We start from the raw sequence: 57671 nt of genomic DNA, 5'->3' as shown, positions 1-57671 counted from the left end.
AGATCTCAAAACCTATACCAATGGCTTTTATCGATTTATTGGCGCATCATATGACGATATCTTCACAGATAATATCGGTGGATTCACAGGAAGCAGCTCAACCAACAATATGCTCCGTGGTACACTAACACCAGGCAACGCATCTGGTTGGTCTGATGAATGGAAAAATTTACGCCGCATCAATTATATGATGGATCACCTTGGTACTGTAACCGGCGATCAAGCACAAATAGACCATTATGTCGGAATTGCCCGTTTCTTTCGTGCCTACATCTACTTCAATTTAGTGCGCGATTATAACAATGTCCCGTGGTATGACACAGCTTTAGGTGCCGAGGACGAAGCAATGTACAAAGCCCAGGACTCGCGCGAGGTGGTTGTTAAACATATTATGGAGGATCTAGAATTTGCTGCAGCCCATATCAGAGAAGATAAAGTGGCTGGTAATTTCAAAGAACGTGTAACGCAAGGAGCAGCATTAACACTGTTAGCCCGCGTTGCCTTACACGAAGGAACATTCCGTAAATACCACGAGGAGTTAAATTTACAAGCTACAGCAGATGAGTTCTTAAAAAGAGCCACTTCAGCATCCCAAGAAGTTATAAATTCTGGAAAATACAAAATTCATAACACCGGTGCCAAAGAAGTTGACTTTAGAACATTGTTCAGCAGCAACAATCTATCTTCGAATACAGAAGCGATTTTCATCCAAAAGAATGACCGTTCGCTGGGTATTGCAAACAATTCACACACGGTATTGGACTGGCAATGGGCATTAAGTGGAGAATTGATGGAAGAATTCCTAACAGCTGACGGGAAATCTTTTACATCGACTCCGAATTACAAGACGAAGACTTTTACACAAATATTTGAAAACAGGGACCCTCGCTTGGCTGAAACCATTATGCCTGCCGGGTTTAAAACTGATCCGAATAACCCTACGGCTTATTTAATAAAACCTAGTTTCGGTGGATATTTACAGATCAAATTCTACCCAAGAGATCCTGCTCTTCGTGGAGGTTGGGATGCAAACTACACCGATCTTCCTATTATGCGTTATGCCGAAGTATTGCTTATCAATGCCGAAGCTAAAGCCGAATTGGGTACGCTTACTCAAGCGGATTTGGATGCAACCGTGAATGTCTTACGTGGACGCGTAGGTGTGCCAGCACTGCAGTTAGCAACAGCTAATACACAGATAGATCCTGTTCTTGCGGCACGCTATCCAAACACACAAGGAACCAATAAAGGAGCCTTGTTAGAGATTCGTCGTGAGCGTCGTGTTGAGCTTGCCTGTGAAGGTTTCCGTTTCAACGATGTATTACGTTGGAAAACAGGTGACTTATTGGCCGTTGCTCCGCATGGAATCTACGTACCAGCATTAGGTGCTATGGACGTTACAGGTGACGGAAGTCCGGATATTGCCATTCTTGAAAATGAGAAAGCAACAGCTCCGATTGACCAGTTACCCGACGCTGTAAAAACCAAGCTCGTAAAATATTACCTCGATGGCGGAGCATTTTATCTCAGCAACGGTACTTCTGGATATATTATGATGACTGTTGATCAAAAAAATAAGCGGTCATTTGTCTCCCCAAAATACTATTACAAACCAATCCCATTGGGGCAAATAACATTGAACCCCAATCTAAAACAAGTCTTTGGATGGGATAAATAGTTAATAATCTTATTCACTTTTTGCTAGCTCTGAAACCGGAGCTAGCTTTTTTATTTAAACAACATGAAATTACTCAATTTACTTGCCTGCTGTCTCCTTCCGATTCCCTCCCTTTTTGCACAACAGCGCATCGGTCGGGTTTTTGAAGATCAGAATGCAAATAACCTGTTCGAGCAGAACGAAAACCTACTCGGTGGAATCACTGTATCCGATGGCTATGATGTGGTAAAAACCAATAAAGACGGAACGTATACACTGCCCTATAACCCCAATGCCCGCTTTTTGTCTGTCACTGTACCCAGTGGCTACAAGGCTACCAAAACACATTACATTCCATTGCGTGCAGATGTCAAAAATCTAGACTTCGCTTTAGTTAAAGATGGGGTCCAGCAAAACGATTTTCTACGCTTTATCCAAATCACCGACACAGAAACACCTTTATACGGACCTTGGATTGATAATGTCAGAAACTACGCCAAACAACAGCGTGCAAGTCTGATCATGCATACCGGAGATATCTGCTATGAACCAGGCATGCTTTTTCATGCCAAGCAGGTTAACACTGAACTCATGGGCAGACCGACTTATTATACCGTCGGAAATCATGACCTTGTCAAAGGTGAATATGGTGAGAAACTATTTGAAGATCTTTTTGGGCCCACTTATTACTCGTTCGATGCCGGGCCGGCTCACTTTGTCGTTACACCAATGCCAAATGGAGATTATAAACCCAGCTATACCGCTGATCAGATCATAGCCTGGCTCAAAAAAGATCTAGCTGCCATGGATAAATCCAAGCCATTGATCTTTATTAACCATGACTTCTTTGTAGGGCCCGACTTTGTACTTAAAGGCGAAAAAGAGCAGATTGATTTAAAACAATACAACCTTAAGGCTTGGTTCTACGGACATTGGCACAACAATTTTGTCTTCAAACAAAATGATGTCTACGTGGTTTGTTCGAACGCGCCTAATAAAGGTGGTATCGATAACTCCGCCGCACAGTTTGTTGTTGTCGATATTGACAAACAAGGTATCAAGAATATCAAACCTGTCTACACAAATCTACGTGACCACATCCAATTGGTGCGGCCTGTGCTCGGTCAGTCACTAAATACGGATCAAACACTTCCAATATTGATCAATGCCTACGATAGTGAGCGACAAATACAGGGCGTAGACCTCACGGTATACTCGCATGAGACCGGAAATCGCATCACCTCAACTTCGCTGACTCCTGCTGGCGACTGGGCATGGCAGGCCAACATCCCTTTCAAGAAACAAAGCCAAAAGGGGCAATATGATGCCCTTATTACGATTCATTATGAGAATGGAGAGCAGACATTAAAGAAAGAGACTTTTAATCTCACCGCCGCAGAAAATAGCACGATTAAACTACAATGGTCCACTTCGGCAAGCGGGAATATCTGGAAGACAAGTCCACTGGTTGCTGGCGATAAGCTTTTCGTAGCAACAATAGATGATGGCTTGGGAACCAATCACGCGATCAAGGCGCTGGATAAACGTAGCGGTAAAGTACTATGGTCGCTGCCAACGATCAATTCCATCAAGCATAAATTACGTTTCAGCGATGGTATATTGCTGGCCACTGATGTTGAAACCAATGTCTATGCGATAGATGCAAATTCAGGTAAAGTTCTGTGGACAAAGAAACCTTCGGCCCCAAGCCTCCCAACCTTTGTTTCTGGTGCCGCTCTTGACAATGGCATTTATTATACCGGGCTAGGAAAACGTATGTCAGCGATTGATATGCATACGGGCAAGCCTCTTTGGGAGGGTGTTGAACCGTCAGGAGGAGAAGCTACACCTGCAGAGCTATCGGTTGTCGGCCAAGTTCTTTTAGCTGGATACAACTGGAATGCGCTCTGTGCTTATGACATCCATACCGGGAAACTTCTTTGGAAACGTCAGGAAGATGGTTTACGTTTTAGAAGTGGCGGGGTTACAGCTCAAAATGATTACATCTATACGACCGGCCTCAATGGCATCTTTAAGATTGATTTAAAAACAGGAGAAATCTTACAGAAGAGCATTAAAACTGACGATTTTAAGGTAATGACAGCTCCGAAAATCGCTGGCGATCTTTTGGTCATGCCAACTTCCACCAATGGAATCAAAGCCTATGATCTACAGACACTGGAAGAGAAATGGCATTTTTCTACAGGAGAAGCGCTTGTTTATTCTTCTGCATATAGTAGTCCCGATAACCACAAACTGGTCGGTACGGTTGAGTCGGCAGTCATCGAAGTCAAAGACAAGTTAGTTTTTGGTGCTTCAGACGGCTATGTCTACGTCCTTAATAAAATGGGTAAATTAATAACAAAATTCAACCTAGGTTCGCCTATATTTTCGGACATCACTGTCGATGGCGATTTGATTTATGTTGCTGATTTCGCAGGAAATGTTTCTTGCTTTAAACTGTAGCATGTATACGTAGAATCCAAAAAAGGGAGTTGCTAACTCGTTCTAAAGTTAGCAACTCCCTTTTTCTTTTTATTCTTAAAAAGTGTACACGACCTTTCGGCTTATGATAAACGAATCTTTGGATACCTGATCTTACCTAAAGTCAGATATGATTGTCCATCCTTTTATTGCAGACAAAACCTGTGCGCCAGTTTTAGCAACTTACATCCAACTTACGCTACCAGTTTCAACGTCATAGTTTGCGCCCACAATCTTAATTTTACCCTCTTCTTCCAGTTTACGGAGCGTTGAGCTTTGTCTGCGGATGTCACGGATCGCATGTTTAATGTTCTGTTGATTTAGTTTTTCAAGCAGCACACTATTTTTTGACGAACGTTCTTCCCCCTGGTCGATCACCTCATTAATGATCGGATCGAAATGATTAATCAAATGATTTAGGTTATCCATTCCCATACCCTCGATCTGCGCAGCATCCAATCCCCCTTTTAATGCTCCACATTTGGTATGCCCCAGAACGACGACAAGTTTAGAACCGGCCACATTGCAACCAAACTCCATCGATCCTAAAATATCCTGATTGACAAAATTTCCGGCAATCCGGATACTGAAGATATCGCCCAACCCCTGATCAAATATAAGTTCAGCTGAAGTACGGCTATCTATACAGCTTAGCACCACGGCAAATGGCCACTGTCCCTCACGGGTAGCGTTCACCTGTTCGAGCAGATCGCGGTTAGCTTTCAGATTATTAACAAAGCGCTGGTTTCCTTCTTTCAGGAAGTCCAATGCCTTTTGTGGGGTAATCGTTGATTGTGTTTCGTACGTATGTGCCTTCATAAAATTTTATTATTTGGAATATTAAAGGTAAAATTAATATGTTACATTTAAATTACCAACAGGACAAAATACGTGTAATTTTTCCTGTTCACTTAACCTACTATTGTACTAAAAGTACGGTGGCATACGGTCATGGGTTCAGAAAGATTGTTTATGGAGAAAATAGCAAAATAATGAAAATATTCTTTACTTGGCTAATGTATATAGCGGCATTATTTTCTGCACTTGTCATATTATTATTCATTTATTTTAGGGTTGACCCATTTCGTAAACAAAGGCAAAGGAAATTGTATTACCAAAGAAGCGAGGAAATAAAAAGGATTAGGAAATCGTATGCTAAAGATACTACGATAATTACTTTAGGTAAATGATGTGCCGTAAATCGTTACTCGTATGAGAATCTATCATCGGACGAAACAGATTAGTTAGCGAGCGATATTTATTAAATATTTTGATTATTTTGAATACACTGAAATCACATTAAGATATTAATTTATATTCTAATGAAAAAACTAGTTTTATTAATTTTATTTCCAATACTTATTATCTCTGTTTGTAGTGCGCGAGTTGACTCCATTCTTTCAAAAAAACTTATTGAGATGGCTACATTGGATCAAGAAATCATGCAAAATCCTCCGAAAAGCATTAAGCCCGCAAGCGAAGAGCATATGCGACTTATCGATAGCATAGCAGCGGTAAACTATCAAGAAGCTAAAATAATTTTTGAGAAGTATGGTTTTCCCGGCTTTGATTTAGTAGGTGAGGAAGGAAGCAAGAGCTTTTGGCTTATTGTTCAGCATTGCGATAAATGGCCAGACTTTCAACGACAAGTTTTAGAAAAGATGGAAATTTAAGTCAAAAATAAAAATGCGCATTCTAAATATTATGTATATCTAGTCGACAGAATAAGAATCCGTTCGGGAAAAAAGCAGCTCTATGGTACACAGGTATCCTATCACACAGATATATGTCAGGCTTTTGTTGCAGATGTTGAAGATCTGGATAATCTTAATAAGAGAAGAAGTGCTGTTGGTTTGGAGACCATTGAAGAATATCTCAATATAGTAAGTGAACATCACTTTCTGAGAAATGAAAAGAGTTTCAGAGAGAAAGGGATCACTCGTGCGACTCTTTATCCTATTGAATAATTTGCCTAAGCCCATATCAGAACTATGCAAAAAGGGCAAGCAGAGGATTGGGCGAATGCCGACTTTTTTTACTATTCGTTAGGGCTGGGCTTGAAAAAACTAAAAAAGCTTGCAATATGAATTGCAAGCTTTTTTAATTTTTAATCTTTCGATCTGTAGCCCGTAGGGGAATCGAACCCCTGTTTCAAGAATGAAAATCTTGCGTCCTAACCCCTAGACGAACGGGCCGTTTTCTGTTTCGGTGTGCAAATATAGAAATATTTATAAATGTGTCAAAATTTTTATATTTTTTTTATTCATTTTTTTTGAAATAGATCATAAAACCCTCTAGAATAGCTATATTTAAAGTCATTGAAAAAGTAACCAACATGACTAATTTAAAAAAAATCAAAAAACCATTACTCTACGCCGGACTGGGCTTGGCTTTATTAAGTCAGGAAGCCTATGCCCAAAAGTCGAGTGCAATCGCAGATCAACTGCAACTCACCTGGAAGGTTAAGGACGGACAGAATATCCGCAAAAATCCGGTATCGACCATTATTTTAAAGAACAAAGGTAAAAGTGCCATCAAGCTAAACGATTGGAGCCTCTGGTTTAATTTTATCCGGTCTATTGATCCCGAGAAGGTAGATAATCGTTTTGCTATTGACCATAGAAACGGTGATCTTTTTCAGGTAAGCTTTAAGAAGAATAACTTTTTACTGAATGCGCAAGATACCGTCCATATCGATTTCATCACAACTGGGCTGGTCAACTATACCGATGGCCCCATTGGCCTCTATCTAAAAAATAACCAAACTGGACTTGCGACAAATATTTCAGATTATTCAGCTATTAAAACTGCACCTCAATCGGAAACTGAAAAGACGGACTACTTTGCTTATAAATACACGCAAAACAAACTTAGCGAAGGTATAGAAGCACAGTCCATTATTCCTTTGCCGAGTAGCATCAGCATCAACAATCAAGAAAAATTCAATGTATCTACAGGAACAAAGCTTTTTGTGGACAATGAATTTGCGAAGGAGGCAACTTTTCTGACAGATTTCCTGAGCACCTATTCAGGCATTAAGCTATCGGCTTCTTCCGGCCAGGGAGGGAGCATTGAAATTGTCAAAACCAACAACCTAAAGCCCGAATCCTATCGCTTGACGATCGGCGCTAAGGGTGTACGAATAGAAGCTTCAGATAAAGCGGGTGCATTTTATGCCATACAATCGCTAAAATCACTGATCAATCATCGCCAATGGAATAAAACGGCAAAATCGATCAACTTACCTTATGGCAATATTGAAGATAGCCCACGCTATGGCTACCGTGGATTTATGCTGGATGCTGCCCGTAATTTCCATAGCAAGGCTGAGGTTTTAAGGCTATTGGATCTTATGGCTGCTTATAAGCTGAACAAGTTCCATTTCCACTTCATTGACGACGAAGGCTGGCGATTGGAAATCCCATCTTTACCTGAATTAACGGCTGTCGGGGCCAACCGTTCGGCTAATTTTGAAGATGGAAAAGCAATACAAGCTGCTTACGGATCTGGAGCGGCGGCCAAATCGCATCAATTCTACAGTGTTGCTGACTATATCGAAATTTTAAAATATGCACAGGCAAGACATATAGATATCATACCAGAGGTAGAAACACCGGGGCATGCTCGTGCAGCAATCAAAGCAATGCGTACCCGTTTTGCCCATTACTCAAAACTTGGCGATAAGCAAAAAGCAGAAGAATTCTTGCTGGACGATGCAGAGGACAAGTCCGTTTACAACTCTGCACAAAACTGGAATGACAATGTTATGAACCCTGCCCTGCCTTCAACGTATCACTTCCTGAGCAAGGTGATCGATGAAATCAAAGCAATTCATGAGCAAGCTGAAGTTCCGTTGAAAATTATCGATCTGGGAGGTGACGAGACACCAAGTGGTGTTTGGGAGAAATCGCCGAAGGTATTGGCTTTCATGAAGGAGAATAATATCGCCAATGTACTCGATGTATGGCCGCTGTATATTACCAAGATTAATGCCCTTGTTCAAGAAAAAGGATTGACGATGTCCGGATGGGAAGAGATGGGCATGCGCAATAAGGGAAAAGGCATGGTTGTAAATGCCGATCTGGGAAAATCAGGCATTCACTTGAATGTGTGGAACAATCTGCCTGGTCAAGGACAGGAAGACCTCGCCTATCGATTGGCCAATGCAGGGTATAAAGTTGTTTATACGAGTGCAGCCAATAACTACCTGGATATGTCTTGGGACCGTGACTTTGCCGATCCGGGACACAGTTGGGTAGGTACGGTTAATCTGAATAGAACCTATTCGTTCTCCCCTGAAAATTTCTTCATCAACTTACGGAAGGATGACACTGGAAAAGATCTTAAACCAGAGGCATATACCAATAAGGAACAGCTTACAGCTGAAGGGAAGAAAAATCTTCTCGGTATCAAAGGTGCTTTATGGGCAGAAAAGGTCTCTACTGACCAACGTCTCGAAGAAATGATATTTCCACGTTTAATTGCGATTGCTGACCGCGCGTGGGCACCCGAACAGACTTGGGAAAAAGGGGATTCTTTTGACGAAGCTACTTATCGTAAATCGTATACCTCCTTTATCAAGAAATTGGGTGAAGACGAATTGAGAAAACTGGACAGGATAAATGGAGGCTATACGTATCGACTTCCAAAAATTGGAATTAAGAAAGAGGGCAACCAACTCCTTATCAATACCGATTATCCTGGTTTCAAAGTATATTATAGCGACAATGGTAGTACGCCAACATTGAAATCTAAAACTGTGAACGGCCCGATACCATTCCAGACTGGCAAGAAATACTTATTTAAAGTATTTGATGCTAACGGACGATCAGGTGATGTGATCAGCTATTAATTCATCGGGATTCAAAATAATGAACGCTATTGGTGTTGATTACGCCAAAAAAAAGCAGCCTAAAATAACATCCATCTCTTCAAGAGCCGGCTATTTGAGATGGCAATTAAGCGGATAAAGGCAAAATAGAATAAAAATAGGGCTGTCCAAAGGTGGACAGCCCTTCTGTTTATATAGACTTTGTATCTTTAAAATTTATAACTCAATGCAACGGCTGCATTTCTTGGATCAATCTGATTAATAAAACCACCGCGGAAATATGAATTCAATCCAATCTCATTGGTGATATTATTTACAAAGACTTTCGCATCAAATTTGCGCCATTTGTATCCTACCTGCGCATTTAATGTGGTATACGCGGGCATATTGAACGGTTCTGTACCATAATATTCGCCGTGTCCATTTGGGGTTAAGCTATATTCATTGACAGGTCGGTCTCCAACATAATAGATTCCCGCACTTAAACTCAGGTTCCTAAGAGCACCTTGATTAAATACATATTGTACCCATGCATTTGCCGTATGTTTTGGAGCATTCATCGGTGCTGATCCATCCATATAGGAAGGTGAATTTTTATATCGCGCATCTAAATAAGCATAGCCCAACATCACCGTCAAATTTTCCAATACACGACCATTCAATTCAGCCTCAATACCGTCACGTACCAGATCTCCGGCCTTAAAGTATAATCCTGTAGGGTCATTAGTCCCAGCCTTATACTCTGCGTTCGTCAAGTTAGAGGTGTAAATATGGAAATAGGTTAAATTGAAACGCAATCGGTTATTTAGCCAATCGGATTTAATTCCCCCCTCAAATTGCTCCGTTTTAGAAGCTCCTGCTGCTGTACCATCTGTTAATGGATTAGCGGCATTCCTTAAGTTCGTTGAGTTTGTATAAGATCCAAATACATTGAAATTCTCAAATGGCGTAACAATCACACCTGCCATTGGATTCCAGGCCGACTCTCGTTTATTACCGTTGGAGGTGAAATCTTTTGTTGTGATTTCAGAATAACGTAAACCTAATACAGCCTTAATGTATTTATTAAATTCGATCACATCCTGCGCCATAAATCCGATAGAAGAGTAATAACTCCGTACAGGAGTTCCGGCGGTATAGCTAATTTGCTTTCCTTTTCGCTGGTTGCCTAAAGAATCGACATAGACAACTTCCGACAGTTCATTGACCCAATCACCGTGGATATCAATAATGTCTATAACAGAACTATTTTGATCAGCCTTTTTCAAAAGGACATTTTTCTCCAGCGGGCTTAATTTTCCTGCAAAAGAAGTTGTTGTCGCATCTGCGATACGATAATCTACCCCTGCCTGAACCAAATGTTTTACTTTACCCGTATAAAGGTCTTTTCCGATCAGGTCAAACTGGAACGTTTTATTTTTATCATCGCGCAGGTTCTTGCTCATTGAGCGCGAGAATGTATTATATTGTTTTGCATCATCTTTAATCAATGAAGATGATGATGACTGGTTATCAACCTGATAAGATGAGGTAGCAATAGATGCTCTGATGCTCCAGCGATCGGTCAATTCATGATTGATCTGCGCCATAAAGCTCTTCATCTCCGTATTATTATTGTCTGAATTGAAACCCAAAAACTTATTGTTTGGAATAACATATAAAGCATTCACCCCTTGCGAAGGATTTAAATTGACAGCGGAATTAACCGGTGTACGATTATCGTTAAAATAATCCCCCTCCAGTGTAATTGTTGTCTTATCTGTCGGTTTCCAGGCCAAAGATGGGTTTAGATAAACACGGTTCGAGGATACACTTTTGCGATAGCTATCGCTGCGTTCATACGCTCCATCCATCCGAAAAGCGACAGTCTGTTTCTTATCCAATACGGTTTGGAAATCAAAGGTCGGGCGGAATTGTCCCCAGCTTCCGGCACGTACACCAATCTCTCCAGAATTCGTGAAATTGGGCGTTTTGGTAACCACATTGATCACTCCCCCTGCATTACCGATATCGGTAATAACACCCTGTGTAACGGCTGCAGAGCCTTTAATCATCTGAATAGATTCCACACCCTGCATATCAACTACGCCGGACGCCGTCTGAAATTGGGAATCCATCCGCACGCCATTCTTCAATACAGGTACACCCCTGAAACCACGTGTTGACAAGGATTCTTTAACTCCACCATAAGAACCAAACAAGGTTACTCCCGGAATATTTCTTACCGCATCAGTCAACGTAAGAATACCCTGATCTTGAATTACCTTATTGGAGATAACAGAAATACTCTGAATCTGATCCGAAGGCTTCAATGGCATACGTGTAATCATTTCCAAGCCTTTTGGCTTTTTATTGCGTTCACCAAACACTTCTACTTCATCAATAGCTTGCTCATTGCTAATCAGGGTAATTGGGTCAATAACCACTTCACGGCTTGCTGAACTAAAAACATAATCAATAGTCGTTGTCTGATACCCCATATAAGAGAATTTGATCACCGTATTTTGGTCTACGCCATGTAGCCTAAAATGACCTCTGTGGTCTGTCCGCACTTTTTTATCTCCTATTGAAACGGTTACTGAACCTAGTGGATTATTTTGACCATCAACAACTTTTCCTTTGACGATTCCCGAAGTCTGACCATATACTGCACCTCCGATTAAAAATGTAGAAGCAAGAGCTAGTAAGTGTTTGTCCATGTTAATAATTTTGGGTAATTATTTTTAATTATTCTAAATAATACCGCAAAGCTATAAAAAACAAGCTATTTAGAATGATTAAAAATAAAAAAGTCCTGAACCACCTAAGGCTCAGGACTTTTTATTTATCTAGACAATTATTTTAGTCAAATTTCCATCTTACAAATGCTTCAATCGCTTCATAGTTTGCTAGACCTAATTGGTCATATAAAGCTGCTGTTTCGCTTGTACGATCTTCAGCACGTACCCAGAATTCGCGTGGATCATCACCAGGGAATACAGGTAAATCCTTTTGAGATTGATGTTTAAAGATGGCTAAACGTTTGCGATAAACTTCTTGTGGAGATAGAGGAACAGCCATTTGGATCTCGTGAATTGGATATTCATGCCAAGCACCTCTATATAACCATAACCAACAATCTTTGGTCCATTCGTCTGTCTTGCTCAATCTGCTCAATGCCTCAAACAGGATATCGAAACATACTTTGTGTGTACCGTGCGGGTCAGCAAAGTCACCTGCAGCAAATACCTGATGTGGTTTTACATGACGCAGTAATTCCATCGTTTGTTGAATATCATCTTCAAAAGATACATTTTTTGAAAATTTCTGTCTATCGTAGAATGGTAGATCCTGAAAATGGATATTTTCATCTGGCAAACCAACCAAACGTGCTCCTGCAATTGCCTCACCTTTACGGATCAATGCTTTGATTTTACGGACAAGTTCAGTATCGATCTGATTTGGTTTTTTTGTTGCAAAAATTGCCCTTTCCTCATCATAAATCCGAGAGATCTGAGCAGCTTCAGCATCTGCCCCTATTTGTTTCGCTAAATCTTCAGCAAACTCGAGATAACGGACGACATCATCATCCCAAACCGCTGTATTACCACAAGTTTGATAAGCAACATGGACATTGTGTCCCTGGTCAGCTAGACGGATAAATGTACCGCCCATCGAGATCACATCATCATCTGGGTGCGGAGAAAATACAATCACATTTTTCTTCGCTGGATTGGCGCGCTCAGGACGTTGTGAATCGTCTACATTGGGTTTACCTCCCGGCCAGCCAGTAATTGTATGTTGAAGTTCATTGAATATACGGATGTTGATATTATATGCTGGACCGGTCTCTGTCACCAGCTTGGCCATACCATGCGCATTATAATCTTCGTCTGTCAGTTTCAAGATTGGTTTTTTAATCTCCAAAGCCAACCAAACAACTGCCTTCTTAATTAGTTCAGGTGTCCAGGTAACGTCTTCTGCCAACCAAGGAAGATCAAAACGTGTCAACAAGGAAGCCGCAGCTTCATCAAGAATAAATTCAACGTTATCTGATAACTGAAGATAAGTTGCAGGAATCTCTGAGGAGATTTCACCCTCAACTGCTTTTTTAATGATCTCAGCCTTTGTCTCGGTCCAAGCCATTAAAATAATCTCTCTTGCTTTGAAGATTGTACCTACTCCCATCGTAATCGCTTTTGTTGGTACATTTTCTTTTCCACCAAAAGCACGGGAAGCATCGCGACGGGTCAAATCGTCTAACGTTACTACACGTGTACCTGAGTTAGGTGCAGAACCCGGCTCATTGAAACCGATATGGCCTGTACGACCAATACCTAATAATTGAATATCTAAACCTCCTGCAGCTGTAATTTTCTGCTCGTAAGCCTCACAGAATGCATTTACTTGATCAGGAGCTAAGGTACCATCTGGAATATTTACATTTGCCGCATCGATATCGACATGATCGAACAAGTTTTTGTTCATAAATGTCACATAGCTCTGATCGGCATCAGGTTGCATAGGATAGTATTCGTCAAGATTGAAGGTAATCACGTTCTTAAAGCTTAAACCTTCTTCTTTGTGCAAGCGAATCAATTCTTGATAGACTTTTACTGGTGTGGCACCAGTCGCAAGGCCCAGCACAGCTTTCTCACCTTTCTCTTGCTTTGCACGAATAATTTCAGCAATACGATTTGCAACGTTTTTCGAAGCTGAATTTTGATCTGGATAGACGCTCACAGGGACTTTTTCGAAGCGTGTTTCTTCCAATAAATTTAATCTAGCCATTTTATGGGTATGTTGATAAACGTGAATTACAAATTTATAAAATTAGTACCTCAAGTTGAAGTAAAATTTTAATAAAGTAGTTCATTCTTAACAATATTTTAAATAAAACCTTTTAGCTATAATTTTAGCCGATAAATAGCCCTAAATCTTTTTCAGAATCTCAACTGCTTTCCATAACGTTTCGTCCTTTTTAGCGAAACAAACGCGTAAAACCTGCTGATTTGTAACCTCTTTATAGAACGCTGACAGTGGAATTGTCGCAATTTTGTGCTGCTCTGTTAGCAGACAGGCAAACTCAAATTCCTTTTCCTCGCTAATAGCACTATAATCTATATTAAGGAAATAAGTCCCTTCGCAGGGAAGAATCTTAAACCGCGATTCCTCTAATCCGTCTTTCAGTAAATTTCTCTTCTGCTCAAAAAAGACCGGAAGTCCCTTTACATAACTTAAATCACTCAAATATTCAGCTATAGCAAACTGCATAGGGGTATTGACACTAAAGACATTAAATTGATGTACTTTTCTAAATTCTTGTGTCAACAGGGCTGGTGCAATACAGTAACCTATTTTCCAGCCGGTTGTATGCAATAGTTTTCCGAAGGAGGCAATGACAAAGCTCCGCTTGCGCAAAGTAGGAATTCCAATAACGGATTGCGGCAGGACCCCATCAAAAACGATATGTTCGTACACTTCATCACTCAGCAACAGCGTGCTGGTACCTTCCAATAAGGTCCCTAACTTAATCAGCTCTTCTCTATCTAATACTTTTCCCGTTGGATTATTCGGATTATTGATGATTATCAATCGGGTTTTAGCATTAATTAATGTGGCCACATAATCCCAGTCAATCTGAAAATCGGGCGCCAATAATCGTACAGGTACAACTTTGCCTCCAAACAGCTCAATAGTCGGCGCATAACAATCATATGCAGGCTCAAATATAATAACCTCATCCTGCGGTCTAACAACGGTCGCAATAGCTGTAAAAATGGCCTGTGTACCTCCTGCGGTGATGGTCAGTTCTTCCGTTGCGTCAACCTCAACGTTATAAATCTCCTTGTATTTTTTGACTATCGCATCCCTTAGGGGCTGTGCGCCGATCATTGGTGCATATTGGTTATATCCCTTTTCCATAGCCTTAGCAACCAATTCGACCAACTTCGGATCGGTCTCAAAATCGGGAAAACCTTGGGAGAGATTTAATGCCTGTTGCGCATTGGCCAGCATGGTCATTTTGGTAAAGATCGTCGTGCCGACATGTGGAAGTTTAGAAGTTAGGTTGAAGTTCATTTTTTGACATTTTATTAATCTACTAAATTAGTGGATTTTCTTATATTTGTAAATATATATAAGAATAGTAACATGATAAAATACATCACACTACTTTTTTTGGTTCTGCCATTTTCCGGATCCGCACAGAAAAAGGAACTTACTAAAGAGGAGTACATCGCCCGTGTCAAGGCTGCTCCAGATTCGATCTCCACATTGGTTGACTTACGCCGCGTTGGAGGTTATGATCCAGTCTATCCCGAGCTCCAGGCGCTCTATAATACATTGAGTAAAAATGTAAAGAACTCCAATGAGGGAAAAGAGTTTCAAGACTATTTAAATACCTTAGAAACAGTTCAGATTGGGAAAATTGCCCCTGCATTTACGCAAAATGACACCAGTGGAAATCCCGTCAAACTTTCAGATTTTAAAGGAAAATATGTGCTGCTTGATTTTTGGGCATCTTGGTGTCCGGATTGTCGTGTTGAAAGTCCAGATCTTGTAAAAACATACCAACAGTTCAAAGGTGAAAACTTTGAGATATTGGGTATTTCCTTTGATAAGGACCGCAACTCATGGATTAAGGCCATTCATGCAGATAAACTACACTGGAGACATGTTTCGGATCTAAAACGTTGGCAGAATGATGTCGGAACATTATATGCCGTAAAATCTATTCCACAGAATGTCCTGATTGATCCCTCTGGGAAAATTGTTGCGAAGAACTTACATGGTGATGCCTTGCGCGCAAAATTGAAAGAAGTATTGAAAAAGTAATATATAGACGGTCAAGACCACTAAAAAGACCATGCCCTTATAAAAGCATGGTCTTTTTAGTTTAACAATGAATGTGTTCCTCAACGGGAAGACAGAGAAAGATTATCCAAACAAATAAGGCTATTCAACTATACCGTGTATTTCCATAGCATAGCCGTATTTCCTAACCAAATAAGGCACCGAATATATCTTCTAACTTGGCGACAGGGCGAATAGCAATATTATATTTTTTCGCGTCCAGACCTTTGGTGTTAAATTTAGAAATAAAAATACCGTCAAATCCCAGCTTTTCGGCCTCCTGTATCCGCTGTTCGATCCGATTTACGGCTCTTATCTCGCCCGATAAGCCAACCTCGCCTGCGAAAGTCAGATTGGAGCGAATTGGTATATCTTGCTGTGAAGAAATAATCGCCACAACAACGGCCAGATCAATTGCAGGATCTTCTACGCGCAAACCGCCGGCGATATTCAAAAATACATCTTGTGCACTCAGCCTGAAACCAAAACGTTTCTCCAAAACGGCCAAAAGCATATTTAACCGTTTCGTATCGTAACCCGTAGAAGAACGCTGTGCAGTACCAAATGCCGAATTACTGACCAGTGCCTGTACTTCAATCATCATCGGTCGCATTCCTTCCAGCATTGCTGCAATGGAAACTCCACTAACAGGCTCGTCACGTTGCGAAATCATAATCTCAGAAGGGTTTGACACTTCTCTCAGTCCCGATCCCTGCATTTCATAAATCCCGAGTTCTGAAGCCGATCCAAAGCGATTTTTTACTGCCCGTAGAATCCGGTAGACATGATGGCGATCGCCTTCAAATTGGAGCACCGTATCCACCATGTGCTCTAAAACCTTGGGGCCAGCAATCGATCCGTCTTTGGTAATATGCCCTACGATAAAAACCGGTGTGCTCGTTTCCTTCGCAAACCGCAGCAGTTCAGCGGTACATTCGCGTACCTGAGAAACCGACCCCGGAGCGGATTCAATCTGTGAAGAATGCAAAGTCTGTATGGAATCGATGACAATGACATTGGGCTGTACCGTCTCGATCTGCTTGAAAATATTTTGAGTAGATGTTTCCGTCAGGATATAGCAATTGGCCTTGGATGATTGCGACAGGCGTTCGGCCCGCATCTTAATCTGCTGTTCACTTTCCTCTCCGGAAATATAAAGTGTCTTGACCTGTGGAATAGACAAGGCAAGCTGCAACATCAAAGTCGACTTGCCAATCCCGGGCTCTCCACCGATAAGCACCAATGATCCCGGAACAATACCGCCACCAAGAACCCGATTGAACTCTTGATCAGGCGTGGATATACGTGACTCATCTTGGTAAACAATTTCGTGAATAATCGCAGCTTTATTCGCCCTTTTCGTATTGCTTCCTGTTGTAGAACTACGCCATTCAGGGACTTTTGAGCTCGCTTTTTCGACGACTTCTTCAACAAAACTATTCCATTGCTTGCAAGAAGGACATTGTCCCATCCATTTGGGAGATTCATAGCCACAGTTTTGACAGAAGTATGCTGATTTTGATTTTGCCATGCTACGAATTTACAAATTTATAGCTGTTAAAAGCCTAATGACATGGCCAAAAAACCGAAGAGTTTATCGTTCATTTTCTTTTAAAATCCGCAAGAAATTTTGTCCCATGATCTTCGCAACATCCGTCTTTGTATATCCTCTCTCCAACAGCGCTTTGGTCAATAGCGGAAATTTAGAAACATCTTCCAGACTTTGAGGGGAGGATTCTATGCCATCGAAGTCCGAGCCTACAGCAACATGATCAATACCCACTTTTTTGACCAGATAGTCAATATGATCCAATAATTTCGATAGCGGAGCATCAGCTTGCTGTTGAAGTTCTTTGGGCAACTTTTCATACATAGACCAAGTACTCAATTTTGTCTCCCCCTGATCACCAAATTTACTTATATACAAACCCTTGAGCCTTGTTTCATACGCTGGATCCAAAAAACCTGAATAAAAATTCACTCCAACGACACCACCATTTTTTTTCAGCGCCTCCAATTGTGCATCTTTCAGATTGCGGAAATGTGGACATAATTCATAGGCATTGCTATGGGAAACTAAGATAGGTTTGGTCGTTATTTCCAGCACGTCATAAAAAGTCTGTTCGCCACCGTGGGACAGATCAACCATCATGCCTAGTTCGTTCATCTTCCGGATAATTGCCCGCCCTTGGTCTGTTAACCCCTTATCCTTAGTGTTCATACCGGCCGATTCCATCGCGGCACAACTCGCCCAGGACAAATTGTAGTTCCAGGTCAACGTCAGGTATCTGGCACCACGCTCATAGAGCCGCACGAGATTATCAATACTTCCTTCGATCATATTCCCCCCTTCCACACCGATCAAAGCGACTATTTTTCCTGTTTTCAATATCGAATCGATATCTCCTGAAGACTTTGCCAAACTTATTTTATCGGTATTCGCAGTAATCATTTTCTCCAAGGCATCTATTTGGTCATTTGCGTGCTTGAATGCATCAGATTTCCATTTAGTATCATCTGACCATACGGCAAATACCTGGACATCTACACCTCCCTCCCGAAGCCGCGGCAAATCAGTCGCTCCTGTCTTTAATCGCTGACCGATATTCTTCCCCTGAAAAATTGATTCATAAATCACATCATTGTGTCCATCGACGACAACCAAATCCTGATGTATCTGCTCATAGTCTTGGCCGTACACAGCACTATTGAGCACCGTCATTCCTAGTCCGATTAATAAGAGGTCCTTGATCATTTTTGACTTTCGTTTATCGATTCATAAATAGCATCCTGAATCCTGCTTCTGATATTCAGATCCAATAACCTGGTACTCACCTGAGGATGCACGCGATTAGACAAAAAGATATAGATTAATTGATTTTGCGGATCAATCCAGATACATGTCCCCGTATATCCAGTATGCCCAAATACGGAGCTATTCGCCAGCTTAGATGGGTATTCATTTTTTGGATTTGGATCCCAGCGATCAAATCCCAAACCTCTACGGCTTGTGGCAGATTGCTTGGAGGTAAATAGATCTATTGTCTCAGTTTTAAAATATCGCTCCCCCCCATACTCGCCTCTATTCAGTAAAAGCTGACCATAGATTGCCAAATCGTTTGCGGTAGCAAATAATCCGGCATGCCCGGCAATTCCACCAGCCATTGCCGCCCCCTGATCGTGTACATAGCCTTCTAACAATGTTTTTCGAAAGGAGGAATCTTGCTCGGTAGGAACAATCTCATCTTTTGCAAAACGTTCTCTGGGAAGATAACCAGCACGCGTCATCCCCAAAGGTTTATAAAAATTTTCTTGCACATAATCTTGTAGAGGCCCAGCAGTCTGATGTTCAGCAACTTCCTTCATCACATACATGCTGATATCACTATACACGTAGTTTCCTGTGGGTTTGACTGGTGATTTTAGCATCTCAGGCCACATGACATCACGGTAATAATGATTGAGGATATAGCTATTGTCTGCCATTTTCACCTGATGGTTATCATCGCGTACCGACACAACATCTCCTGCTTTCAAATATTTATAAAAAGGAATAAAGGGCGTAAATCCCGCTTCATGCAGCATGACGGAACGAAGCTTAATATCTTTTTTATTGCTATATTTTGCCTGCCATAGGTAGTGCCCCATGGTGCTGTCCAGATTAATGACATTCCTTTCGGTAAGACGCATAATCACGGGCGTAGTACCTGCAATCTTACTAACAGACGCTAGATCAAAGATATCGTTGGTTTTTGTGGAGACTTCTTTGGAGTAAGTGTGAAATCCGTAAGATTTCTCCAAGATTACTTGTCCATCTTTCACGATCATGACCACAGCTCCCGGTGTAGCTTGCTCATCAATGGCTTCTTGTGCTATGGCATCAATTTTCTTGGTCAGCTTTGTCAGATTTAGATTAGAACTTGATGCAGCACCATACTGTAACCTTGTCTGTGCTGTTTTGACATGACCGGCAGTGATCGGGGCTCCGCCAAAAATTGACATCGCCAGATGGCGCTGCCCTATTTCTGAATCAGGGGCGAGCAATTCAACCAAGTCAGACTGCAGGTGTTCAGATAAACTCTTTTTGCGTTTTTCATTTTCAAAAAAATGGCAAAGGATTACTTTTTTATTGTTTAATACAGCCTGTTTTAACTGGGCTAAGCAATCGGCCTCCAAATCATCTTCCTTTCCGGCCACAATAATCGTATTGTAATATTTGATATCCTCATCAAATTTGCTAAAATCAAAAATTTTGATGTTTGCATAGCGAGCCAATTGCTCCGTAAATACACTATATTTTGCAGCATTGGGAACAACGACTGCTATATGATGCTGATCCAGATTTTTCAGAGGCAATAGCTGATCCAGGTTATTGAAAAGAATCGTTTCGTTTTTAATCGTAGATTTATACTGAGCAAACAAGGGGGAAATACAGAACAAACCTGCAAATAATACCCCGAAAAATCGTTTTTTCATTCTGTTTTTATCGTTTTTTAGGTTCTATCAAATAAAAATACGAATAAAATTATGAAGCAATAGGACTCCCAGCAAAAAAATCAATTTTGTTACTCTTGCAACCTTTGTGGATGTATACATTCAGCAGTAAACATAGCCCGTCAACATTTTGAGCAAATTTCCATTGGGCTTGATTTAGTTGGCTCCGATTGCATCATGAAGGTTTTTTCTGTAAGTTTGACTAATGCCAGAATTGATTCAAGATAAAACAATATTTTCCTTGCTGGAAGTCAGCCGCAGTATCCAAAAGACACTTGCAGAGCGGTATAAGAGTTTATACTGGATCAAAGCCGAGATGAACAAGCTCAATCATTATACGCATTCTGGCCACTGCTATCCAGAACTGGTTGAAAAACAGGATGGTAAAATTGTCGCCGAGATTCGGTCCATCTTGTGGAAAGCTGATTACAATCGTATCAACAACAATTTTCTTAAAGTCGCGCAAGAACCTTTACGAGAAGGGATCACGATGTTATTTCAGGCAAGTATTTCCTATGACCCCATGTACGGGTTAAGCTTACGCATTGTTGATATTGATCCGACTTTTACCTTAGGTGAACTTGAAAAGGAGAAGTTAGACAGTATTCGAAAGCTAAAGGCCGAGGGCATCTATGAGTCGAATAAATCACTGGCCTTTCCAGTTGTTCCCAAAAGGCTTGCAATTATTTCAGTGGAAACGAGTAAAGGGCTTTCAGATTTCTACAAGATTATCAACCAAAACCCATGGGGCTACCGGATAGAATGCACGCTCTTTCCGGCCTTATTACAAGGGGACAAGTCGGTGCCTTCTATTATCAAGCAGCTTGCTGTTATTGCTGAAAAAATCAGTATGTATGATGTTGTCGCTATTATTCGTGGCGGCGGTGGGGAGGTCGGACTTTCCAGTTACAACAACTATCTATTAGCACGGGCTATTGCTATATTTCCTATTCCTGTATTGACGGGAATTGGGCATTCGACCAACTATACCGTTAGTGAAATGGTCGCGTATAAGAATGCGATTACCCCCAGTGAACTTGCCGATTTTCTGATTCAGAAGTTTCATAATTTTGCCATCCCGATCGATCGGGCTGCAGAACGTATACAGCAGCTGATTCTTACCCGATTTAAAGAAGAACGTAATATACTCGCTCAATTGGCAACACATATTCAATGGGTTGGAAAAAGAGAAATTCAGACTTCAAGCACGGCTATACAACAAATTCAAAATGAGCTTCACTCATTAATAAAATTACGGTTTTATGAGTGCAAAACAGCGCTGGCACATACCGAGCGGATTATTCAGCTCTCTGATCCAATTCGCCTTTTAAAACAAGGTTTCTCAATTACGAAGGTCAATGGTAAACTGATTCAATCCGTTACACAAGTATCTCCAGGAGATGTCATACAGACGATACTTGAACATGGGGAACTAATCAGTACCGTAACAGATACATCTTCCAAGGAAACCCAAGACGATACCAAAAATTAAGTGAGCTATATAAGACACAAAAATTTTAAGCAAGAATAAAAGAATGGAACAAAATTACACCTATACAGATGCCTTCAATGAGTTACAGATCATTGTAAGGGAGATTGAAAATGGCACAACTAATATTGATGAGCTGGCCGGAAAAATCAAGAGAGCATCCGATCTCATTCAAGTCTGTAAAGCCAAATTAACAGCAACAGAAGAAGAAGTAAACAGCTTATTGCAAAAGCTATCCCCGAATCAGGATACTCATGATGAGCAATAGCTAAACTAAACGACAAGGCACATCGAGGTCCTCAGTAAAATAATAGCTGGCACATAAACGGTGATAGCCATCTGCAATAATCAATTTGCCATTTGTCCGAACCAACAAAATTGGAGACAGTTTTTCTTTCTTCTTGATCTTTCTCAGATTTTCCTTCACATGGCGATTGGTTTCAGGGAGCAACGGGAGTGCACTTGCCCGTAAAATATCTTTTGATTTCTTTTTGATTGTACTGGTGCCCCTAAGTTTGTCAACAAAGACCTTACATTCTGCCGGAACAAATAAAAGTTCCAAATAATCGTAAGCTGCAGGGAAGTCATGTTCCTGGGGATCAGCTAGCCAAAACACTGGCGTTTTTTCAATTTTAACGGTACCCATATGCTGAATTCTATAATACTTTCCAGAGAAATATCGCCTTTTTTAATATTGATAAGCGACGACCTGCCTATCACGTCGCACTGTTTCAACAAACGCTCTATGTTTAGTGACATTCCCCGTCAATCGCCATACGGTATTCAAACTTTCTTTGTTATAGCGCTGACTTACAATAACTGCCTTAAATCCCATCCGCCGGATTAGCTGCTCCGTATGTTCAAAGTCTGCTTCAGAAGATGTTTGCAGTTCATAGTCTTTTATTTTGTGATAATTATCAATATAGGTCTGTAAATAAGTTAACAGTGCCAAAATGATTAAAACCAGCCCAACGCCAATAAACGCTAAAAATATGTATCCGGCACCGACACACATTCCCAAAGAAGCGGCTGCCCAGATCGTTGTAGCCGTGGTTATACCGCTTACTTTATTGTCTTCCTTGAAAATCACTCCAGCTCCCAGGAAACCAATACCCGTAATAATATTTGCCGCCAAACGATCTGGATTTGCTAGTCCAATTTTCAACGAAAGAATAGTAAAAAGACAAGATCCGAAGCTCACCAATATAAAGGTTCTTAAACCAGCTGATTTATTCCGATACTCACGTTCAATACCGATCAGCAGACCTATTAGGACTGACAACAAAATAAGCACAACATCTTGTGTTTCGAAAGGCCGTAAAAGGTTATCCATGGGTTTATTTCTTCTTCATCCAATTTAAGAAAAATAGGGAGATCTATCAAATGATCTCCCTATTAAAGAATAACTTTTCATTGGCCAATACAAGGGAACTCCCATCAGCAGTAATGATGTATCATAGTAAGCTTGATTTTCATCGAGCTAATACATCGGCACCTCAATGAGCAGCAACGATGTATCATAGTAAGCTTCAATGCTTATTTTTTTTGCTTCATACAGACCAATAGCATCCCTTCTTGAAAGCGTTTCATTTTCGACAAGGACCTTTCCTTCCAAAACAAAAACATAAAGTCCATTTTTCTCCGAATGAACAGTATATTCTATTTTTTTGCCCAGGTCTATATCTGCCAGATTAAAATAGGCATCCTGATGGATTTGAACGGCATTGTGATCCGCTTTATCTGGTGACACAATGGTCACAAACTTATTGTGCTTATCCAGCTGAAGATAAGATTTCTGATCATATTGCGGTTCTAAATCCCTTTCATTCGGTATCACCCAGATCTGAAGAAATTTAACAGGATCTTTCTGATCACCGTTAAACTCAGCATGCTGTACTCCCTTGCCTGCCGACATAATCTGCACATCACCGGTTTCAATTGTCCGTCCATTGCCCATACTATCCTGATGTGCCAATGTCCCCTCCAGTGGTATGCTAACAATTTCCATATTGTTGTGATCATGTCGGTCAAAACCCTGCCCTCCTTCTACTTGATCATCATTAAGCACCCGTAATGCTCCAAAACTCATTCTGTCCGGATCGAAGTATTGCCCAAAACTAAATGAATGAGCACTTTTCAGCCAGCCGAAATCAACATGGCCCCGATCATTTTCACGGTATATCATCTTTTGCATCTTGTCCTCCTTACTGCATAAGCTTCTACTTACCAAGAGGCAAAACCCATACCAACAGGAATTTACGTTGACAATATGACAATTTGTCAAAAGAGATCACTACAATGGTTTTAACTTATCTGGAGCAACCGCATGAACGAGCGCACGCGCAAGGATCCGATTTGGATCTATGATAATCATACCATTGTAATCCCTTTCCGGAATAGCCAAAGGCAACTCCGCACAACCCAAAATAATGACCTGTGCACCCTTTTTTTTCAGGTCATCCATGACCAGCAATAAATCCTCCCTTGCTTTATTAGCTATTGGTACCGGTTGTGCCTTTATTCCATAATCTTCATCATAGATCGCATTATTTACCTTTTCTTGTTGCGGTCCTTCTGGCTCGACAACAATGAAGCCTTTACGGATAAAAGCCTCCCGATATAAACTGCAAATCTGTTCCCCCGCTGTAGATAGTATTCCTACTGTCGTTTCGGGATAGTTTCCGTCCACAAAACGGACGGTCTCATGAACGATATTTAATAGTTTCAATGCACTTCCGGTGCGAGCCATTTCATCCTGCACAACAGAAAAAATAGGTTCTGCATGTGCTGTATTGGATGGAACAGCCGCTATGGTCGCTCCTGCCATTTCCAGTTTTCTTAAAATCTCTGTAATAGCTTTTCCAGGATTATCATTTGATTTATCCAATAAATATGCCGTTCGATCAGGGATCACATTTGGACATGAGAATAACAATAGCGGCAAGTGTTCCTGATCGGATCTTGCCGCCGTTTCATCTATAATTTTCTTTGCAATATCTAGACCTCCATAGGGGCCCAGTCCACCTACTATTCCAATCATAAAAACTATTTTTTTATATCTAGATATAACCAATAGTCTTACAAATGGTTTGTAGAAATTACCATTCGATAGATTGATCTTCGTCAGGGATCTGTGTGTTTAACTGCCGCTCTAAGATCAGTGATCCCGAAACCTTGAATTTAATTGCTGTCGTAGAAACCAGTGTATAATCTGTGAATTCATAATCCACATTATTTATCGTAATATAACGATGTAGTAAATAAGGCCGTACAGCATCCATTTGTTCCGAGACGGTATAACTTGCATCTTTTTTAACAGCAAACTTCATATTTGGATTTTCGGCTCGAAATGTAACTCCGCCTGTCTCATTAAACGTTGCAAAGACTTTATAATTTTTCCTGTCTTTACGATCTTCATCAATATTCCCCGCATAAAAGAAAATTGTGTTTTCATCAACCACATAACTTCTAATTTGACTCTTTACAATCGGTGTTTCACTTTCATGTCCATCCATCACAACTTTTAAAGCTGTACCACTGTAAGTTCCTGAATAACTATTGAAAGGATTGACACGTAGCAATGCTTTTTTATAATATTTGCGAGGATTTATCTTGTACTTAGCTGCAGGATCCTCTAAAATCGTCAGTGGAAGAACCCATTTTTCGGCCATATCAATTCCTTTCAGCGAAAAATCAATCGCCATTAATGCCGTGTTTTCTCCTGACTTTATATTCACCGTTTGGGGAATAGAAAAATAACTGTCATTCAGCTGTTTGTAATAAAAGTCCTCTCTGGTTTGAAAACGCTCATAATTCAATATGCCCAATGTGTCCGGATCTACCGCAACACGTACTGAAAGATCACTATTATTTGTTGTCGATCCGCTCACTTCCAACGGCTGTAGAAATGTTGTTTTTTGCGCGTCTTTATAGCGGACATAGATATTTGCGACTCCTTCACTTTCCAAAGGGGCCTTAAATGAAACGTAGTGTTCGAATTGTTCCTCTTTCCATTCATCGTTGCAAGCATTGCAAACGAATAATACCACCAGGAACAAAAGCTGTATAGATGACTTTTTCATAATTTGCATAGTTGATTAATCATTATAGGTCCAACCAGGGTTTTGTGTTAAATTTTTGTTGCGTTTAAGCTCCGTATGGCTAATTGGCCAAAACCACATTTTATCAGCAAAGGTGGTTTTCAATGTCCAGATCGCAACTGGCTGGTAAAAAAGATCCCGTTCTTTTTCATTCATTAGGACATTACAGCCGTATACAGGCAACGCTTCCTCAACAGGCGCATCCATCCAGCGACGCAAATCATAATAGCGTTGTCCTTCTCCCATCAGCTCAATAAAACGTTCACGTTTTATTGACTTGCGCAATTCATTCTTACTCCCATATACACTCGCCGAATAATCAGGAACTCCACCTCTGATGCGAACAGGTTGAATACCCTTTTTAATTTCAGCAACATCACGACTTATCGTATAACTTCCTCCACGCCAAGATGGAATCGTATAAGAACCACTTAGCTCATTTAACGCTTCTGCATACATAAGTAAAATATCGGCGTAACGGATTGCAGGTTCTGCTTTGGGGACGACACGTGATGCAACACCACCTTCATAGGTATCACTTGGATGAACAAATTTTTTAACCCCAAATCCAGTCCGCAACCAATATCCATTAGCAGAGTTAAAGCCATTGCCTTTCGGATCTGCACTATAATAAAAAATTTGCTTATTTCTGTTTTCCGGTTTTGTTTCATTTAATAAGGTCCAGAAGCTTCCACTATACGCTACTGAAGCATAGAAGCGAGGCTCACGATTTGCATATTGCAAAGACGCGCCAGGGCGCAATGGTCTATATCTTTTTGCGTCATAATCTTCCTGAGTAACGTAACCGACTACCCTACTTGAACCATTCCCTCGTCCAATCTCCTTATCCTTACCCGGTGCATCTGTCCCATCATTCATATAGTAAGCGTCAACTAGCTTCTGCGTGAGCCCATGCGTATTCCACCCTGTAGCGGAGCGCGGTAATTGATGGATAACCATTTGGTCAATCCCCTCATTAGGTTGATTATTTCCGCGTGTAAAGATTAATTCAGGGTTACTTGAGGCAGACAAAGTACCGTCAAAGATCTGTGCATATGATTTCGTTGGATCAATATTTGCCCATCCTTCAGGCCAGCTTTTCTCTGAGAAATTATGATCTTCAGGCGGCTTGATTGTCGCGTCATCCCCCGTTTCCTGAAAGGAAGCAGTATAAAGTTTGTACACACCAAGTTCGATCACATCTCGGGCAGCAGCAGCAGCTTTCGCCCATTTCTCCTCTTTAAATTCGGCAGACAATAATCGTTTTCCTTGTTTATCCACTAATAGTGCTGCATAGCCCGAATTATTACCGTTTGCCAATGGGCTGGCAGCATAGAGCAGAACTTTAGCTCGCGCAGCCAACGCTGCACCTACGGAAGGCCGTGCAGAAGCATCTTGTCCACGTTTCATTCCCAAAGCTTCCATTTCTTTAGCTGCTTGCAATAGCTCACTGCTAATGAAATCCACGCATTCTTCATATGTATTGCGTGGTATTGCAAGATCATCATAACTATCGGTATAATCCAGTCCTTCATCCGGTAAAAGTGGAATTGGACCATATTTACGGAGCAACAGCCAATAAAGGTAAGCGCGTGCAAATCGCGCCTGTCCTCGATAATCTAAGATTTCAGCAGCCGACATTTCACCATTCATGTATATGTTCTGAATGAAGGTAGACGCATTACGAATACCCCGATAGGATTGTGTCCATGTCCCCTGTTTATCACTTTCAGTATATTGTCCCATTTTGAACATATTGTATGAAAGTTCATTTTTTGAGGGGTCATAATCTTTATCCCGATCACCATAATACATGTCGTCTGCAAAACAATGAGGAGTTAAGCCTTTACTGGCGACATCAGCATTCTCTCCTTTAAACTCCTCGAATACATGTGCCAGCCATTCCTCTGAATAGACCTTACTTTTAAAGGTCTTCTCTATGTTTAGTCGGTCCTTAAAATACTGGTCGGACTTCAAATAATCCTTTTTGCAGGATGAGGCAAAACTTGCTCCCAACACAAGCAGTATTGCAATGCATATTTTATTTCTTTGCATCTTTTTAAATTTATAGGTTGACATTGATACCAAATGTAAACGACTTAGGCAACGGATAGTCTTCGCCCCTTGGAGTCGCTAGTTCCGGATCCCAAAGCTTGAATTTTGACCAGGTCAGCAAATTTGAACCAACTAAAAACAAACGAATGCTATTGATCTTTATCTGATTGGTTAAGTGTTTTGGCAGGGTATACCCAATATCTAAGGTCTTCAAACGAAGGTATTGACCATTTTTCAACCAAAATGTAGACTCCCTAAAGTTATTCGGATTGGCGCCATAACTCAATCTTGGATAAGAAGCATTAGGATTTTCAGTCGTCGGGTCACCGGATATGTCTGCAGAAATCCAACGGTTATCTCCCATTACCCCCTTCAATACTTGTCCCCATTCCCCTTCACTAAAAGCATAAACAGTTTTCCCGTAGGTAAAAAACGTCGATTTACCAGACCCCTGAAAGTGAACACTGATATCAAGGTTCTTCCAGCTCGCCGACGCCCCCACACCATAAACCAGGTTAGGACGTCTCGTAGCTCCAATAGCTACCCGATCACCATCGTCTATGATACCATCTCCATTAACATCCTTATATTTAATGTCTCCCGGCTGATAAGTCCCAAATGTCTGCTTGGGGCTATTACGTATATCATCATAATCTTTAAATAAGCCCAAAGCAATGAGTCCTTTCGCCTGATCGACACGATATCCTTTTTGATTTTGATAACCATACACGTTATATTCCTCATCGATTTCCGTAATTTCATTTTTGCTATAGGTAATATTACTTCTGGCAGTTAAATTCACTTCCCCTAATTTCTGGTTATATAATAGACGACCATCAAAACCACTGGATTTCACAGCACCCACATTAGCGCTTGGTACAGATTCCAATCCGACCAAAGCAGGCAAATAATTTCGAGCCATATAAATGCCAGTACGTTTTTCATTAAAGAAATCCAAATTGGCAACAATCTTATCTTTAAAGAGCGCTAGATCAAAACCCAAATTCTTCTTGGTTGCCATTTCCCAGGTTACATTAGAGGAAGAGACTTGACTATATTTCATTCCGCCATAATACCGGTTGAAACCATAGTCGGCCCATTGATAGCCGCCTTCAGGAACCCAAACACTCTCATTGTTAAAATGTCCAATTTCACTAATCGTTGATAAATAAGGGAATCGTGCTCCACCGGATAATTGATCATTACCGACCCTTCCCCAGGAATACCGGATCTTGAACATATTCATCCAGGAAATATTTTCCTTCACAAAAGGCTCTTCACCAATATTCCAGGCTGCTGAAACCGCAGGGAAAAAGCCATATTGTCGTCCCGGGGCAAAGTTTTCCGAACCATTATAGCCAAAATTAAAATCGGCGATATAACGTGATTTCCAATTATAAGTTAGGCGGCCGGCTAAGGCCTGATTTCTTTTTGCGATACCATTTTTTATGTCATCGCCAAGATTGACTGTCCGAATAAGTGCATCACGCGTAAAACGAGCCACTGCTCCAAAATTATGATCACCGATACTCCGATCATAATTAAACATCATATCATAAAACTCGCGCCTTTCGCCACTGGCACTACTTGCCTGATACAATTCCTGTGGATTAGAAATATGTGTAAAAATCAAATTTCCATTCTCATCTCTAGCTCGCTCAGCCCGCCATTGTTCAGGCCATTTACGACGGTAAATACTATTATCATTATTGGTATCGTAACCAATAATTCCTCTAAACCGTAATCCCTTGGTTATAAAATCAAAATTTTGTTCAATAGAAATATTAGTCTGTATCTTGTTTTGCCAATTTTCATTATACCCCGTCTGTGTAGCAACTACCCAAGGATTGGTCTGATTACCTGTTCCAATAGCAGGAACATAACCATTTGAATACAGTACCGGTGTGCGAATTGGGGAGTACCCAAATAATACACCCCAAAAATCATTATCTCCCAAACCAGGACTGTTCCTTTTATTAAGGGAACCGGCAACACCAATTTTTAAGACCGTACTTTTGGTTACGTTAATGTCTGTATTCAGGCGGTAATTATACCTTTTGTAATTTGCATTGGTATTGTAGTCGTTCCGTAACGTTTCGTCCGTTTTGTACATGCCACCTTCATCGATATAACTTCCGGACAAAAAATAACGCGCTGTGGACCCACCGCCCGTCATATTTAAATTGGCACGATAAGTCATCGCCCCGTCTTTGAGCAATAAATCTTTCCAGTTGACATTGGGATAAAGATCCGGATCCAATCCTAATCGTAATATTTCCAGTTCTTCAGGTTGATAAATCGGCGCAAAATTCCGTGTAATACGCGCCTCATTCAATAAGTTGGCATAGGTAACTCCATCTTCAAATTCAGGCGTAATGGTACGGCTATTATAGATATTCTCATCTTTGAAATTAATACTAATCTTACCGTCCTTACCGCGCTTGGTTGTAATTAAAACGACACCATTTGCACCTCTCGAGCCATAGATTGCGGTTACTGCGGCATCTTTAAGAATATTAATGGTTTCAATATCTTCAATATTAATGTCATTAATATCGCGTTCAATATTATCGACCAAAACAAGTGCGGATGCCCCTCCGCCAAAAGTAGAAATACCGCGGATCCAGAACTCGGTAATATTCTTTCCTGGTTGGCCCGACTGCATCATCCCCAAAACTCCGGGTGCATTTCCAATCAATGCATTACTTATACTCGACGTTGGATTTCCTTTCATCGTGCCGACATCAACACTACTGGTCGCAGCAGTCGATGTCAGTGTTCTTTGGGTACCTGTACCCGTTACGACAACTTCCTCGAGCACGCTAGTCTCCGATTCTTTCAGTGTCACATTGATCATGTGATTATCTTTCACAAGTATCTCCTGCCTTTTATAACCTACGGAAGAGAACACGAGCGTCTTGTAACGTTCTACTTTTATCCTATAACTACCTTTATTATCAGTTGTGGTTCCCAAACCCGGCGCATCCTTAACAAAGATGCTTACACCAACAATTGGTGTTTTTTGTGCGTCAACAACAACACCCGTTACTTCCAAAATATCCTGTGCCAACGCACCAAAAGTGCCACAGAGGAGTAACATACACGTAAGTAATATTTTATTCATCATCTTATCACAGGTTAATCTTGGTTATTTTCATCCATTTCTTCCAAAGCGATCTTACGGATTCTACGGTTTGCCTGATCACCAATATAAAAAGCCCCTTCTTTCTCATCGTACGCAATACCCGATGGCCTATCAAAACGGGCCTCTTCTCTCAGATCTCCGTTTACATATCCATAAGGATTGTTATTGAGGCTTGAGCTACCTCGACCAGCAAAGGTCGTCACTGCACCTTCCGGCGTTAGTATACGAATAGTGTGATTCATCATGTCTGTGAAATAAAAATCATACAGATCAGGTTTACCAGCTTCTACATACTTCTGATTTTTGACAAAAACACCTTGATAAGGGTGATCGACACGAGCAGAAGAACCTACGCCGTCTCTATAACCGGTCTCGCTCACTTTACCACAAACAAGATAGGGTTGATTAAATACCTTTTTCTCCCAGTTGTAATCAGCTCGCATAATATAACCCCGATTAATGATAACGATATAGGCATAATTACCAGTGGGATGAATTAGAATTTTATATTCCCACTCTGGGTCTTGAATCAGAAATGGATTTGTGTATTCTTTAGGCTTGAGGCCTTCACTGAAATATTTATTTAAGTCAAAACGATAGAATTCCCCTTTTGCATAGCTATTAAAATACATCTCTCCATTAACCGGATGGACGGATGCACCATTACATTGTTTGCTCTGTGTCAAGGTTTCGCTATCTAAAAATCGCTTCGCACGCGATAATAATAAGGTTGATTTATCATCTTCCCCACCCCGGTCTTGCGCAATAATCATATAGTTGCCATCTAAAGTGAAGTCAACACTTCGAGGACGTTCCAAGCCAGCGCGCCTTGTCGTAATCGTACTATCCTCAAAATTGATTAAATAAAGGCCGCCGTTATTGTCAAAGGTCATCCACAAGTGTTTTGGATTAAGGGGATCGAATTTCATAAAAGAAGGTTCCCAAAAACCACTGGCCATTTTATTTTGGTCATTATCTTTAAACTTTCCATCTTTCCAAGGCTCATCACCACGTGAATTTCTATAACCAGCTAAGGTTGAAACAACCAGTTTGCGCTGATAGTCAAAAGGTGCTTGCGCCTTACCGATAACAGGGTTTTCCTCTCCTCCGACACGCACCTCAATATCACCTTTGAAAGCTTGTTTTGGTACAAGACAGTAGAGTGATTCCCCCAATGCATTAATGACTACAGCCTTTTTCCCTCCGATAAAGACTGCTACATTTTTTGGATCGTTTCCGAAGTTTTTTCCATAGATCACAAGTCGTTGTCCCATACCTCCTGATTTGGGAACGAAGTCAGAAACGATCACAGGTTGCGACGGATCAAAGGGCACACCTTCTGGAATACTGCTAAGACTGTCATTCTTACAGCTCCCAACGCCCAAAATAAGCACCATAATGGCCCAAATCATCCGATTTAGAGACCAGCTATTAGCCGCCATTTGTTTAGTTCTCATAAGGTTTTTTTTATTGGTTAGAATTTATTCTATAAACTTTACTATATCACCGTCGTCGAATCCAGATTCCATGACTTTGCGATATATTCCTTAAAATTTCATTAACATCACTGATATCTATAGGATAATTTTAGGACGAACGGATCGACACCCGCCCTGTTATCAGGCGAACGCATTGTTTTAATTTCCACATAATTGGTTACTTTTATATAAAGCTAAATGGTATTAGCTATCTTAAGCTAAAAAAAGACTTCATGACAATTGCTTCAAAGTCTTCCGGTTTTTAAAATTACTTTTCTAAATTATTTCTATTTTATACACACAATAGATATTGACCTTAACCCTTTCCATTTCGACGGTTTGCCTGCTCTTTTTTTACGGAAGAAATAAATGGATAAATTCTATCTTGACTTTCTAAATGCTTCTCTAAGGTTTTCTTTCTATAATTGATTACTCAAATTTAGGGATTGTAAAGATTCTGATACTATAGAATTTTCTCAATAATGTGCTTATTTGTATCAACACAAGTGCTGATACTAAACTGTAGATTTTCCAAATACTCAGCGAATCATTCCAATTCCTCATTCATTTCGTAGTTTCCATTTATTTTGACCATTTTCGATTTATAAACTATAAATGATGAAAAGGCTGCTCTTAATATTTTTATTAATTCAAATTTTCAGCGCTTCAGCACAAGACTCTCAAGGCAATGACTATTATTTTGGAGAAAATTTTCATTTTCATGGCTATTCTACAGATAAACGGATGATGGTAAGAAGCGATATCGGCTTTGTAATATCTGATAAATATATATCGCACATCTTCGAGGATTTTGACAACAACAAAACATTGCCGGGCAAAGGCTTAAAGCAAATACCCAATTCACCGATTCTTTTAGGTATTAAACTAAATCCGAAGCTCAAAAATTTTATCTCGCCCAAGGTTCAAAATCTATCTAAGACTTATCATAGCTATTTTATACCAGACAGCTCTGATGCTATAATCATAGCGATGGGTATCAATAAAGATAATTATAAGGATTTTCTTTATCGAGTTGTAGAAAATGATAGCATCGAACTCACACCCTGGACTCCTATCCCCACACTTTCTATAAAATATGGCGCCAAAGTGCCCTATGGTTCAATTGGCACCTTCAATTACCCTGAAAAGCTAATTTTAGTTGAAGTCAGACACAGGAAAATTTATGGCATTAGAGACGGTTACATCTTGGATTGGCGGAAAAACAAACACCCTATACTCGAACAAATTATCGCCCGAGGGCCGAGTGAATATGGTTATTTCAATCTACTTGACCGATCATTTAATAAAGGTTATGTACATCAATACGACGAATATACCGGCGCACCGTTAGATCTTACTTTCAATAAAGACAGCATCACTTCGCTTAATCTCGAATTTGAGAACCATGATACAACTCCTTATTCTGTCCAATTGATCAAAAAAACAGAAAACAGCGCTGACACCATTCAGCTTGAATGGTGGACACAAGCTAAAAAATTTGAAGTTTCCAATAAATATCTGAATGAAATAGGGGAATACGAATTGCTGATCCATAAAACGGGAGATATTAATACTTACAATGCCAATGAAATTCTGAGAATACCTTATCATATTGTACAAGCTCCACAACAATTTTCAGCCACACTCTGGCCCATATTATGGCCAACAACTCTCATTAGCCTAACAATCATTGTGATTACTTTTTTTACACTTCGCTATAGAACGCGCAAACGTCTCGTAAAGGTTGAGCAAAAACGGCAAACGCTTACTCTTCAAATCAAAAATATACAATCTCAACTAAATCCTCATTTTATGTTTAATGCCATTAACTCTATACAGAACTTAATCCAAAAGAATGACTTCAAAGGTACCAATCATTACCTGACTAAATTCTCTTCATTAACCAGAGCCACTTTAGAGAATGCAGAAAAAGAAATGAATACCCTCAGCGAAGAACTCCAATTATTAGATGACTACTTACAAATGGAACAATTGAGATTTGGGTTCCAGTATGACATATTGAATAATTTAAAAATTCATAACGATTTGATTGACATTCCAAACTTATTACTTCAGCCAATTGTAGAAAATGCTGTAAAACACGGCATTTCAACGCTAGGTTCTAGGGGAAGAATTGTGGTCACCATCGACCAACAAGGACAAGACCTCGTACTCGGTGTAGCTGACAACGGAGCGAAATTGAATACAGAGACCATCAAGGCCGCAGGTGGATATGGCCTAAGATTAACCAAGGAACGCTTGGCTCTTTTGGAACAGCTTTATCCTGAAAACTCCTTCAAAATACAAATCACAGCAAGTTCAGACATTACAGAAATCTGTATAGTCATTTCCCATTGGATAGCTAACATATAATAAGATGATCGACTATATAATTGTAGATGATGAGATCAACAACATCGAAATATTAAAAAGATACTTAGATAAATTTGAGGGTATTTTACGTTTGGTAGGTACCGCTATACACGCTGAAGAGGCAACTGTTTTGATTAATGATCAAAAACCTGAATTGGTTTTTCTTGATATCCAAATGCCAGATAAAAATGGTTTTGATTTATTACAAGCACTCGAGAACAGAGATTTCGAAGTTATTTTCGTCACAGCTTATGACAGATTTGGTATTCAGGCAATTAAATTCTCAGCATTAGATTACCTTTTAAAACCACTTAATTTTGCAGAGTTAGAAACTGCGCTAGAGAAAGCCATATCGAAAATTAAATTAAAAAAATACAATTTAAATCTAGAAAACCTGATTCAAAATCTTACGAACAAACAACGCAGTACTCACAAAATAGCCCTGCCAGCAGGAAGAGAAACGCTATATGTTTCTATTTCGAATATCATCCGCTGTCAGGCAGACAATAATTACACAGAAATATATCTTACTGGTCGTAGACCGATCATTATCAGTAAAACATTGAAAGAATATGATGATATACTGCATGCATACGGTTTTATCCGTACACATCAAAGCCATCTTATTAATTCAGAACATATTTTATCGATTAAAAAGGGACAATCAGCCTATATTTTAATGAAAGATAATTCAATAGTGCCTATCGCAAGACAAAAGAAGGAATCCGTATTTCGAATTTTAAGTACATCAAAAACAAATTATGAAAACTAATCTATTTTATCTCCTCATTTTTATTATCCCTTTAAAGACCTTAGGGCAAACCAAATCAGATGATTTTCCAATAACGGCCCCTAATTATAGTCAGCACTCTTTGAAAAAGTCATATCCCCAAATTAAGGGACATGTAGTCAATTGGTCTGCTAATGAGCTAAAGGATATAATGATAAAATACAGTCTTGTAAACATCGGAAATCCAATGCAATCTTCTTACAACATCAAGCTAGATCAAGATGGATCTTTTCTTATTACATTACCTGATAAACTTCCAAATCGTCAGATCTGGTTTACATTTGGAGATTATGTATATACCTGCCTCTATAGTGATGAATACCTTGAAATCACTTTTGATCTAGATAAATTAAAGAAAAAATCTGTCTATATGACAGGTGATGGGGTAAAATTTGGTGGAAAAGATGGTGATAAAAACCGGATTATGAATGAGTATATCCTTTTCAATAAAAGATATAATGAAAATTTTTCCGACAAAATAAGTTCACTCGCTATTGGAGATAATAATTATATAGCAAAATTAGACAGCATTTTTGCCATTCAACAACAAATCAATAAGAAATTTTATGCGAAATTTAACAACGCTTATCAAACATTGATTGACGGGGAAACACAATCAAGCTATTACGCGAAGAAGCTTAAATATTTATTTCGAAATTCAATACAAGTAGACACAATCAGTGAATTGCTCACTCCCGTATATTCCATATCAAATGATTCGCATGAATACTTCCAGTTTCTGAATTATTACATGCAAGTTGTAGGTTTTAAAAAAACAAAGAAAAAATTTAGTTTCATAAATCTAGCGCTGTATTACGACGAAGTGCTTCCGTCCTTTTATGCAGATCTCCTAAAATTACAATTTGAAGATAGAGATATCAAAGAACAATGTAAGCTCTATGAGCAATTAAGACCTACACTACATACTGATTGGTCCAGAGATTATTTAGATTCACAAGTTAAGACATTAACAAAAACAATCGCTCAAATTGATTCTATTAGTGCTGCATCTGCAATTATTCAACCTGAAAATTCTACTTTGGGAAAATTAATCATAAAGACGAACTCTGGCAGCAGTCTTTATATTGACCAGCATAAGTCTGGGGAGGACCTTCTTAAGACATTAAAGGTCGTCTTTGCAAACAAACTGGTTATCATTGATCTATGGGCGACTTGGTGTATTCCGTGCATCCAAGCTATGCCCTATAGTAAAAAATTACATGCTGAATCACAAACTGCCGAATTACCAATTGAATTTGTATACCTATGTACTTCTTCGGAATCAAACGAACAAAAATGGCAGAATAAAGTATTGGAATTAGATCAGCCCGGCACACATATTTTTGTTGATTCAAAAGTTTTGACTGAAATAATGAACACCTTTAACAAAGGCGGGTTCCCCTCATATATCCTACTTACACCCAGTGGTCAATATGACTACAAGTCGCTTTCGAGCATGCAGGGATTGACCTTGGATATGCTAAAGCAAAAGCTCTTATAGGTTAACCGTAAGCATTCATTACAAACAAAAAAACCTGCAAATATTAATTTGCAGGTTTTTTTGTTTGTAGCCCGTAGGGGAATCGAACCCCTGTTTCAAGAATGAAAATCTTGCGTCCTAACCCCTAGACGAACGGGCCTTTTTATGCAACTCCAATAACATTGCTGTTTTTGGAGTTGCAAATATAGATCTTAAAATCAGTATTCCAAAAATAATTTTAAATATTTTTTAAATAAGGTCGAAACCGATATCTCTTCTGAAGTATTTACCTTCAAAATATATCCTTCCGGCATCTGCTGTTGCCTGTTGAAGGGCATCGAACAACGTATCTTGCAGTGTCGTCACAGCAATTACGCGTCCTCCTGCAGTCACAATCTTACCATCAACCTCCTTCGTCCCCGCTTGAAATACGATGGATTCTTTGACGTTTTCAATATTGGCGATCTCTTTTCCAGATTCATAATCTCCAGGATAACCTCCGGCAACCAACATGACAGTAACAGCTGTCTTGGAAGATACCGTATAGGAACGTTGATCCAAATTACCCTGAGCCACACCCTCCAGTAAATCCAATAAATCCGATTCAATTCGTGGCAATACAGATTCGGTCTCAGGATCCCCCATACGCACATTATACTCGATGACATAAGGCTCACCCGCTACATTCATCAATCCTATAAAAATAAATCCTTTGTAGGGGATGCCATCCTTTTTCAGTCCTTCAACAGTTGGTCGGATAATGCGCTCTTCTACTTTATGCAAAAATGTCTCGTCAGCAAAAGGCACTGGAGATATCGATCCCATACCGCCCGTATTGAGCCCTGTATCGCCTTCTCCGATGCGTTTATAATCTTTGGCAGAAGGAAGTACTTTATATGAATTGCCGTCTGTCAAAACAAAAACAGATAATTCAATTCCTTTTAGAAATTCTTCAACAACCACAACCCGACTTGCTTCTCCAAATTTAGAATCCGCGATCATCGCCTTTAGCTCTGCCTTGGCATCCGCTAGCGTCTCGCAGATCAATACCCCTTTACCTGCTGCTAAACCATCCGCTTTAAGCACAATCGGCAATTTTTGGGTTTCAAGGTAAGCCAATCCTTCTTCCAGGGAGGTCACATCAAACGATCTCGATGCAGCTGTAGGCACGCCATGGCGGTCCATAAATTGCTTTGAAAAATCTTTTGAACCCTCCAATTGAGCGCCCTCTTGTTGTGGCCCTATTACTGGGATATGCTTCAAATCTTCCCGATTTAAGAAGTAATCATGAATACCTTTTACCAAAGGTTCCTCTGGACCTACCAGCACCATTTGTACGTTATTTTCCAAAACGAAGGTGGCAATAGCAGCAAAGTCAGTCACTTTAATATTGACATTCTGACCATATACACCCGTTCCAGCATTCCCTGGAGCAATAAACAATTGATCTAAACGTGGGCTTTTCGACAACTTATAGGCGAAGGCTGATTCACGGCCTCCGGAACCGATTATTAGGATATTCATAACACAAAGATATTTTTTTTATGCTAATTTTAAGGTAAAAGATCGTTTAAAATGAGACTAATATTTTGATTTATAAATTGATTAAAGGAAAAATATTTTCTAATTTTCATAAAACATTAGTCATATGTACGCTAAAATACTGCTGTTAATAAACTGCCTCCTATTCTCCTTTTTGGCGTCAGCCCAGATTGATCAAACGCTGCAGAAGCTAGAAACCTACCATGAACAACACGTAAAGGAAAAAATCTATCTTCATTTAGATAAAAACGATTATTCAGCCGGAGAAACGGTCTGGTTTAAATTATACTGCACCACGGCTCCCTTTAATTATTTGAGCAATATCAGCAAGATTGCCAATGTAGAATTGATTTCATCTACAAATAAAATCATTAAAAGCATCAAAATTCCCATCACAATCGGACTCGGCATAGGGGATCTAAGCTTACCGGATACGCTGGAAGAAGGCACCTACCGGATTAGATCATTTACCAGATGGATGCAAAATGACTCTATATCCAATTTCTATGAGCGTGTGATTCCCGTCACAAATGGTAGATCGGATAACGTAATGACGAAAAGCAGTCTTATTAAAAGCGGAACTGAAAATATCTTCCAGATCAATTTAAAAACCATTCAAGGAGCGCCGCTAATCAATAGCAGTATAAGTTATACTTTACAACAGGATAATAATAAAGAAAAATCGGGACGATTAAAATCAAATGAAAACGGAACAGTATCCCTTGAACTAAAAGATGACTTCAAGGGGGGAATCCTGTCTTTACAATTTCTTTCCCTCGACAAAAGACGTATCTTAAAAAATTTTATTATCCCCAATCCAAACAACCAAAATAGCATTCAAATCTTTCCGGAAAGCGGGGAACTGGTCAATAACATTTTATGCAAAACAGGCTTCAAGATACTCACGCCAGCCGGCTTGGGCAAAAAGGCAAAAATAACCATCGTGGAGGAAAACCAAACGCCCATTGCTGAATTTGAAACAAATTCATTGGGAATGGGAAGCATTCCCCTCCTTCTGCAGACTGGAAAAAAATATATAGCCACGGCCTTTTTTGAAGACGGTTCTTCAACAAGCACTTCCTTGCCCGCCGTGTTGAACTCGGGGTATGTGCTAACGGTCAATTCAGCTTTAAAGGATAAAATTGCCGCACAGATTTCCGCAACTGATGATTTGGTCAATGGCAAAGAAATCTATTTAGTCGCCCAATATAACGGTCTTGTCCTGCATGCCGCCAAACAGAAGTTGAACGGGACCGATGTCTTATTCAATATTCCGAAAAAAAATCTTCCTTCTGGCGTTTTACAATTGTCCATCTTAACAGAGCAAATGTTACCCATTGCAGAAAGGCTTGTATTTAACTACAATGCGAAATCAACTTTACTCCCCGTTTCAATCGCGCTCAATAAACCCAGCTTCACAACACGCAATAAAGTGATAGCAAACCTTACCGTCAGCTATGATGATCGTGATACCTCAAAAGTTGCCGCCCTCTCCGCATCAGTTGTCAATCTAAGCAAAGTTGATACGACGACAGACCGCTATTATTCTTCTATTGTCTCAGAACTTCTGTTAAAATCTGATCTTCGCGGTTTTATTGAACGACCCAATTACTACTTTGAGGATTTAACCAATATCAAAGTTAACGATTTGGATAATCTCATGTTGATCCAAGGCTGGCGCAAACTGGACTGGAAGAGCTATACAAATGCCCCAACCGCAGCGTTTCTTCCAGAAAAGGGACTTACTGTCTCTGGGACCGTAAAAAAAACGGCCCGAAAAGCGGTTGTACCAAAGGCCAAAGTAACGCTAATACCAACAAGCAATATGTTGCTGAGTATAGATACACTGACAGATAATGATGGTCGATTTGCATTTGACGAACTATTTTTTGCCGACAGCGTCAAGTTTATTGTTACAGGTGATGGTCCAAAAGAGAAAAAAAGAGTTGATATTATTATAGACAATCCTTCAGCTCCAGCGGTTAACAAAAGTAAAGATCAACCTTTATTAACTAACGATATCAACACCCAGCTATTGACACAGCTGAAAAACAGCCAGCTATTTCTTGGTGAACTGGAAGCCGCGGGCATTATCCAGAAGAGCATTCGGCTGGAAGAGGTACAGGTCAATAGAGTACGAACAACTAAAGCCGACAAGAACTCCAGAAACCTCAATGGCCCAGGAAATGCCGATCAAGTCATCTCTGCCGAGGACCTCTCAACCTGCACAACTTTAGAACAGTGCCTTGCTGGCAGGTTGGTGGGCGTCATGTTTCGGAACGGGGTGCCCTATAGTACAAGGTCCGTCGGATTGAACGGCGGCAGTCCGATGCAAGTTGTCCTTGACGGAATGTATATTGAACCCGAACAAATAGATATGATTAATGTTGCGGATATTTCCAGTATTGAAGTTCTCCGTAGCGCAGGCAATACAGCTATATATGGCATGTATGGTGGCAATGGTGTAATCGTCATTACCAGCAAATCGGGAGACGCACTTTCATCATCTTACACGCCTACCGGAATCGTCACAATTGTACCTAAGGGCTTACACGTCAACCGGACTTTTTTCAAACCACAATACGATGCCACAAACGAAAAAGGACTTCGACGTGACCTCAGAACAACAATCGCATGGGAACCGAATCTGATCACGTCCAAAGATGGAAAAACAACGTTTGAATTCTTTACGTCGGACGAACCCGGTAATTATAAAGTAATTGTTGAAGGAATAAGCATGGATGGCAAAATTGCCCATGTTGAGTATATAATAGAGGTAAAACCACAATAGCAGCATAAACAAATCGTTATACTTAAATACAATATCATGGAGCATATAAACACCAAAATAGAAGATCATATTTTAAGTATTTTCCTCGACAGAGGAAAGTCAAACGCTATCGATACTCAATTATTGAAAGAGCTTATCAGTATCTTGGAATCGTCCCAGCTAAATGAGGCTATCCATGGGGCCATCTTAATTGGCAAGGAGAACTTCTTCAGTGCGGGACTTGATCTTATTACGCTGTTCCAATATGATGAAGAACAAATTCGGGAATTCTGGAACTTATTCTTAGAGGCAACCTCATTGCTGGCGGCTTTCCCCAAACCATTAATTGCAGCCATATCTGGCCATAGTCCCGCAGGAGGCTGTGTATTAGCCCTCTGCTGTGATTATCGAATTATGGCTGAAGGGAATTTTGTGATTGGCCTCAATGAAATTCCCGTCGGGCTTATTGTGCCCGAAAGTATATTTCAGCTTTATGCTTTCTGGATAGGTAAGAGAAATGCTTATCAGAATTTGCTTGAAGGAAAACTGCTGTCTCCAATAGAAGCGAAAACACAGGGTCTTGTCGATGAAATTGTGCCCGCAAATATACTTTTCAACACCGCAACAAAAAAACTAAAACAGATCACCCAGTTTAATCAAAAAACTTGGCAAACGTCGAAATTGAACTTCCGAAAGGAAATAATCCTTAAATTGCGGGAGAATAGAGAAGAGACAATCCAACGCATCCTCGAACAATGGTGGCTTCCGTCAACACGCTCTATTTTAAAATCAATCATTGAGAATTTGACCTCAAAGAAGTAATATAAAACAAATGTATCATGAGAAATCTCTTTTTCTATATTCTTATTTGTCTCACGGTAAGCACTATCTCCTGCAGAAATAACAAAAAAGAAGATAAAGCCGTAAAGATTCTTCAGGATTCCATTTCCGCAGACACTGTAAGCAAACGTGACACCATTGAAAAGACTGTAAAGAAAGAAGACAGCGAAACGCTGGAAGAGGTTCTGGAAAAACTTGCTAAGGCCTATTCGGATCAGGATAGTAAAACAGTCAATACTTATATACATCCCAAATTAGGAATCTATATTATCTATCGTCCCGGAGCACTGGACTCTTATGTACACCAAAATAGTTTTAATTTTTCTAAACCTATACCTGAATATCACTCTTATGAAAAGCTCACGTACAAGGGACCGTTGAAATCGGGCAAACTGCCCATTTTTGATTGCGGAACAATGAAATGGGATAAACTCGGATTTTATTATGATAAAAAATCCAGACCAAATGAACTTTCGCAAACGGCCAAGTTTATGAATGAAATTCTTGATGCCAAAATCAGTAATACAGAGCTGCAGCAGCTAAAGAATATAGAAGCCAGAAGCTACAGAGCCATTATGACCTCCAATGAGAGTGAAGAACCATTTGTGTTTCATGTCACAAAAGAAGGAGAAAAATGGTATATTACAGTCATAGATCGTGCCTATGGCGGTTGTGACGCATAATTTTTACATTTTAGCCAAACTTAGATAATGGAAAATTTAGATAAAGACATACAAAAGAAAATCGAAGATTGGTTAACACCAAGTTATGATGAAGGAACCCGGAAAGCGGTTCAAGACTTAATCGATAATAATGAGGTGACAGAACTTACAGACTCTTTTTACAGAGATCTTGAATTTGGAACCGGAGGCTTAAGAGGCATTATGGGGGTGGGCTCCAATCGTATGAATAAATATACGATCGGTAAAGCAACCCAAGGTTTATCGAACTATCTAAAGAAACAATTTCCGGATCAGGAAATTAAAGTTGCGGTCTCTTATGATAGTCGCAATAACTCACAGGCTTTTGGTCAGCTCGTTGCCAAAGTCTTTGCCGCCAATGGAATTAAAGTTCATCTCTTCAATGAATTGCGGCCTACGCCTGTGCTATCGTTTGCCATTCGCCATTTTGGTTGCCAAAGTGGCGTTATGTTGACGGCCTCACATAATCCAAAAGAATACAATGGTTATAAAGCTTATTGGAACGATGGCTGCCAGCTAACTGCTCCACATGATAAAAATGTCATCGATGAAGTGAACGCAATCACGTCGGTTAGTGACATTAAATTTGAGGGAAATACACACAATATCCTTCCTGTAGGAAATGAAATCGATCAGATCTACATCGATGCCAATAAAACGTTGAGTATTCACCCGGAAGCTGTATTGGCGCAAAAAGATTTAAAGATCGTTTTTTCTCCGATACATGGTACCGGAATTACAATCGTCCCTAAAATGCTGGCTGCTTGGGGATTCGAAAATGTATCAGTTGTAGCTGAACAGGCTACGCCAGATGGTAACTTTCCAACAGTAATCTATCCAAATCCCGAAGAGGAAGACGCTATGGCCCTCGCCAAGAAAAAAGGAGAAGAAATCGATGCAGATCTTGTATTAGCGACAGATCCAGATGCCGATCGTGTAGGGATTGCTGTAAAAAATAATAAGGGACAGTTTCAGCTACTCAATGGTAATCAGATCGGTAGTTTATTGGTATACTACGTCCTCAGTGCAAAAAGTGACCTAAAACAGCTGGGAGCAAACCCTTATATTGTAAAGACTATCGTAACGAGCAACTTGCAAGCTGATATCGCAGACCACTATGGCGTAAAACACTATGAAACGCTTACTGGATTCAAATATATTGGTGAATTGATTACAAATTTAGGCGATTCTGCACAATATCTGGTTGGCGGTGAGGAAAGCTATGGTTTCTTGGTCGGTGATCTCGTACGGGACAAAGATGCACCGAACTCCTGTGCTTTCCTGGCCGAAATGACAGCATACTTCAAATCGAAAGGCAAAACTGTCTACGAAGTCCTATTGGATATCTATAAAGAATTCGGCTGCTACCAGGAAAAACTGATCTCTTTGACAAAAAAAGGAAAGGCAGGAGCCGAAGAAATTCAGGCGATGATGGCTGGCTTACGTCATCATTTACCGACTTCCCTTGGTGGAATAAAAGTTCGCGAGATACGGGATTATCAGCTTTCACAGACAACAGATATGAGTACAGGAGAGCGAAAAGCAATCTCTCTGCCTAAATCCGATGTTTTACAATTTATAACAGTCGATGGCGACGTGATTTCTGCCCGTCCTTCGGGAACAGAACCCAAGATCAAATTTTACTGTTCAGTCAAAGAAAGCTTGCAAGATACTGCCGATTACCTCAATTTGCAAAATGTTCTGGAAGCGAAGGTAGATCGTATGATGAAAGATATTGTAGGCTAATGGAAAAGTGGAAAATCTTATCCTCAACATATATCTGTAAAGAGCCTTGGGCTACACTGCGCAGAGATACTTGTGAACTTCCAGATGGACGGATCAATGACCATTATTACGTGCTCGAGTACCCAGACTGGGTAAATATGGTCGGAATTACCGAACAGAACGAGCTTTTGGTCATTAAACAATACCGCCATGGAGCGGGCATAATTTCAGTGGAAATTCCTGCAGGGACAACAGAACCCGGAGAAGATCCTAAACAGGCCGCCGTGCGTGAAATGCTCGAAGAAACAGGCTATCAATTTGAACAGATTGAAGAGATTGCCACGCTTTATGCTAATCCGGCAACAAGTGGTAATATCACTTATACCTATCTCATGACGGGAGGTACAAAAGTTCAGGAACAGTCATTGGATGAACACGAAGAAATCGATGTTTATCTGATCCCACTTGAAGAGGCAAAAAGCATGTTGCTGGACAACAAATTCAGTCAAGCATTACATGCCAGTGCACTCTTCTATGCTTTCAACAAATTAGGCTTGTTATAAAACAAGCCTAATTTTATTCTGTTTTTTTCATTCATACTTTTAATTTTCACTAGCCTTTTGATTTTTGTACCTTTGCATCATGGCAAGAGAAATTTTTGAAACCAAGCGAAAGGCCCTGAAAATAAATCTAAACCCAGAGATTTATGGAACCTTTGCAGAGATCGGTGCAGGACAGGAAGTCGCACGTAACTTTTTCAACGCAGGCGCCGCATCCGGCACAATTGCTAAAACAATGTCCGCTTACGACATGGCTTTCAGTGATGCAATTTATGGCGAAGAAGCAGATGGCCGTTATGTCAGTAGAACACGCCTAAAGAAAATGCTCTCCCATGAATTCGATCTCCTTACCCAACGACTTCATGGTGACAAATATTGCAACAAAAAATTCTTTGCCTTTGCAGATACGGTAACAACTCTTAATTTCACCAAGACAAATGAACCGCACGGCTGGATTGGACTTCGCTTCCAACATGAAGTCGGAGGCCCTACAAATGATATTATCGTTCACATAAGACTGCTAGACAGTGACAATCAATTGCAGCAAAAGGTCTTGGGTATCATTGGTGTAAATTTATTGTTTGCCGCTTACTATTATGCGGACAATGTACAGACGATGATCGAATCCTTGGTCGACAACCTTTCCGTTGGATCTGTAGAAATTGACCTGATTAAGCTAAACGGTCCTTTGTTTGAAAACGTCAACCAACGCCTGATCAATTTATACCTGATTGCAAAAGGATTTGCTAAAGCGGCACTATTCCAACCTGATGGCAAAGCGGTCCAAATCAAGGATTATTTATACAAAAAGAACATCATTCTGCTACGTACCAAATACCGTCAGAAATCCCTTCCAAACTTTGACCTATTCAATCTTGCCGTTGAACAATTCAAGAAAAATACGGGAGCAACAGATGCTGATACCATTGTATTGATTGAGGTCTTGATGGGAAATGTTTTGGAGGACACCCATGAAATTACCGCGGAGGATCTTCAGGAGTTTGCCTCTAGAGCAGACGAACTCTGCGCCACAGGCAATAATATTATCGTCAGCAACTTTAGAAGAAACAATCATTTAGCGGAATTTATCAGCAATTTTAAACCGAAAAATATCGGTATTGCAACGAACGTTTACAATTTAAAGAACATTTTCAATTCGGATAATTATAATAAGGAACTATACACCAATGAGCTCCTTTCCTATATCTCGGGAATGTTCAATAAAAATGTGAAGCTCTACGCCTATCCGTATCTATTGAAAAAAGAAAATAAGATTATTACAACCCATAATATGCCTGTTTCTGAAGAAGCCAAACCACTTTTTGAATTCTTAATTAAAAATGGCTATATCATAGATATTGAAAATTACGACGAGAAATTTGTAAAAACCGTATAGGCATATTGTCTTTAAAATTTTAATTCGTTATATAGCCCAATTTCGTTAAATTGGGCTATATTTATTTTTAGGCCTTATGAAGCAAGAAGATGTAATACTGGTGGACGACAACGATACAATGATCGGTAGCATGGAGAAATATGAAGCCCATGAAAAGGGTCTATTGCATCGTGCTTTTAGTGTATTTTTGTTCAATGACCGAGATGAATTACTCCTACAGCAAAGAGCATGGGATAAATACCACTGTGGAGGGCTTTGGACCAATAGCTGCTGCTCCCATCAACGATTAGGAGAAAGTAATGTAGAAGCCGCCAAAAGGCGCTTAATGGAAGAGTTGGGGATTGTATCAGCTGATCTCGAGGAAGCCTTCTCATTTGTTTATAAAGCCTCATTTGACAACGGACTTACAGAACATGAGTTCGATTATGTCTTAATTGGAAAATTTAATGGAACTCCAGAAATTAATCCAGAAGAGGTTGCTGCAACAATATACAAGGGTCAACAGGAAATTCAAGATGAAATAAAACGTTCACCTGAGCAATTCACCCCTTGGTTCAAAATGATCTATCAGCGCGCTTTTGCCACATACTTTAGTGACTATAAAGACAAATTATAATGATCATAACCGATAAAAAAGGAGCCTGCTTTTCAAAAAGCAGGCTCCTTTTTTATGCCCTTCTGCTTAGCTGGCCATTATAAGAATTTCTTATAGATGGAATATAAAACCTTGAGGTCATTTTCCCCCAGGAATGCCGTATTGACATCCTGTTGAATATAGTGAATCTTAAACGCTTTTATTGCCGCATCTAGATTATTTACATCATAGCCTATAATACGTAATGCCATTTTTGGATTAAAGTCTGCTGGCGGGGTTTCTAAATAGTCATCATACCAAAAACCAAATCCTTGATCAGCTAATTTCTTCCAAGGAAAACGCGATGGATCATTTTTTCGGGTTGGCGCCAGATCCATATGGCCGATGAAATTTGCCTGAGGAATTTTATAGGTATTTTTTAAATAAGTCAGCAGTTGCACTAAGGCATTTATCTGCGCATCCGTCCATGGATCGGTGGTGCCATTATTGTCCAATTCAATACCAATAGAAGAAGAATTCAGATCCGTATCATTACCCCATTTTCCCAAACCTGCATGATGGGCACGATAGAGGTCATTGACCATCTGGACTACTTTTCCATCCCTACCTACCACGTAATGGGAACTTACACCCGCTTTTGCAGAATGAAAAGTGCGAATTGTCTGACCCAGAGAATCTTGTGCTGTATGATGAATAACGACAAAATTGGGCTTACGTATTCCAAAATTAATGGACGCAATCCATTGTTGATCTTTGACATTCACTTTTTCCAATTGTCCTGTAACGGGCGATTGTTTATACAACTTTGAAAACTCTTTTGCTTGCTTCTTATATACTTTCTCGGTCTTCGCATATTTTCCACCTGCACAGGACGCAAGCAATGCTGTCGCGACAAAAAGATTGATTGATAATTTTACTATTTTCATAACGAAATGTTTCAACGCAAACTAAGGCAAATTTGCCAACAAAAGCAAATTTAATCGGTTCCGCCTCTTTCCTCAAGCACCATCCGAGGGCGAATATGGACTTACAGCTCACATTTTATACAAAGAAGCCCAAACATGTGCTTGGGCTTTTATTCTATTATAAGTAAGCTTTCTGTGTAAATGCTGTAAATTATCTTTATATTATTTTAATGCACTGACATTCAATTTACCCAAAAATCCTTTCAATTCATCCAAACTATATCCATTCCCTCTTACGGTAATCAGATAGCGGTCTTTTTCCAGATAACTGATTTCGGAACTTTTTGACACAGAACCTTCTACTCCTTTCGTGTCGGTTGTTTTTGCTCGTTTTCCTTCGAACTCACCCGTTTTCTCGGTTTCGTTATCTGTAATCTTCTCCGAATCCATCATAAATCCCATTTGCGCTAAACCTACAATGGCAGAAGCCGTTTCTCCGGCACCATCAAGGACACTGACTTTGATATCCTTTTGGGGATCGGCCGTATACGTTGCTTCCCCGGATATTACGCCTGCACCATATACCGATCCAGCAGAATACGATGTTCTTTTCAAGCCATCTAAACTTTCAGGCAAAAAAGCTTTTAATTCATCCGAGCTCAGTGGTTTTTCGGACTTCAATTTGGCTTGCAGTTCCTCCAATTTTTTAGCACCATCATTTAGATTATCTAAATTGGATACGCTCTTCACCACGTCGGAGATTCCAGTACCCTGTTCTTTATCACTTTCCGTCCCATCACCGGATTTACTATTACCACAACTCGCGACCAAAATACCCACACCTAATAGAATAGGCAACACTTTGAATTGTCTTTTCATAATTATCATTTTTAGATAAAACGTTAGAATGATAAAAATAATATAAACGATGCAAGTTTTAAAATAAATGGATAACCTATTATTCACATAAGTCCATCGCGGAATCGATGCCAATGAGACTAAATATTTGTAAAAAATCCATAGGATTAAACTGACCTAGACAGAAAACTCCATAAAAAAGCCCCTACTATTCATAGGGGCTTTTCAGTTATATCATACCGAGATTATGCTTCGGCGTATTCTTCAATTGAAGGACACGAACAAATCAATGTACGGTCACCTTGAGAATCGTTCACACGCCCAACTGAAGGCCAGAATTTACGATCTCTTACGTATTCTAATGGATATGCAGCTGTTTGGCGGCTATATGGTCTATCCCACTCATCAGCAGTAACCACAGACGCTGTATGTGGGGCATGTTTCAATACATTGTTTGCTTGATCCACATCTCCTGCTTCAACTGCAGCAATCTCTTCACGGATAGCCACTAACGCATCACAGAAACGATCAAGCTCGGCTTTAGACTCAGATTCAGTCGGTTCAACCATTAATGTTCCTGCAACAGGGAAAGAAACTGTTGGCGCGTGGAAACCATAGTCCATTAGGCGTTTTGCAATATCCGCAACCTCGATACCGAAGTTTTTGAATCCACGGCAATCCAAGATCATTTCGTGTGCACAACGTCCGTTTGTACCCGAATATAGTACCGGATAGGCATTTTCCAAACGTGCTTTAATATAGTTTGCATTTAATATCGCTGTTCTCGTCGCATTTGTCAGACCTTCTCCGCCCATCATGGAAATGTAAGCATGAGAAATAAGCAAGATCGATGCTGAACCAAATGGAGCTGCAGAAACAGCAGAGATACCCTCTTCACCAGAAGTCGAAACCACTTCGTGGTTAGGTAAGAAAGGAACTAAGTGTTTTGCAACACCGATAGGTCCCATACCAGGGCCCCCTCCACCGTGAGGAATACAGAATGTTTTATGTAAATTCAAGTGACATACGTCAGCACCAATATGACCTGGGCTCGTCAATCCGACCTGTGCATTCATGTTAGCTCCGTCCATATACACCTGACCACCATTTGCATGGATAATTTCACAAACCTCAATGATAGACTCTTCAAAAACACCGTGTGTAGATGGGTAAGTCACCATGAGGGAATTTAAGTTTGCAGCATGTTCTTCCGCTTTTGCTCTTAAATCTGGAATATCGATGTTTCCTAATTCATCACATTTTACAACAACAACCTTTAGCCCAGCCATCGAAGCTGAAGCAGGGTTCGTTCCGTGTGCAGAAGCAGGGATCAAACAAATGTTACGTCCATGATCGCCACGGCTTTCATGATAAGCACGGATAACCATCAAACCTGCATACTCACCTTGAGCGCCTGAATTTGGCTGGAAGCTCATCTTCGCAAAGCCTGTAATCTCAGATAACCAATCGTTCAGCTCACCAATCATTTGCATATATCCTGAAGTTTGATCTGCAGGAGCAAATGGGTGCAAACCACCGAATCTCGCCCAAGTAACTGGCACCATCTCGGCTGTAGCATTCAATTTCATTGTACATGAACCCAATGGAATCATAGAATGACAAAGTGATAGGTCTTTTGCTTCCAAAGATTTGATATAACGCAACATCTCGTGTTCAGAGTGATAGCTATTAAAGTTTGGATGTGTTAAGTAGGCAGAAGTACGTGCTAAATCAGCTGGAATTGAAGAACCTAAATTCTCTTCCAATGCATCAAAATCCACATCATTCAATGTTTTACCCTGAATTTTAGCAAATACCTTAACGATCGTCTTGATGTCCTCGTATGTTGTTGTTTCGTCGATAGCGATTGAAACTTGCGAACCGTTATAATAGAAATTCAATTCGTTGTTTAATGCCTCAGACTTTAAAGCACCTGCATGCGTTCCTAAATCTACACGCAAAGTGTCAAAATAAGCCACATTTAACTGCGTATAACCCAATGACTGTAATGCTTGATCTAACAGGCTAGCCAAGGCATTTATACGTGATGCAATATTTTTGATCCCTTCCGGTCCATGATACACGGCATAGAAAGAAGCCATAATAGCTAAAAGAGCTTGTGCAGTACAAATATTTGAAGAGGCTTTATCACGGCGGATATGTTGTTCACGAGTCTGCAAAGCCATACGTAACGCGTATTTGCCATTTGAATCGGAAGTAACACCAATGATACGACCTGGGATATTACGCTTAAAGCTATCACGTGTAGCAAAATATGCTGCGTGAGGACCGCCAAAGCCCATAGGTACACCAAAACGTTGCGAGTTACCGACAACAACATCTGCTCCCCATTCTCCCGGAGGCGTCAATAACGCCAAACTCATCAAATCTGCCGCTGCACACACGGTAATATTCTTACTGTGAGCTGTAGCTGTAAATGATTTATAATCGACAATAGAACCATCAGCCGCCGGATATTGGACAAATGCCGCAAATACATCATCTGTCAATTCTGATTCAGCAATAGCTGTAATTTTTAATTCGATACCGAAAGACAAGGCACGGGTCTTCAAGACGTCGATCGTCTGCTTATAGGCATTTTCCGACACCAAGAATACATTCGCATCTTTATTTTTTCGAGCTGAATAAAGCATAAACATCGCCTCAGCAGCAGCTGTAGCCTCATCCAACAACGAAGCATTTGCAATTTCTAAACCAGTGAAGTCACAAATTACAGTCTGGAAGTTCAATAAAGCTTGTAACCTACCCTGTGCGATCTCCGCCTGATAAGGCGTATACTGTGTATACCATCCTGGGTTTTCAAATACATTGCGTTGAATTACACCCGGAAGGATTACATCGTAGTAACCTTGACCAATAAAAGATTTAAAAACTTTATTTTTCTCAGCGATCTCTGCAATACGCTTTAAATAGGCAACCTCAGACAATGCTTTAGGAAGATTTAAAGGTTTTGGAGCACGAATTTGAGAAGGGACCGTTTGGTCAATAAGTTGGTCAATTGACGAAACGCCTAATTTAGCCAACATTTCATTCGCTTCAACTGGACTTGGGCCATTGTGGCGACTTTCGAATTTTTCTTGGAAGTGTATATTGCTCATGTGTGCAAAAAGTTAACGCTTATAGATAGTTAGCGACATAATAATTAGGCAATTAACTCTCTTATAAACAGTCGTTTTTTGGATGAGCAAAGATAGCAAAATAAATGACTGAAAACGAAGCAAAAAAGTGTATAAAAAGTCAGTTTTACTGAGCAATCGAAATGCAATCGATTGTCTTTGCTAAATCAATTTTAGAATAAATACAAACATAGCACCTGTTCATTATCAATATAACAAACAATAAAACATTTGACTGCTACTATTTAAAAAAAACACCCTGTTAACTGCTATTTACCTCACTCATTTCTTTCTTTATATCCTTATTCTTTTTTGTAATGACCATGATTTTTCAATAAATTAGTATATGTACCAATTGTAAAGCGACTTCGAGCGAAATATGTACACTTTTTGATAAAGATTCCTGATATCCCGGAAATATTCCGTTATCACAAATCTGGAGGAGGAAAAGGTTATCCAGCTAAGGAAGCGTCTATTTTGACAAATGTAAATTATCGCAACAAACGAATATCATTTCTTTTTAACTAATATAAAACAGCGAAGTAACGATTATAAATCATGAGAAAACAGGTAACAGACAGCGTTCTTTTAGTAAGACCCTCTGTCTTCCGTAAAAATGAACAGACAGCGGTCAACAACTTCTTCCAGAAGGATATCGCAAATCTCAGTGTTGAAGAAGTCAATAAAGAAGCGCAAGGAGAGTTCGACGCGCTAGTAAATGAGCTGAAGTCACATGGAATTTTGGTGACCGTCATTCAAGACGACGAGAAATCAGAAAGCCCCGACAGTATTTTCCCAAATAATATTGTTTCCTTTCATCAGGATGGAAAAATAATTTTCTATCCCATGTTTGCTCCCAATCGCCGAAAGGAACATTTATTGGATTTTGAAGGTCCATTAAAACAGAACGGTTATTATGTAAAACTAACCAAAGATTTAAGTGAGGCCGAAAACAACAAACAATATCTGGAAGGAACCGGCGCATTGGTCCTCGACCGTGCCCACCGCATCGCCTATTGCGCCTTATCTGAAAGGGCAGACCAGGATATGCTTGATGAGTATTGCCGGACCGAAAACTATACACCGGTTGTGTTTCATGCCTTCCAAACGGTCAATGGAGAACGAAGACCTATCTACCACACTAACGTAGTTCTAGCGGTAGGTGAAGATTTTGCCATCCTATGCCCGCAGGCAATCGACAATCAGCAGGAACTTGAAGCCCTGCTAAAGAGCCTAAAAGATACCGGCAAAGAGATCATTGAAATCAATGAAAACCAGCTCGAATCTTTCGCGGCAAACTGCTTACAGGTAAGAAATAAATATGGAAATCGGTTTATCGTACTGAGCAATCAGGCCTTATCCTCCCTCACCTTATACCAAACGGCTCAATTAGAAAAGCATGGCAAAATCATTCATCAGGATCTCCATGTCATTGAGACCTGTGGCGGCGGAAGTGTACGTCATATGATGGCTGAAGTCTTTCTTCCGAAAGAAAAAGTTCTTGTATAGCGCTCAATAGATCTGCCTATAAGCAACTATTGTATGCAGGCCTTCATCAGCTTAATTCTAAAGACTACAAAAAACGAAGCCCTCAAAAGTGTATTGCTTTTGGGGGCTTCGCTGTATCCGAAGGAATCTTCTCTATCGTTTTATGCGATTAGAACGAATATCTTAATCCCAATTGAAATTGGTATGGGTTACCTGAAGGTGATACGATACCAGAGTTGTTCAATCGATAATTAAACTGCTGTTTAACCGGGTCAAATGCCGGGATTTCCGGATTTCCATTTGCTGCTGCTGTTTTTGATACGGCATATAATGATTGATTACCCAAAGATTCATTGACTCCCCAAGTTTTCTTAAAGAGATTGGCCACATTGAAGACGTCTGCAGAAAGCTCCAAAGCATGTGTTTTATACAGGTTAAATTTCTTTGCTATTCTTAAATCAATCAAACCGTAAAAACTGTTGATCCCGCCATTACGTTCCGCCATCTTACCTTCATACTTTTTGATATAATCTTTCAGACTTTGGCTAGCTTCACCATTCGCCAGCAAGGTATTCATCGCATCTGCCAGGGCTTTCGGTGTGCTGGCACTATTGGGATCAAAAATAAAGGCTAAATCGTTCGAATTAGACACAAAATCTCCATTAATATTACCCCCCGCTAGCAAGCTATAACGTGTGCCACCAATTCCTGAATAGCGAACACCTACACTGACACCATAAAATGTGGGTAGTGTACCATAAATAACGATTTTATTGCGGAACTGGTTATTCGAATAACTCATCTTGCTCAAATCTCTTGGATCATCCTTCACAGCAAGTGATAAAGTTGCTGTATTGGCCACATTCCCATTGTAGGATGTGTTATCCTTCGCATCGTTCCACGTGTAACTTACAGAAATTGAACCATCTTTGTAGTATTGATAGCTCGCATCCAGCACAACTGCAAATTGATTCACTTTACCCTCAGAGTTTAATTCTAAGACACGGCCAAACTTATTGGAAATCCTTCCCTGTTTCCAATCTGGAACACCATTGACAATAGCCGTCGCCGGTACGAATACCCCGCGGTTATCTTCATTCGCCAATCTAAAGAACGGATCTTGAACCATATTGCGATCAACATACATGTAGTTGTTGCGTCCTAGATTCATATACCCTGAAAGACTCGCTTTTAACTTTTCTGTAAAGAAATGCGTGTAAGATACATTGGCCTTGTACACCACAGGTATTTTCGCGTCAGCGCCATAGGTATTGATCGTAGGCACTTGAAACTGTGCCAAGGTCGGTGTTGTAGACGGATCTTTTCTGTATCCCACAAAATTAGGTGTAGGTACATCATTGCCACGAACATCTACCGTTGCGAAATGTTTCCCATCAAAAGTCAGGTTATTGATGGTCATATAGTTATTGATATCAGATGCAAAGATACCTGCTCCCACGCGGAAAAAATCTTTTCGTTCTTCATTCACATCCCAAGTCATCTGGAAACGAGGCTGTACAACGAAGGATTTCAACTTGTGATCTGTACGTACACCCACTTCTTTCAGCAATTCTTCATTCAGTGGAGAGGTTGGATAATGACCATAATCCAATCGTAGTCCCGCAACCAAATCCAATCCTTTTGCCAATTTGGTCTGCAACTGTCCATATGCACCAGCATTAAATATCTTCCCGATAACAGTTGGATCTGCCACTAATGGGACTTCCCGATAAAATGCATAAGGTTTTAAGTTTGCAAAATTCTGCAATGCTGTATTGGTCGCATCGTCCCTAAAATGAAAACGTCCGTTAACTTCACTACCATAAATTGAATTTGCATGTGTATACATCAAATCCACACCAAAAGTATAATTGATATTATCGGTGCTATAATACAGGTTGTTGACCAGCTGTACGACATTATTTTTAAAGGACTCCTGTGCAAACCGGTGACCGCCTAATTGAATATTGGTTGATAAGTTACTTCCATCAATGGTAGACACCACATTCTCTACAATGGCACGGGGAATATTTTGACTAGGCAACATGTCTCCAGGACTACTTTTTTGAAAAGTATAGAGGTGCTGCAATTTCAGTTCATTGGTTAGTTTTGGGGAAATGGAAGTCCGTAAAGTTGCTAAAAAACTGTTATCAATATTCTTGTCATTTCCGTATGATTCATATAAATTGATGGCAGTATTGTCCTCTAAACCAAGCTTATTAAGGTCACTGGTAAAGTTGTCACGGATCGTCAATAAGTTCTTCTCGTTAATTTGCCAGTCTATACGGCCAAATACAGCATCAGAATTCCGCTTCTTATCGAAAGAACCATACTGTCTATCATTGCTCAATCCATATTTTTCACGCCCTATACGAATATACTCATCCAAAGTCGACTGTGTTACATTGAAACGCTTTTCATCTGCCGCCGAATTAATATCCGCAATAATCAGCGGACGTGCATCGCGTTGATGATCCCAGGCCACAAAATAATGTAATTTGTCCTTGATAATCGGACCACCTAATGTAAATCCATATTGATAAGTAGAGAAATCATTGCTTCGTTTATTTCCTCTGATATCGTATGGACTGGACAACCAATCTGCCCTTGAATAAAGCCATGCGCTTCCGTGTGTTTGATTTGTTCCTTGTTTGGTTACCGCACTGACTGTTCCGCCGCCTGCTCTTCCATAAGTCACATCATATTGATTGGTAACTACTTTAAATTCTCGGACTGCTTCTATCGAGATGGAGAAAGGTGCACCACTACGGCTGGTTGTCGAACCTGCTGAAGTCGGATTTTTGGCATTCATCCCGTCGATGGTAAAATTGGTAGAAGAGCCCAACTGGCCACCAATATTATCTCCTTTACTTAAAGGGGAGAGATCCATTAACGACGTAAAATTCCGACCGTTTACAGGCAACTTCGCGATATCCTTTGCGGTAACGGCTGTTGCAGCACCTAGATTTTCAATTTTATTCTTTAGCGTACTTACTCCGATCAATTCAACGGTTTCCAAAACATTTGACGTATTTTGAATAGGGATGGTTAAGCGCACAATATCGCCCTGATTTAAATTAAATCCCGAACGAACTTGTTCGCCATAGCCTATATAAGTTACTTTGACGGTATATGGACCGCCTAAAGGCAACTCCTTAAAGTTGAAATCACCATTTGCATTGGTTGAGGTTTTCGTTGTGAATCCGGTCGATTCATTACGGACTTCGATTGAAGCTCCATGAACTCCTTTGTTATTCTCATCCGTCACCTTTCCGGAAAAACCCGCTTGGGTTGTTTGGGCGTACAAACCTGTCCCAAGTGCAATGGCACACGTCGTAAGTAGAATTTCTTTCATTTAGTTGTTGGTTGTGATAATGAAAGCAAAACTACATCCAAACTGTTAACAGAAGCTAAACGAAATATTATGAAATTATAAACAAAGCATTTCAACGTATATATAAATAAAATGAAACCTATTCCCGAAAAAATAAGGCGATATCAGAACGTGCAACATGAGAATTTTAATGTAGGAATAGAAATATACCGATATCTGCAATAAAATCATGATATAGCAGAAAGCAATAGAAATGAAAACGAAAGAGGGTTCTTTCGGACCAATAACATCAGACACTTTCACAAAAAAGTCAGCCGAAGCTGACTTTCTAATATAAAATCGTAAACTTAAAATCCAATGGATTAAAGTACTTGTAAAGATCTCTAAAGAGGCTATCACCATATTTGACATAAAGTAAAGCGAAATTTTCAGAGCGCTCCTGCAGCCCTCCACCAGGAAAGAGCTTTTCCTTTACATTATCAATATCCGTTAGAGCATGTTGATGGTTGCGCTTTTCAGCTTTCATTAGTTTTTTCTCCAAATTATTGATCGCTTTCTTTAACCGTGCTTTTACAGCTTCAGTGCTAGGCCCCAAACTTGGATCAATCTT

Annotated in this window: 39 protein-coding genes, 2 tRNA genes and 1 pseudogene (2 of these 42 only partly in view); 19 read left to right on the top strand and 23 right to left on the bottom strand. The window is 40.1% G+C overall.

Going from position 1 to position 57671, the window contains the following annotated elements; translation table 11 throughout:
* On the top strand, positions 1–1678 hold the 3' portion of the coding sequence (locus AB1Z56_RS21090; protein WP_309367308.1) for a RagB/SusD family nutrient uptake outer membrane protein. It extends 128 nt beyond the left edge of the window; only the last 1678 of its 1806 coding nucleotides appear in the window; its start codon lies off the left edge, out of view; it ends in the stop codon at positions 1676–1678.
* A 63-nt stretch (positions 1679–1741) separates the two neighbouring features.
* The gene (locus tag AB1Z56_RS21085) at positions 1742–4123 is read left to right on the top strand and encodes a PQQ-binding-like beta-propeller repeat protein (protein ID WP_426790035.1); all 2382 of its coding nucleotides are present in this window, start codon (positions 1742–1744) and stop codon (positions 4121–4123) included.
* Between the two features lie 201 nt (positions 4124–4324).
* On the opposite strand, the gene AB1Z56_RS21080 is transcribed toward AB1Z56_RS21085, so the two are convergent.
* Positions 4325–4960 (bottom strand): carbonic anhydrase family protein, encoded by a 636-nt coding sequence (locus AB1Z56_RS21080; RefSeq protein ID WP_309367306.1) that lies wholly within the window; start codon positions 4958–4960, stop codon positions 4325–4327.
* 503 nt (positions 4961–5463) lie between these two features.
* Between AB1Z56_RS21080 and AB1Z56_RS21075 the strand changes: the two genes are divergently transcribed.
* Both AB1Z56_RS21075 and AB1Z56_RS21070 read left to right on the top strand, forming a co-directional pair.
* Complete coding sequence (locus tag AB1Z56_RS21075; RefSeq protein ID WP_426790034.1) at positions 5464–5814, top strand: hypothetical protein; 351 nt, start codon at positions 5464–5466, stop codon at positions 5812–5814.
* A gap of 36 nt (positions 5815–5850) precedes the next feature.
* Positions 5851–6108 (top strand): annotated as a pseudogene (locus AB1Z56_RS21070) (hypothetical protein); the annotation flags it as partial.
* Positions 6109–6264: 156 nt separating this feature from the next.
* On the opposite strand, the gene AB1Z56_RS21065 reads toward AB1Z56_RS21070, so the two are convergent.
* Positions 6265–6336: transfer RNA gene (locus AB1Z56_RS21065), tRNA-Glu, on the bottom strand.
* A gap of 140 nt (positions 6337–6476) precedes the next feature.
* On the opposite strand from AB1Z56_RS21065, the gene AB1Z56_RS21060 reads away from it, so the two are divergent.
* Entirely contained in the window at positions 6477–8993 is a 2517-nt protein-coding gene (locus AB1Z56_RS21060; RefSeq protein ID WP_426790033.1) for a family 20 glycosylhydrolase, read from the top strand.
* 188 nt (positions 8994–9181) lie between these two features.
* Here AB1Z56_RS21060 and AB1Z56_RS21055 read toward each other — a convergent pair whose 3' ends face one another.
* The 3 genes from AB1Z56_RS21055 to AB1Z56_RS21045 all read right to left on the bottom strand — a co-directional run bounded on the left by AB1Z56_RS21055 (position 9182) and on the right by AB1Z56_RS21045 (position 15032).
* On the bottom strand, positions 9182–11671 hold the full coding sequence (locus tag AB1Z56_RS21055; RefSeq protein ID WP_426790032.1) for a TonB-dependent siderophore receptor: 2490 nt from the start codon (positions 11669–11671) through the stop codon (positions 9182–9184).
* Between the two features lie 142 nt (positions 11672–11813).
* Positions 11814–13742, bottom strand: coding sequence for a glucosamine-6-phosphate deaminase (nagB, locus tag AB1Z56_RS21050; RefSeq protein WP_408733564.1), 1929 nt, complete (start codon positions 13740–13742; stop codon positions 11814–11816).
* 141 nt (positions 13743–13883) lie between these two features.
* A complete protein-coding gene (locus AB1Z56_RS21045) occupies positions 13884–15032 on the bottom strand; it encodes a methionine aminotransferase (protein ID WP_426790031.1) in 1149 nt (382 codons plus the stop codon).
* Positions 15033–15104: 72 nt separating this feature from the next.
* Between AB1Z56_RS21045 and AB1Z56_RS21040 the strand changes: the two genes are divergently transcribed.
* Positions 15105–15788 carry a peroxiredoxin family protein gene (locus tag AB1Z56_RS21040; protein ID WP_426790030.1) on the top strand — a complete coding sequence of 228 codons (684 nt, stop codon included), beginning with the start codon at positions 15105–15107 and terminating at the stop codon, positions 15786–15788.
* 163 nt (positions 15789–15951) lie between these two features.
* Here the strand turns inward: AB1Z56_RS21040 and radA are convergent, their stop codons facing one another.
* The 3 genes from radA to AB1Z56_RS21025 form a co-directional block, all read right to left on the bottom strand.
* Positions 15952–17337, bottom strand: coding sequence for a DNA repair protein RadA (gene radA, locus AB1Z56_RS21035; RefSeq protein WP_309367299.1), 1386 nt, complete (start codon positions 17335–17337; stop codon positions 15952–15954).
* 63 nt (positions 17338–17400) lie between these two features.
* The gene (locus AB1Z56_RS21030; protein WP_426790029.1) at positions 17401–18561 is read right to left on the bottom strand and encodes a dipeptidase; all 1161 of its coding nucleotides are present in this window, start codon (positions 18559–18561) and stop codon (positions 17401–17403) included.
* Positions 18558–20282 carry a serine hydrolase domain-containing protein gene (locus AB1Z56_RS21025; protein ID WP_426790028.1) on the bottom strand — a complete coding sequence of 575 codons (1725 nt, stop codon included), beginning with the start codon at positions 20280–20282 and terminating at the stop codon, positions 18558–18560. The genes AB1Z56_RS21030 and AB1Z56_RS21025 overlap by 4 nt, the downstream gene beginning before the upstream one ends.
* A gap of 223 nt (positions 20283–20505) precedes the next feature.
* Between AB1Z56_RS21025 and xseA the strand changes: the two genes are divergently transcribed.
* Together xseA and xseB are read left to right on the top strand one after the other, a co-directional pair.
* The gene (gene xseA, locus AB1Z56_RS21020) at positions 20506–21792 is read left to right on the top strand and encodes an exodeoxyribonuclease VII large subunit (protein ID WP_426790027.1); all 1287 of its coding nucleotides are present in this window, start codon (positions 20506–20508) and stop codon (positions 21790–21792) included.
* 43 nt (positions 21793–21835) lie between these two features.
* Positions 21836–22057, top strand: a complete 222-nt coding sequence (xseB, locus tag AB1Z56_RS21015; protein ID WP_309367295.1) for an exodeoxyribonuclease VII small subunit — start codon at positions 21836–21838, stop codon at positions 22055–22057.
* On the opposite strand, the gene AB1Z56_RS21010 is transcribed toward xseB, so the two are convergent.
* The 8 genes from AB1Z56_RS21010 to AB1Z56_RS20975 form a co-directional block, all read right to left on the bottom strand.
* Positions 22058–22435 carry a hypothetical protein gene (locus tag AB1Z56_RS21010; protein ID WP_426790026.1) on the bottom strand — a complete coding sequence of 126 codons (378 nt, stop codon included), beginning with the start codon at positions 22433–22435 and terminating at the stop codon, positions 22058–22060.
* Positions 22436–22477: 42 nt separating this feature from the next.
* Positions 22478–23122: an MgtC/SapB family protein gene (locus AB1Z56_RS21005; protein ID WP_309367293.1), complete on the bottom strand. Its 645-nt coding sequence runs from the start codon at positions 23120–23122 to the stop codon at positions 22478–22480.
* 147 nt (positions 23123–23269) lie between these two features.
* Positions 23270–23983: a pirin family protein gene (locus tag AB1Z56_RS21000; protein ID WP_426790025.1), complete on the bottom strand. Its 714-nt coding sequence runs from the start codon at positions 23981–23983 to the stop codon at positions 23270–23272.
* 99 nt (positions 23984–24082) lie between these two features.
* A complete protein-coding gene (locus tag AB1Z56_RS20995; RefSeq protein ID WP_426790024.1) occupies positions 24083–24829 on the bottom strand; it encodes an aspartate/glutamate racemase family protein in 747 nt (248 codons plus the stop codon).
* Positions 24830–24887: 58 nt separating this feature from the next.
* Complete coding sequence (locus tag AB1Z56_RS20990; protein ID WP_426790023.1) at positions 24888–25871, bottom strand: DUF4973 domain-containing protein; 984 nt, start codon at positions 25869–25871, stop codon at positions 24888–24890.
* Positions 25872–25886: 15 nt separating this feature from the next.
* Positions 25887–27944, bottom strand: a complete 2058-nt coding sequence (locus AB1Z56_RS20985; protein ID WP_313264800.1) for a RagB/SusD family nutrient uptake outer membrane protein — start codon at positions 27942–27944, stop codon at positions 25887–25889.
* Positions 27945–27954: 10 nt separating this feature from the next.
* The gene (locus AB1Z56_RS20980; RefSeq protein ID WP_309367288.1) at positions 27955–31071 is read right to left on the bottom strand and encodes a SusC/RagA family TonB-linked outer membrane protein; all 3117 of its coding nucleotides are present in this window, start codon (positions 31069–31071) and stop codon (positions 27955–27957) included.
* A gap of 11 nt (positions 31072–31082) precedes the next feature.
* The gene (locus AB1Z56_RS20975) at positions 31083–32546 is read right to left on the bottom strand and encodes an IPT/TIG domain-containing protein (RefSeq protein ID WP_426790022.1); all 1464 of its coding nucleotides are present in this window, start codon (positions 32544–32546) and stop codon (positions 31083–31085) included.
* Between the two features lie 636 nt (positions 32547–33182).
* On the opposite strand from AB1Z56_RS20975, the gene AB1Z56_RS20970 reads away from it, so the two are divergent.
* The 3 genes from AB1Z56_RS20970 to AB1Z56_RS20960 are packed head-to-tail and all read left to right on the top strand — an operon-like array spanning position 33183 to position 37231.
* A complete protein-coding gene (locus AB1Z56_RS20970; RefSeq protein ID WP_426790021.1) occupies positions 33183–34940 on the top strand; it encodes a sensor histidine kinase in 1758 nt (585 codons plus the stop codon).
* 4 nt (positions 34941–34944) lie between these two features.
* Positions 34945–35712 (top strand): LytR/AlgR family response regulator transcription factor, encoded by a 768-nt coding sequence (locus AB1Z56_RS20965; RefSeq protein ID WP_309367285.1) that lies wholly within the window; start codon positions 34945–34947, stop codon positions 35710–35712.
* Positions 35702–37231 (top strand): TlpA family protein disulfide reductase, encoded by a 1530-nt coding sequence (locus tag AB1Z56_RS20960; protein ID WP_426790020.1) that lies wholly within the window; start codon positions 35702–35704, stop codon positions 37229–37231. Before AB1Z56_RS20965 ends, AB1Z56_RS20960 begins: the two co-directional genes overlap by 11 nt.
* Before the next feature lie 67 nt (positions 37232–37298).
* Here the strand turns inward: AB1Z56_RS20960 and AB1Z56_RS20955 are convergent.
* Positions 37299–37370 (bottom strand) — tRNA-Glu (locus AB1Z56_RS20955).
* 89 nt (positions 37371–37459) lie between these two features.
* Positions 37460–38734 (bottom strand): phosphoribosylamine--glycine ligase, encoded by a 1275-nt coding sequence (gene purD, locus AB1Z56_RS20950; RefSeq protein ID WP_313264819.1) that lies wholly within the window; start codon positions 38732–38734, stop codon positions 37460–37462.
* Between the two features lie 124 nt (positions 38735–38858).
* On the opposite strand from purD, the gene AB1Z56_RS20945 reads away from it, so the two are divergent.
* The 7 genes from AB1Z56_RS20945 (at position 38859) to idi (ending at position 47360) form a co-directional block, all read left to right on the top strand.
* Complete coding sequence (locus AB1Z56_RS20945; RefSeq protein ID WP_426790019.1) at positions 38859–41543, top strand: TonB-dependent receptor plug domain-containing protein; 2685 nt, start codon at positions 38859–38861, stop codon at positions 41541–41543.
* A gap of 36 nt (positions 41544–41579) precedes the next feature.
* The gene (locus AB1Z56_RS20940; protein WP_313264822.1) at positions 41580–42344 is read left to right on the top strand and encodes an enoyl-CoA hydratase/isomerase family protein; all 765 of its coding nucleotides are present in this window, start codon (positions 41580–41582) and stop codon (positions 42342–42344) included.
* A gap of 17 nt (positions 42345–42361) precedes the next feature.
* Positions 42362–43045 (top strand): hypothetical protein, encoded by a 684-nt coding sequence (locus AB1Z56_RS20935; RefSeq protein WP_309367280.1) that lies wholly within the window; start codon positions 42362–42364, stop codon positions 43043–43045.
* Between the two features lie 27 nt (positions 43046–43072).
* Positions 43073–44809: a phospho-sugar mutase gene (locus AB1Z56_RS20930; protein WP_309367279.1), complete on the top strand. Its 1737-nt coding sequence runs from the start codon at positions 43073–43075 to the stop codon at positions 44807–44809.
* Positions 44809–45351 carry an NUDIX hydrolase gene (locus tag AB1Z56_RS20925; RefSeq protein ID WP_313264824.1) on the top strand — a complete coding sequence of 181 codons (543 nt, stop codon included), beginning with the start codon at positions 44809–44811 and terminating at the stop codon, positions 45349–45351. Before AB1Z56_RS20930 ends, AB1Z56_RS20925 begins: the two co-directional genes overlap by 1 nt.
* Before the next feature lie 79 nt (positions 45352–45430).
* Positions 45431–46744 carry a nicotinamide mononucleotide adenylyltransferase gene (locus AB1Z56_RS20920; RefSeq protein ID WP_293899335.1) on the top strand — a complete coding sequence of 438 codons (1314 nt, stop codon included), beginning with the start codon at positions 45431–45433 and terminating at the stop codon, positions 46742–46744.
* 76 nt (positions 46745–46820) lie between these two features.
* A complete protein-coding gene (idi, locus tag AB1Z56_RS20915) occupies positions 46821–47360 on the top strand; it encodes an isopentenyl-diphosphate Delta-isomerase (RefSeq protein WP_426790018.1) in 540 nt (179 codons plus the stop codon).
* Between the two features lie 77 nt (positions 47361–47437).
* Here the strand turns inward: idi and AB1Z56_RS20910 are convergent, their stop codons facing one another.
* The 3 genes from AB1Z56_RS20910 to gcvP all read right to left on the bottom strand — a co-directional run bounded on the left by AB1Z56_RS20910 (position 47438) and on the right by gcvP (position 52221).
* Positions 47438–48265: an N-acetylmuramoyl-L-alanine amidase gene (locus tag AB1Z56_RS20910; RefSeq protein WP_309367276.1), complete on the bottom strand. Its 828-nt coding sequence runs from the start codon at positions 48263–48265 to the stop codon at positions 47438–47440.
* Between the two features lie 201 nt (positions 48266–48466).
* Complete coding sequence (locus AB1Z56_RS20905) at positions 48467–49123, bottom strand: hypothetical protein (RefSeq protein WP_426790017.1); 657 nt, start codon at positions 49121–49123, stop codon at positions 48467–48469.
* A 224-nt stretch (positions 49124–49347) separates the two neighbouring features.
* Positions 49348–52221 carry an aminomethyl-transferring glycine dehydrogenase gene (gcvP, locus tag AB1Z56_RS20900; RefSeq protein ID WP_426790016.1) on the bottom strand — a complete coding sequence of 958 codons (2874 nt, stop codon included), beginning with the start codon at positions 52219–52221 and terminating at the stop codon, positions 49348–49350.
* A gap of 576 nt (positions 52222–52797) precedes the next feature.
* Here gcvP and ctlX point away from each other — a divergent pair.
* On the top strand, positions 52798–53748 hold the full coding sequence (gene ctlX, locus AB1Z56_RS20895; RefSeq protein WP_426790015.1) for a citrulline utilization hydrolase CtlX: 951 nt from the start codon (positions 52798–52800) through the stop codon (positions 53746–53748).
* Between the two features lie 148 nt (positions 53749–53896).
* Here ctlX and AB1Z56_RS20890 read toward each other — a convergent pair whose 3' ends face one another.
* The gene (locus AB1Z56_RS20890) at positions 53897–57082 is read right to left on the bottom strand and encodes a carboxypeptidase regulatory-like domain-containing protein (protein WP_426790014.1); all 3186 of its coding nucleotides are present in this window, start codon (positions 57080–57082) and stop codon (positions 53897–53899) included.
* A gap of 307 nt (positions 57083–57389) precedes the next feature.
* A protein-coding gene (bshC, locus tag AB1Z56_RS20885) for a bacillithiol biosynthesis cysteine-adding enzyme BshC (protein WP_426790013.1) crosses the window boundary here: on the bottom strand, positions 57390–57671 show its 3' end. Its footprint extends 1308 nt past the window's final position; the window shows 282 of its 1590 coding nt (coding positions 1309–1590); its start codon lies off the right edge, out of view; the stop codon is at positions 57390–57392.

Origin of the sequence: Sphingobacterium sp. WOUb80 (genome assembly GCF_050058145.1) — a bacterium.
GTDB lineage: Bacteria > Bacteroidota > Bacteroidia > Sphingobacteriales > Sphingobacteriaceae > Sphingobacterium.
The sequence above is the reverse complement of the archived record's forward strand: the minus strand, read 5'-3'. Positions and strand labels throughout refer to the sequence as shown.

Excerpts from the sequence above, each read along its gene's own strand:
- AB1Z56_RS20910 (WP_309367276.1), bottom strand. The coding sequence starts at position 48,265 with ATGAAAATAGTAAAATTATCAATCAATCTTTTTGTCGCGACAGCATTG.
- nagB (WP_408733564.1), bottom strand. The coding sequence starts at position 13,742 with ATGGCTAGATTAAATTTATTGGAAGAAACACGCTTCGAAAAAGTCCCT.
- AB1Z56_RS21025 (WP_426790028.1), bottom strand. The coding sequence starts at position 20,282 with ATGAAAAAACGATTTTTCGGGGTATTATTTGCAGGTTTGTTCTGTATT.
- radA (WP_309367299.1), bottom strand. The coding sequence starts at position 17,337 with ATGGCAAAATCAAAATCAGCATACTTCTGTCAAAACTGTGGCTATGAA.
- AB1Z56_RS21005 (WP_309367293.1), bottom strand. The coding sequence starts at position 23,122 with ATGGATAACCTTTTACGGCCTTTCGAAACACAAGATGTTGTGCTTATT.
- AB1Z56_RS20990 (WP_426790023.1), bottom strand. The coding sequence starts at position 25,871 with ATGAAAAAGTCATCTATACAGCTTTTGTTCCTGGTGGTATTATTCGTT.
- AB1Z56_RS21075 (WP_426790034.1), top strand. The coding sequence starts at position 5,464 with ATGAAAAAACTAGTTTTATTAATTTTATTTCCAATACTTATTATCTCT.
- AB1Z56_RS20945 (WP_426790019.1), top strand. The coding sequence starts at position 38,859 with ATGTACGCTAAAATACTGCTGTTAATAAACTGCCTCCTATTCTCCTTT.
- AB1Z56_RS20940 (WP_313264822.1), top strand. The coding sequence starts at position 41,580 with ATGGAGCATATAAACACCAAAATAGAAGATCATATTTTAAGTATTTTC.
- AB1Z56_RS21060 (WP_426790033.1), top strand. The coding sequence starts at position 6,477 with ATGACTAATTTAAAAAAAATCAAAAAACCATTACTCTACGCCGGACTG.
- AB1Z56_RS20975 (WP_426790022.1), bottom strand. The coding sequence starts at position 32,546 with ATGAGAACTAAACAAATGGCGGCTAATAGCTGGTCTCTAAATCGGATG.
- AB1Z56_RS21080 (WP_309367306.1), bottom strand. The coding sequence starts at position 4,960 with ATGAAGGCACATACGTACGAAACACAATCAACGATTACCCCACAAAAG.
- AB1Z56_RS20890 (WP_426790014.1), bottom strand. The coding sequence starts at position 57,082 with ATGAAAGAAATTCTACTTACGACGTGTGCCATTGCACTTGGGACAGGT.
- gcvP (WP_426790016.1), bottom strand. The coding sequence starts at position 52,221 with ATGAGCAATATACACTTCCAAGAAAAATTCGAAAGTCGCCACAATGGC.
- AB1Z56_RS20920 (WP_293899335.1), top strand. The coding sequence starts at position 45,431 with ATGGCAAGAGAAATTTTTGAAACCAAGCGAAAGGCCCTGAAAATAAAT.
- AB1Z56_RS21085 (WP_426790035.1), top strand. The coding sequence starts at position 1,742 with ATGAAATTACTCAATTTACTTGCCTGCTGTCTCCTTCCGATTCCCTCC.
- AB1Z56_RS20935 (WP_309367280.1), top strand. The coding sequence starts at position 42,362 with ATGAGAAATCTCTTTTTCTATATTCTTATTTGTCTCACGGTAAGCACT.
- AB1Z56_RS20965 (WP_309367285.1), top strand. The coding sequence starts at position 34,945 with ATGATCGACTATATAATTGTAGATGATGAGATCAACAACATCGAAATA.
- AB1Z56_RS20970 (WP_426790021.1), top strand. The coding sequence starts at position 33,183 with ATGATGAAAAGGCTGCTCTTAATATTTTTATTAATTCAAATTTTCAGC.
- AB1Z56_RS20905 (WP_426790017.1), bottom strand. The coding sequence starts at position 49,123 with ATGAAAAGACAATTCAAAGTGTTGCCTATTCTATTAGGTGTGGGTATT.
- AB1Z56_RS21000 (WP_426790025.1), bottom strand. The coding sequence starts at position 23,983 with ATGCAAAAGATGATATACCGTGAAAATGATCGGGGCCATGTTGATTTC.
- AB1Z56_RS21030 (WP_426790029.1), bottom strand. The coding sequence starts at position 18,561 with ATGATCAAGGACCTCTTATTAATCGGACTAGGAATGACGGTGCTCAAT.
- AB1Z56_RS21040 (WP_426790030.1), top strand. The coding sequence starts at position 15,105 with ATGATAAAATACATCACACTACTTTTTTTGGTTCTGCCATTTTCCGGA.
- AB1Z56_RS20925 (WP_313264824.1), top strand. The coding sequence starts at position 44,809 with ATGGAAAAGTGGAAAATCTTATCCTCAACATATATCTGTAAAGAGCCT.
- AB1Z56_RS21010 (WP_426790026.1), bottom strand. The coding sequence starts at position 22,435 with ATGGGTACCGTTAAAATTGAAAAAACGCCAGTGTTTTGGCTAGCTGAT.
- AB1Z56_RS21045 (WP_426790031.1), bottom strand. The coding sequence starts at position 15,032 with ATGAACTTCAACCTAACTTCTAAACTTCCACATGTCGGCACGACGATC.
- AB1Z56_RS20960 (WP_426790020.1), top strand. The coding sequence starts at position 35,702 with ATGAAAACTAATCTATTTTATCTCCTCATTTTTATTATCCCTTTAAAG.
- AB1Z56_RS20980 (WP_309367288.1), bottom strand. The coding sequence starts at position 31,071 with ATGATGAATAAAATATTACTTACGTGTATGTTACTCCTCTGTGGCACT.
- AB1Z56_RS20985 (WP_313264800.1), bottom strand. The coding sequence starts at position 27,944 with ATGCAAAGAAATAAAATATGCATTGCAATACTGCTTGTGTTGGGAGCA.
- idi (WP_426790018.1), top strand. The coding sequence starts at position 46,821 with ATGAAGCAAGAAGATGTAATACTGGTGGACGACAACGATACAATGATC.
- ctlX (WP_426790015.1), top strand. The coding sequence starts at position 52,798 with ATGAGAAAACAGGTAACAGACAGCGTTCTTTTAGTAAGACCCTCTGTC.
- AB1Z56_RS20930 (WP_309367279.1), top strand. The coding sequence starts at position 43,073 with ATGGAAAATTTAGATAAAGACATACAAAAGAAAATCGAAGATTGGTTA.
- xseB (WP_309367295.1), top strand. The coding sequence starts at position 21,836 with ATGGAACAAAATTACACCTATACAGATGCCTTCAATGAGTTACAGATC.
- xseA (WP_426790027.1), top strand. The coding sequence starts at position 20,506 with ATGCCAGAATTGATTCAAGATAAAACAATATTTTCCTTGCTGGAAGTC.
- AB1Z56_RS21055 (WP_426790032.1), bottom strand. The coding sequence starts at position 11,671 with ATGGACAAACACTTACTAGCTCTTGCTTCTACATTTTTAATCGGAGGT.
- AB1Z56_RS20995 (WP_426790024.1), bottom strand. The coding sequence starts at position 24,829 with ATGATTGGAATAGTAGGTGGACTGGGCCCCTATGGAGGTCTAGATATT.
- purD (WP_313264819.1), bottom strand. The coding sequence starts at position 38,734 with ATGAATATCCTAATAATCGGTTCCGGAGGCCGTGAATCAGCCTTCGCC.